Genomic DNA, 57671 nt, shown 5'->3' with positions numbered 1-57671 from the left:
ATTTTGATGATGGCGCTGCAAATGATTTTGCCAGCCCCAATGATCGTCGCTGCTTCAATTTTTCTAACCGGCACCGTCTCTTTACGGATGATTTGGGTCCCAATCGTAGCGATCCTATGTTTTTCAATGATCGCTTATGGAGTGATTCGCAAAGCGATCCCATTATCACAAATCACGCAAAAACTAGTCGATAAAATGATGCGGATCTTACGAGAAACCTTTACTGGCGCTCGGGTGATTCGAGCATTCGACAAAGCTGCTTACGAAAAAGAACGGACAGATCAAACACTGACGGAATATGCGAAAACCATGATCCAAGTCAATCGCCTCTTTGCTGTCTTGAATCCGACCGTCAATTTAGTAATGGGACTCTCGATTTCGACTATCCTTGTCTACGGCGGCTATCAAAGTCTGCAGGGCCACCTTGCTATTGGTAGTATTACTGCCATCATCGAATACACGATCCTGAGTCTCTGGTTTTTGACTATGGCAGCGATGGTGATCGTGATGGTGCCTAAAGGCTTGACTTCCTTGCAACGGATCACAGAAGTTTTGGAAGAACCAATTGATTTGATCGACGGTGACCAAACCTTAAACAAGACTGCCGTGTCAGAAACGATCGCAGCTTTCAATCACGTGCAGTTTACGTATGAAGGCGCCGAAGAACCTGTCTTAGAAGATATCAGCTTTGAGATCCACCGAGGCAAAACGACAGCGATCGTTGGCGGAACTGGCTCTGGAAAAAGCACCATCGCCAAAGCGCTGTTGCGTTTCAAAGATGTGACTGCTGGTTCGATCACGCTTTTTGGCCGCAACATCAAAGAGATCTCACAAGCCGAATTACGGGACCAAATTAGTTATGTCCCGCAAAAAGCGCTCTTGCTTAGCGGCACGATTCAAGAAACCTTGCGTTTCGGCAATCGTCCAGCAACCCATGAGGCGATGGCAAAAGCCGCTGAAGTTGCTCAAGCCAAGTCATTTATTGAAGGCTTACCTGAAGGTTATGAAAGTCCGGTTGCTCAAAAAGGCAGCAATTTCTCTGGCGGTCAAAAGCAACGACTGAGTATTGCCCGAGCGCTGACAAAGCCAGCAGAAATCTACTTCTTTGACGACAGTTTTTCTGCTTTGGATTATCAAACAGACGCCAACTTGCGGCGTGCATTGAAAGAATACACGAAAGATGCCGCCGTCATTATCGTGGCTCAGCGGGTATCGACCGTCAAAAATGCCGATCAAATCATTGTCTTGGATAACGGCAAAATGGTCGGTAAAGGAACCCACGAAGAATTATTACGCAATTGCCAAACTTATCAAGAGTTTGCCTCATCTCAAGGAATGGGAGGAATGAAGGATGAGTAAACAAACAATGGATACCCCAAAAAACATGAAACATACAAGCCGACGCTTGCTGCGTTTGCTGATGGAACAAAAAGCCCGCTTTCTACTGATTATCGCTTCCGCCTTGTTCTTTTCCTTACTAATGTCCATCGCCCCTTTGATCTTGGGGCGTGGACTGGATAATCTGATTGCCTTGTTTCAACAAGAAGGCTGGCAGATCAATGATTTTTGGCAAAGTATTTTAGGTCCAGTCGTCCTTTTAGCGGGAACGTGGCTTTTGATCAGTCTCTTTTCCTTGCTGCAAGAGTATACGATGGCCAGTGTCAGTGAAACCCTGACCTTGACTTTACGCAAACAAATCAGTGACAAATTCAATCGCCTGCCTATCAGTTTTTACGACAAACATCATACTGGCGATATTTTAAGCCGAGTGATTCTCGATTTAGATAAAGTATCTGAAGTCTTGCAAGTCGGTTTGATGCAGCTGATCACCGCAACCATCAGCATTACCTTCGGCTTGATCGCCATGCTTTATCTCAGCCCATTACTGACGATCGGCGTGGTCCTGATTTTGCTTTTGAGTGCTTTTGTGACTACCGTTCTCGCACGAAAAAACTTGAGCTACTTTACCAAAAACCAAGAAACATTAGGTGCAGTCAGCAGTCGTGCGGAAGAGTTTTATACCGCAAATCCGCTGATCAAATCCTACAACCAACAAGTTGCCGTTGAAGCGGAAATGGCGGAATTGAGTGAAGCCCAATTTAAAGCCTTTCGAAAAGCACAGTTCGTCAGTGCAGCTATCAATCCTTTCGTGCGCTTTATCAATCAAATCGGCTTTATCTTAAGCGCCGTCGTTGGTGGTCTGATGGTGTTGCAAGGGCAATTATCCATTGGTCTCGTACAAGCCTATCTGCAATACATCAACCAAGTGTCTGAACCGATCACGCAAGCCTCTTATATTATGAACACCTTGCAAAGTGCCTTAGCATCTCTCGAACGAATTTTTGAGATCCTTGATTATCCTGAAGAAGAAACTGCGACCCAACAACTGCCAGTTCCACAAACCATCAAAGGAAAAATCGATTTTCAACACGTCTCCTTTGGCTACAGCAAGGAAAAACTCTTGATGGAAAACGTCGAATTTTCCGTCAAACCAAAACAAACGGTCGCGATCGTTGGACCAACAGGTGCTGGAAAAACCACCATGATCAATCTTTTGATGCGCTTTTATCCATTGAATGGTGGGAAGATCTTGCTGGACGATCAAGACATGATGTCCTTTTCGGCACCAGCAGTACGGAAAAAATTCGGTATGGTGCTGCAAGATACGTGGCTATTCCAAGGAACCATCGCTGAAAATATCGCTTATGGCAATCCCGATGCCACTCGAGAAGACATCTTGGCTGCCGCCAAAGCCGCCCAATGCGACCACTTCGTGCGGACCCTGCCCAACGGTTACGATACCGTCATTGGTTCCGAAAGCGAACTGTCACAAGGACAACAACAATTATTGACGATCGCTCGGGCGATTTTAGCAGACCCAACGATTCTGATCCTTGATGAAGCCACCTCCAGTGTCGACACGCGGACGGAACAAATGATCCAAACGGCGATGGATCGTTTGACCCAAGGACGAACCAGCTTTATCATCGCCCATCGTCTTTCTACCATCAAAAACGCTGACTTGATCTTAGTGATGAAAGACGGCTCCGTCGTCGAAAAAGGCTCCCATATAGAATTATTGGCACAAGATTCCCTTTACGCCCAACTATATAACAGCCAGTTTGCAACAGCTTGATGAAAAAGCCGAAAGGGCCAACGATGTTTAAGACGAATCGTTGGCCCTTTCGGTTATTTGCTTTTCATCCCCAAGTAGCGCATGTGTTCCTATACAAGAAACACTTGTTAGGTACCAAAAACCTTTCCCTTGCCTTGCCCGTATCCATATTCCATAATCAGACGTGAGCGATGATCCATCAAACAGACCGTATGGGAGTGTTACGAATGAAAAATTTTCAGATGACGTTTATTACTTCTACGACCACCATTCGTTGGTTGAAACTATTGAATCTTTTGGAACGGCATAAGACCTTTTCGAATCGTGAGTTGTCAAAAGCTGTCCAGAGTTCGCGGCGCACGATCATTTATGATATGGAGGGGCTACGGAGTTACTTTGGAAGTACGCTAATGATCGAATCCACGTCGAATGGCTATTCTCTTCATGAATTACTACCGAAAGAATATCTGGAACGAAAACGAGCGCTCCTTCAAAATGAACCGTTATTCGTTATTCTTGAGCATCTGTTTAAGGGAGAATATCGGACAGTTTCCGAATGGGCAGACTATTTTTATCTTTCTGAGAGTTCCCTTTTACGCTATTTGACACTTTTTGAAAAAGCCCTGGAGCCCTTTCAGTTATCTGTTGATCATAAGAATTTCCGTCTGATCGGATCAGAAGCGGATATTCGCAAATTTTTCCATGCCTTTTATTATGAGTCGGATGCTACGCCTCATACGGTACGTCCAACCATTGCTGTGCAAAACATCGTCTTAGATTTTTTTCGCAATATACGCGGCAAAACCAATAATACGGCTTCATTTTGGTATATCAGTTATTGGTTGTATATTATCCTTGAGCGTTATCAAGCGGGAGAAACTGTCGTTGTCTCCGAACAATTAAAAAAGATCGTCTTGGCAGATGAACTCTTCCAAGAAATCCAGCCCCTCAATCAACGACTCCAAACCGCTTTTTCCTTGTCTTTACCATCAGAGGAGCTGGTCTATCTTTTCGCTCTACTAGCAAGTAACCGTGGGATAAACAACTATCTCAGGGAAATATCATTTGTTAACCGCTTTGACCATTGGCCTGAGCTAAAAGAACTGACTGCCAATTTTTGCCAGCTCCAGCAGATTTCCGATCATGATCAGTCCCGAGAGTTTGTTTTTCTCCATTCTTTCTTTATTACGGAAAAAATAAAGCAGCTGATTTCCCCTACCTACAATCAAAGCATGGAAGAAATTTCCAATTACGCACAAACACAATACCCTAAAGAGTATGAGGAAAATACACGGTTTCTTTTTAGACAGCCTCTCTTTGAAGCAACTGCTCTGCCAGCAATCAGTGCCCGCTTCACTTTGTACTTTGAAGGATTAAAAGAAAAATACTGGGGCAACCCACGCCGAATCGCCTTTCTTTTAGAAGGGGATGCGCATATTTGCCTTCACATCAATGCTTTTGCTGTAAAATATTTTGGTCGATATCATGTTTTACAATTCCCTGATTCCAGTGAGTTTTCTTTGGATTATGTGGAACGAAACAAGATTGATCTAGTCGTGACGAATTACGCAGAGTATTTGGAAGAGTATATTCTGGATGTTGAATGCCTCCTAATAAAATCGATCCCAGATGCAGATGATTGGAACAATTTCTTGAAAATCATCAACCCAAAAATCATCCATAATTTTGCGTTGCAAAACACCGAAAAAAGCTCCTTCTATAACTGAAAAGACGTGTGCGGCACTTGAACGCCGCACACGTCTTTTCCATTCGTTTCTATGGACGAGTAGTATTTGTTCTTCACTCTGGCACACTACTTAACGACCATTCAATCGTTGCACGGTACCGTCCCAACTTGGGATTTGCACCAGCAGGTACTTCTAAGGTGACACTGGTGGCTGCCGTCTCTTGATCACCAAAACGATAGACCCATGTTCCCGTACTTTGACTATCGCCAGTTAGTAGAGGCTGCGCTTCGCCTGGCGCCAAAGTTACCCTATCCTTCTCCGTTGAAAGCTCTGGCATACTAGCATTGGAATTTTCTGAAGTCGTCATAAGCCGTTGATTGGCTAAGCTGATTTGAGCACCGATCAAAGGCTCATTGTCTTCATTCCGAAAGCCCTGCGAATTAAGAGTCGCAGATAGACGCCAACTCGTCTCTTCTGTATCCTGACGCTGATCCGTGATCTGTACATAATTTGGACGTTCCTTAGTTTCGCTTGCCCCTTCAGCAGCAATTATTTGCTGAGGCAATGCGTGATACGTTCCTTTGGTACTGCGGATCGGCGCTTGACCAAATCGGAACTGAGAAACAAAATCAAGACTAAGTAATCCTTGGTCTTCAGAAATGATCGGTGGATTTTCTGGGTTCACCTCTACATCCGGTTCCAATGGATCAACCGGCGGCAGTGGGCCAGTCTGGGCGATTCGCAGGGTAGTTGCAGCGGGAAACACAGCATCCCGAAAAACGAGCTCTGAAGCTGGATTCTGATTGCCCTGTTCGTCATTCGTTGACGGCGGATTGATCACTCCAGCTTCTTTTGCCGAACCAGCAGAATCTTTCAGAAAGACTTGGAGCTCATCCCCCGCTTTTAACTGCCGATCACTTACATCAATCGTAAAAGTTCCCTCTTCATCGATAACCACCGCCTCTGTATCAAACCAGATACCATTATGGGTAGCACTTAGCTCAACCTCTGTGTCTTCCGTGTGGCCATGGATCTCGTTGGTTTCTTCAAGAAGAACGTAGGAAGCAAAAGCTGCGGGCGTTGGCGGCAAAATGGGGAAAACCTGCACAGGCTCGGTTCGTATTTGATGCTGGGCACCTTCTGTTAGTTCGCCGCTGGTTAATTCGACGGCGATGACTCGGACGATGGTTCCTGCTTCCAAGGGAGCCTCAAGAGGAATCTCAAAAATTCCTCCTTGCGCCTCTTCTCCGTAGATACTGATCCCTGGTGTTTCTTCTGTATGTCCGACGGTTTTTGCAGTGACTTCTTCCTTCTGACCATCTGCTGTTTCAATTTCAACGGTCACTTTCGCTTCATCGTCCCAAGCTGGTCGAGTCCCGTCAAACCCAACAGGCAAGCTGACTCGCCCATGAATTTTTTTGTCCGCATTCGTCGGCACTCGCAACTCATCAACGATCGCCCAACGCGCATTGTTTGAACTCACGCGAGAATATGCCGTCAGTCCCTGATTGCCAAAGGTCTCCGTATTCAATATCTCGGGCTTATTCGTCAAACCCAACAGGCCAAAATCAGCTCCTGAAAAAGCAAAATCAAGGGTTGGGAAATTTAGATCGGGATCTCCTAAAAGATTTGACCCATTTTTCCAGACAGCTAAGTCACTATTCGTCGCCGTTAATGTTGAAAGATTAGAAACACTAAAGATGTTTCCTCCATCAAGCCGATCGTTACGAAAATCAAAAAAGACTGGATCATTCAAGAAGACAGATAGTTTGCCTGAACGAAACACCCCACCATCCGGGGTACTTGTCCGCCCTTCCACTTGGAAATATCCTTGTTCAACGTAAATCGTTGAATTGAAGTAGGTGTGCATGTCGATCCCCGGACCACTATCTGCTACACACATAAATTTACTATCGACACCTACGATTGAAAAATTATTCTCTGTCCCGTTATCATGGATACCTCTGGCATAAAAAATCCCTTGGTTTCCTCCAGCAACATTCCCATCATGCGCGTTGCCATTTCCTGGATTATAAAGATCAACGATGCCGCCTTCAGTGATCTCAAAAGAATTTCCTCCACTAGGAATTCGGATCAAGGGTGCGCTACCCCCTTTTTTATGAACAGTTACTATTCCACCATCCGTCACATGAAACGTCACCATACCGTAGTATAAAAAGCGAATCACAGCATGGTCACCGTCAGCCTCATGACTGCTAGCTATTAGTTGCCCATTGCTTTGCACTTCAAAGGTAAAGTTGAGACTGGTGATATTGATCGCACTAGCAGTGATGCTTTCAACCTCTAAAATTGCTGATTGACTCAAAGTAAGAACGCCAGCTTCTGCCGCATTCGACGGTGTGGTTAAAACAAAAGCTGCTGCTCCTTCTGCCGCTGCAATCTCACTAAAAATCCGTACATGTGTGTCTTCGCCACTAATGGTGACGTCGGCATTTTTTCCGTTGACTCGTAAAGCATTTGCATTTTCGGCTGTCAAACGTACTTTTGAACCGTTCTGGACCGTCAACTCAGGATTCTCTCCAGTCAGATATATGCCGCGCCTTTTTTGTGTCGTTTCAATTTGCAATAAGGCAGCTTCCCCCACTATCATTCTTGGATCAGCGCCCTTCATGAGTAGTGCAATATTTTGTTCCTCGGAAGTTTCCGTCGCTACTCCTTGACTTTCTACAATGAGCGTACCTCCATCAATCAGATAAAAATTGCTGTCATCGCCTAATAGTTCGATCGCATTGGCATCTGTTGCCGTCTCATTGTTTACCCGCACTTGCGTTTCATCTCCTGCGATCGTAACAGTGGGAAAGAAGCCATTTAAGAGGATGGCGCTCGCATTCATTGTGTTTATCGTTACGTTTGCACCCGATTGGATCGTCAATTCTGGCTGCTCGCCAGTCAGAACAAGCCCGCGTTTTCTTAACGCAACATCGATAGAAAAAACTGAATTCTCTGCTACAATAAATCGGGGATTTTTCCCAGATAGGATCACGGCATTGTTATTCAAAATCGTCGCATCAGCAGCTGTTCCAGGGCTTTGAATGATTAAAGAGGCACCGTGGTTAATTGTCATTTGACCATTATCCCCACGCAGGTCGATCGTATTTGCATCCCCTTGTCGCGTAGTGATGGTCATTTGGGTCTCTGCGCCAAGCAAAAATCGTGGCTCTTGAATATCTGGTGCTGTATAAAAAATCCACATATTCGGCTTATCAATGATCACCTGTGCTTGATTGCCCGCTTCTACTTCCTTCAAATTGAACAGAGTATCAGAATCCATCGTCATTGCTTCAAAGCGATTGATGCCGCCTGTAAAATGAACCTTCGCTTCTCGTGCTAAAATAAAAGGCGATCGATTCTCCGAGGCTTCTTCCACTCCCTCTAGTTCAACGACCCAGTTTCGACTCAACGCATTGGTGGTCTGGATCAAAGCGGTGTTGCCTGTTTTTTGGTACGTGAGATTTTCGATACGAAAAATCGTTTCTTCATTAACTGCTAATAATTGAAAATAGGTACTATTGTTAGTGAAGGTCAATGTATGGCCATTTCCTTGAATCATTATCGGACGATCGATGGTCATTATGCTGGAAGTAGATTGGACAAGGTCTGCTTGCAAGGAAAGAATTGATACGGCTGGATCTTGTAAAGCACTACTAAACTCCGACATGTTCGCTACAAAAGCTGTGCCGCCATCAAAGGCGCTTGGTACGATCGCACTAACCGCCTGCACTTCTGCCGCTTGCTGCAAACTTTCGTCGTCTGCTGCTTGTTCAGCAGGATCACTGTCCTTTTCTGGCGATTTTTGAGACTCGTTTTCCATGTCTTTTGGTGTTTCCTCATTTTCTGTCTCTGCGGCAGCTATTTCAACGATCGCTTCACTCCCTGCACTGGCTACAACAAAACTTCCAGGACGTTCGGCAACGACCAAGACAGAAAATGTCTGCTGCGCTTGACTTGCTTTGATCTGCCAGCCTTGATCGCTTTGTTTTACTGCTGTTTGTCCGGGAGCCAATGCATCAGTCATCAGCTTGACTTCTGCTGGTAATTCTAGGAAGATTTCTGCCACTGCTCGGTCGCTGACCAAATCGATCGTAAGCGGTTGACCTACCGTACCAGCAAATTTAGACTCTTTGAACTGCACCGTCCCTTCAGGCTCATAGGTTTCTGCGGCAAACGCCTCAAGAACGCCCTCATCCGTTAGCGTTTGTGCAAGGTAAGGTGGCTCGGTTTCAGCAAAAACAACGATGAGAGGGACACTCATCAAGCGTAATCCCATAAAAACAAGCAGCAAGCGAATCCAATACTTCAAGTTTTGCTTTTTCATTCCATGCTCTCCTTTACTTCTTACGTATCCATGGTCGGCTTTTTGTTCTTCCATAACAGCCAAATGATTATGCCAAGAAGGAAAATTACTAGTCCTAATGCGCTGATCAACCACCAGTTTTGCTCCTCTTCAATGGTGACATCTTCACGATTCAACTGTCGTGCTGTGTCTGCTTCCACAGTAAACGGAAATTCCCAGGTCCACTCCTCGCCTTCAGCTCGAGCAGTTAGGCTCATTACATATTCTCCGCTGTAAAAACGATCCCCCTGCAATGAAACGGGAAAATGAAAGTATGAATTTGGCGCCATTTGCATCCCTTCACGCTGCGCCTCATATAAAACGTCTTCCTGATCCGCTCGTCGAACAGCTGCCTCTACCTCTAGGCGATTGATAAAACGCGGCAACGGATTTTGCAGCGTTGCCCGAAATGCATTGCGATAATTGACTTGACCGGCAAACACATCCAATAACGCAAGCTCTGGTTCAATAATAGAAGCTTCATTGCGGACAACGACGCCTAGAATATAAGCAAACCGATTTTGGATCGCTACACCTTCTTCCTCTGATCCAGTCGTTTCTGCGATGACCTCTCGAATACGTAAACCGCCGACTAGACTACCAGTAAAGGCTTCTTTAGGCATATGTATGGGTAACTCGATTGTCTTTTTTTCCTTGGCTGACAAAATGACCTCTCCAGGTGATTCGATTAGATCAGCTATCGAATAAGGCAAAGTCGGATCAGGTTCTGCGGCATCTTTGCCATATTCCACGACGCCATTTCCGTTAGTGAACGCCGTATGTGCGGATATTTCGATCGTGATTTCCTTTTCCGCGCGATTTTGAATCGTCACTCCTAGAACATCATCGGTCCCTGGCGCTAGTTCTAGATCAAAATAGCCACTATTCCCATCTGGCAATTGGCTTTCCGGTAAATTAGGAACCACATGAAATGGCAATTCTGATTGTGTTTCTGCCCAACCTGTCATCGGCAATCCAACGAGTACCATCACCAGTAAAACAAACCCAGCTACTAGCCTATTTTTGATTGATCTCTTGCTTTGTGTCTTCATAATGAATCATTCCTTTCAAAATAGGCAGGAACGACTCGTCTCCTGCCTATTCCCTCTATCCCTTGCCCACTTCCCGATTCGTTTTTCCCTAATCGCAACACGCGGATCATTCGCTCTCGTGCTTACTGGTAAAATGATCCGTTAAATCCATGTGCCCTTATTCGTGCTTTTAAGCCAAGCTAAAAGACTGGCTTCTTTGCTGTGTTCTTCCAAAAAACTATTCCTTAATTACCAGGAGTGGCACTTAAATGCCAAGTCAGAGTAGCCGTATAAGCAGTTGCTTGCGGATTCGCTCCTGTCGGTATATGGAGCCAAATCGCTTCATTGAGAATATCCTCTTCCCCAGCTGCATGCTGTTGATTTAGCAGGGTTTGATCACCCCATTGAACCGTTGAAAGACCCGCCCCTTGGCCAGGAGCTGCAGACATCAAGGTGTTGCCTTCCGTCCCAACGTCGATGGTTTGATGGTTAAATTGATCGCTAGGTGCCGTTGGGAAAGTAGCCGGATCTAATGCATTCGAACGAATCTGTGGATTTTGAAATTCGATATAGGCCCCACGTAATTCATGATTCGAAGTGGCATCGGTACTTGTAAATTGATCCAAATCGACATTTAACGTCCAACCGCTATGTCCACCACGGGTATCCAATACTTGAGCAAAAGAGACATATGGCGCGGTTCCTGACCCATCAGACAGTCGTTCTAGCTCCGCAAGCATGGCGGATTTTCCAGGGCCTGTACTGATCACTTGGGTCCCAAAATCGAAGCGCTTTGGCACATGCACCAAAGTGAATGGACCGGTTACCTCTGGATCGATCGGATCAATTTCTACCTCTGGCTCTTTTTCAGGTAATTCAACATCGATCTCCTCCTCATTCCCAGGGATGAAGTCTACTTCATTTTCGGTATTTCCTTGCAGGATGGGTGTTGCTGCTGCGGTCACTCCCCCAGATAACACAGCGATACTCATGATACTGATTGTTGCTAAATAAATACGTTTCATAAAAAATTACTCCTTTTACTATTATTATTTGTAGAAAGAATCTACGATGATTACTATTGATTGATGCATAAACCTTTTTTCGCTAGAATTGGTTGCCAGATGACTTACTAATCTTTCCTTTTCTTCAAAATCCACAACTGCCTTATCCTAAAACAAGCGCGCGACCGTATTGCCTAAAGGCCATTTTTCTCGTTAGCGGATCGTCCTGCGCATCGTTTCAAGTAAACAACCACACTCAAGATGACGAGCAGCAGACCTATCCAGCAAATAAGTAGTCGTTGGTGACTGTTCGTTTGCGGAAAACGATCATTTTTTGCGCTATCAGACGAATCTTCTTCAGGTGCTCGCCATTCCCCTGTTGGCGGTTTGGGCTCTGGCTTTTCAGGTTCCTGGCCACCAACAAAACGGATGACCCCTTCTGTTCTAGCGGTGGACACTTCTTTGGCTTCTACGAAATCAGCGACTAGCAGACAACTTAACAGCAACATTGGTACAATAAAATACCTCAATTTACGAAGCGCCATGTATTCCTCCTCATTTTCCTCTCGCTCCTTTTTCTCTTCCAAAAAACATACTTCAGACACAAACGAAGTCCTCCAATCCTTCATTTAGGATGGAGACAACCATTTTAATCGCTTCTTTATACCCAATGTATTTAGGCAAAAAAAAGACCTGCGGTTGCTTTTCTATGGAGTAATCAAATGGGATGATATTGGTGATCAAAATATCACAGTCAAGCTGGTTGATCTGTTCCGATGTTAATTGCTCTTCATAGAGCACAGCCATTCGACCACTAAAATGATGTTCAAAAATACTATAGACCCATTCATCGATCACATAATTATTGGCAAGCAACACCACGATTTTTTGCGAAACCCGAATCAATTGATTGCCAAAAAGATAAAGAACGAAGGAACAACAAAAGTCCGTCAAAAATTGATTTTTGAAACATTGCGGAATCTCATTCACTTCCATAAACCTAATCAAAGGCTCAAACAGATCAAAAGGCAAAGAAAACACAAATTGATTCGTACTATCCGGATTTTTTAGGTAGATAGGTGCTAAACCAACTTTTGCATATTGTCGTACTAAAAAATCTTCAACGACCTGTTGAATTGCACAAGGTTCGTCAAGGTAAGAATTGTGCTGTTCAAAAAAAGCAACAAAAAGTTCAACGAATCGCTTACTCGTTTTTGAAAAGGTATTGAGGGGAATTCTCGTTTTCCCCCGAAGTGCCCACTGCGCATAGAGCATTAGGTAAATAAAACACGCTTCCTGAAGGAGCCGTTTTTTTGCGATGGGTTGAAGACTGCTGCTTTCTTGAAGTGTTTCCTTGATCGTCAGAAAAAGCGGATCTTGCTGGATCACTGCTAGAACCTCAGGATCAACGGTCAAGGTTCCAAAAGTGGCACGCTGAAAAGACAATCGAATAATATTGAGGAGCTTCTTTCTTGAAACGATCCCCACGTTTTGCTCAATTCTTTTTAAAAGCGTTTCTTGGAGCTGATGATCAATAACTGGCAACTCAAAATAGTGCGTTTCGCAATAAAAATCCCAGAAGAACTTTCGCTGATTGATTTCTTCTCCCATCAGCCCAATCGGTGCTTTGGTTACCACCAAACCGTATTCATCAAGAATCAGCTGTAATTTTTTTAAGAGTCGATTTGCCGTTGATTCTGAAATATGCATGGCTCGTATCCAAGCTAGAAAAGGAAACGTTTGTCCCGCATAAAAAGCTTGTACTAATAAAATCAGTGGTTCTCGCTCATAGAAAGAGCGTCGTTTTTTATAGTACTCACCATGATCCTTGATCACTAACTTCATCCCGTGATGGGTCCCTTCAAGAGAGATCGTATCACCAAAAAATGTGCGTAGTGCTTTTAAGTCCGTTAAGATCGTCCGCCGAGAAATACTCGCTTTTTCTGAGAGCTGCTTGACACTCAAAATCTGTTCGTTTTCCATGTACGCCAATAGTATCAGGCTTCTTCGATTCACTGAGTTCGTTACCAATTGGAATGTAAGACTGTTCACGGGCTTAATCTCCTTTAGCAAATTTCCTATAAATTATTTATCAAATCGTAGGTCCCTCCTTTAGCGCTGCCTTCGAGTCGTTGCAATGTTTCTTGTTTGATTCTAACAAAATTACCACCTATTTTTTATCCAGCATTTGCACACGAGGGTGCAAAAATATTGACTTTCTATCAATATTCATCTATTTTTCAGGCTCTCAAAGGTAAATATTCAGTGTTATTTTAAATAGTTGCGCTACGTTTTTGTTTATTGTTTCTCCTTCATCAATTTCTAGCTATACTCACAAATAAGCCATAGCTTTTTTAGTAACAGCGCCGATTTCAACTGATTGAAGCACAAAAAAGCAGCTAGACACTTGCCTAGCTGACTACATAGAATTATAAGTTAGAACAATCTCCTATTTCTTTTTCAGTACGCTTGTAAACACACCGCCTACCATGATTGCGCCTAGAATCACCAGCCATGCAGCCCGTTGCTCATTCGTTTGAGGAAGAGCCTTTACTTTTTCTTGACTGGAAGATTTCGTGACTTCGCTACCAGCACTCGTGTCAGTGGATTGGCTCTCATGGGAATTTCCTAGCGTGGCACCGTCACTGTTTGTGGTCGTTGTACTTGGTTCCGTCGTGCTTGGTTCCGTGGTACTTGGTTCCGTGGTACTTGGCTCCGTAGTACTTGGTTCCGTCGTACTTGATTCGGTTGTACTTGATTCCGACGTACTTGGCTCCGTCGTGCTTGATCCTGTTGTACTTGATTCCGACGTACTTGGTTCCGTCGTGCTTGATTCTGTGGTACTTGATTCCGACGTACTTGGCTCCGTTGTACTTGGTTCCGTTGTACTTGGCTCCGTAGTACTTGGTTCCGTCGTGCTTGGCTCCGTGGTACTTGGTTCCGTTGTGCTTGGTTCTGTGGTGCTTGGTTCTGTGGTACTTGGTTCTGTGGTACTTGATTCCGACGTACTTGGCTCCGTTGTACTTGGTTCCGTTGTACTTGGCTCCGTAGTACTTGGCTCCGTGGTACTTGGTTCCGTTGTGCTTGGTTCTGTGGTGCTTGGTTCTGTGGTACTTGGTTCTGTGGTACTTGGCTCCGTCGTGCTTGATTCTGTTGTACTTGGTTCCGTCGTGCTTGGTTCGGTGGTACTTGGCTCCGTGATGCTTGATTCCGTCGTACTTGGTTCCGTTGTGCTTGGTTCGGTTTCTTTTTTTGTATTGGTGATTACAAGGGTATCTCCCTCAGTCGTCACACTGCTTTCGAAGCCGTCGGGGACATTGACTTCCTCAACCCAATACACGAAGTCTTCCCCTTGATTGTTGTATTTTGGTAAATCTGCCATTTGACCAGCAACGGGTAGTTTTGTGAATGATGCTTGAAAATCATTGGCTTTTTCAAGGGTCAAATGGTCTGACTGCTGCCAACTGTCTGCTGCCGTAGTAGTGGTTCTTTTGACTTGATAATCGATTTGATCGGGAATCTCAGCTGCTGAAACATTGACCCACTTTTTAAGAACCGCAAGGGAAACACTGGGTGCTTTGATGGAAGGAATTGGGAAATCTAATGCTTCATCACCGCTTGCTGGGGTTAAGGTCGTACGGCCATTGCACAACACCCACGTCTCTCCTTTAAAATCTGGGGCTTCCGTATTCAGACGAACTTGGTAGGTCAACGTCAGTTTTTCATTTTCACCTAAAGCTACCCCACTGACCGTAATGGTCTGATTCTTTTCAGAAACGGTTACTCCAGTTGCAACTTCCTGCGCCTCGACCCACTCTCCTTGCGCATTTTTGCGCCACCCGACTAACTGATACTGATCGGCATCAAACTTGCCAGATCCTTGCAAAAGAATGCCCTCGCCCATCGGATCTGTAATCGTCCCATCAGGGATCGTTTTATCGATATGATTCGCGATTTCCGTCAATGCTGAACCCAATCCACTCAGGTTTTCATCCGTCGTTAAGTAATTGCTTGGTGCAGACGCCAGATTACGCCCAATGTACTCCCCTCGTGCGGAAGGCGCCGTTGCTACCGAATAATAGGTAAAACCAGATTTTTTAAGCGCGACGATCGTGCCAAGGGTTTCGTCTGTCACCACCGTACTGCTAACAGGAATGGCTTGCGGATCTGACGGATTTTTACTTGTCGTATGGTAAGCAGTAGCCGATGTTTGAAATGACTCGACATAGCTTTCCGTGTGATAGCCATTGTAATCGCGGATTGCGCCAGTATTTTGATAAACTGTTGCATCATCTGCTGGCAAATAACTACGATTGGCACTGTCATCACCAATATGGATAAACAGCTTTTCCGCTTCTGGTCGACTTTCTTCCAGTAATAGCTGTTGGCCTGCCAGCAAGCCCTTTTGCATGAAGGTTCCAGAATGGGATTCGGCCGTCTCCCGCAGAAATTGTTCTAAGTAGGCGATATCGGTAGAAAAACCGTTGGTGGTGTAGATTTCCCGATTGTAGGCAACGATCCCGATCCGAATGGAACCATTCGCCAGCGAATCAGCCAATTCATTTCCAAACTGCTGCAGCCCCAACAAGGCATTGGTCAATTTTTCTCCCGTCATAGAGGAAGAATAATCGATCACCATGACCAGATCAACAGGGGTACTGGTCTGATTGCCTTTGACAGCTAACGTTACATCAAATAGTCCTTGACCCGCTGCTTCTTTGACACTCTTTTTCAGATACGCTTCATCTGCATAATTGACATAGTTCTCTTCATCAAAAGCAACCCCCGGCGCCTGTCCATACTTGTAATTGTACGTATCTCCTTGCGCCGTTCCATTTGTCAAATACTGCCCGGTCGCATCGGTTTGATAGTCAAAATCATACGTGGTGGTTTCACTGTTTACAGTTAGACTGCCTATAAGAAACCCCATCAACAACAGGAAAAAAATCCCTGCATGCTTTTGCCAACCTCTTTTGTGTTTCATCGCTTTCGCTCCTTTATTTCCGCACTGCTTTCCTCACAAAAATCCTTGAGTAATGAGGAAAGCGAGTCTTTATCAGAAAACAGTATAGAAGGTTTTGCTGCGAAAAGGAGACAAAAAAATGCCGATTTCATTTGCAAAAAAATCACGTTTTTTGTGCTATCATAAGAGAATCGAGTACATAGAGAAACCTTTAGAACGGAGCTTGGATTATGGAACGCTTTTATCCATTTTTTGGACACACCCTCAAGAGAGATATCGACTTGCTGCGGTTTTTGTATCTTCAAAAACGCTTTGTTCCCATTGAAGAGATCAGTCAAGCGTTGGCTTTGGATCGCCGCTCCATCCAAAAAAGCTTCGACACTTTAAGCAAACGCTCGCTTTCCTTGCAAGACGATCCCTCACCGCTTTTGGTTGCCAAACACGGCTTGGGGTTATCCTTTATTGGGACGAAGCGAGACTACAAGCGATTGAGTCGGCAGTTGCTGGAAGCAAATCCCTTTTTTTATTTGCTGGAAACTCTTTTGCTGCAAAATGAGATCAATTTGATCCAATTCGCCGCTGATCATTACTTCTCCGAATCAACCGTTCGCAAACGAATCTATGCGTTGCAAAAACTGCTTGCTCCATTGGGATTTCAGCTGCAAAAGCAAAAAGGGACGGTTCGACTCGTAGGCAGTGAAGCCCGTATCCGCTACTTTATGATGGTCTTCTTTTGGCGAACATTTGCTGGTCTGCATTGGCCCTTTACTGGTCTTTCCCAGAAAAAATGTGAAACCATCGCTCAAGACTTTTACCAAAACAACCAGATTCCCTTTAACCCGATCGAATTGAAAATGACCACGTACATTTTGGCCGTCACTATTTTGCGGTTTCGCAAAGGACAACGGATTTCGCCAGAAGCAGTGGCGATCAAACCGCCCTTGATTGGGTCAGATCTTTCCCTGTTTCACCCTCTGATTGATGAAGAGACCGCTATTTACAGCCATTTATCGTCAGAACTAGCGGAACACTTCTTTCTTGATGCAAATGAATGCCGCTTTTGTTTTCTATGGCTGGCATCCAATCTCGATCGAACGTTTGCCGATGCGCAACTGGACGCTGCGTTTTCCCCAAAAAAACCAACGACCAGCATCCAAAAACTGCTCTTGTCGATGACCGCTTTCGCACCAAAATCCAAGTTGACCCGTCCTTGCAAAAGTAGGATCGTGAATACCCTCTTGAATGGGCTTTTAACGATCGAATTGTTTGGGCCAGTCGACCATACATTAGCTGGCTATAATACTGCACAGTTTTTAACCGAACATTTTCCTGATTTACAAAAGCAAGCCGAAAAGCTAGTGACGAAAACTTCGTTCTACCAAGCAGATCCGCTGAAACGCAGTGGCTTTTCTCTTTATGTCGCTACGGCGTGGACGTTGATTTTGCCGCCAGCTGATTTTCAGCAAAAAATCAAGATCAAACTGGAAACAGACTTGCCGCTGGCGATTTCACTGACCATCAGAGAACTGATCAAAGCGCCATTTCAAGGGTTCTACAACCTTGATATTCGTGATCAGTTTGCCGACGACGACTACGATCTCTGTCTAAGCACCACTCCATTGTCTGAAACCTTTGAAAAAGGACTCGTCCTGTTGATCAATGCGCAAGTCACCGTCCCTGATTTGCTAGCGATTCATCAGGCGATTGAAACGTTAGATAAATAAAGGATAAAAAAAACCGCACTTGGCTGAATGACAAGTGCGGCCAATCTATTCTTAAAAATACTCCCTAACTTCCCATTCCCTATTGCTTCACTTGGATCACTTCACAGAGGGCACTTTTTAGTTTGAGGATGTAATCGATAAATCACTCGCTCCCAGTCTTTCTTCGTTGGTATGCTACTTAACAAGATATAATCATCCGTCAAACCATAATCCAGGACATAGGGGCGATAATTTGTGACGATCAAAACCTTCTGGTCCGCTTTTAATCGTTCTTCTGTTAATTCGTGCAATGAAAGAAAAATGACTTGATACTTGTTTGCAAAGAGCCGAATTGCTTGTAGTCGAATCATTTGAACGACCATTGAGTCCCCTTCTATAAGAAATAAAATATTTTTTTTTGGTTGATAATAGTCGAGCAGTAAGTCACTTACCGTTGTAAAACTGATAGCAATATCTTCCATAAATTCTGTTGCAAAAGCTAACTCTTCTTTGTACTTTTCCAAAAATGCTTTATTTTTGTAGTAGGACTCTTGATGGTATGTTTTTATTGAGGTGACTTCTTCAGCTTGTCGCTTGTTCAAAGATGGACAAATCACTTCATTGAGTTTTCTAGACACCAGAAAGGAGGTTAAATAATCTTCTAGCAGTGACTGATCCCAGCCCTTAAATTCCACACCAGCAAAATATGCTTTTGCGATTGGCTTTACTTCTGGCCAGAAATTAAATCGAGCTAGAAAAGTTTTTTCTCGATCGTATTGATTGATTGTTCGCGTACATATAATCATGTAGTGAAGCCAAGCAAGTTCTTCTTTGGGTAAAGATACCCCATACTCTTTGAAAATAACTTCTTTTAGAATCTCAAGCAATTTAAAATCATTTTCTTGATAGACAAGCTCTTTTGCCCATTCAGGAATCGAAACATAGTGCTCTTTTTGCGCCCGTACAATCGTTATATACAGCAACGAATAAAAAGCTGAGATCGTCAAACCAGTCCCTACTTCATATTTTCCCAATTTATCAGAAAGTCGCTTGAGAATCATATGATGCAGACCTTCTGGTGGTCTGATCGTATAAGGGGTAGGCTCACCTACATAGTAAAAATCAAAAAAGAATTTACGAATACTTGCTTCATCGCCTACCAAAGTAACCGGTGTGAAACTTAGAGAAAGTCCATACTCTTTTAAGGCTGGTTGCACACGTGCAATAAACCGCCGTAAAGTTGTTTCCGCATAATTGTATCGATAAGCCAATTCATTCAGATCAACTACTTCTCCATAAAAAATATTCCCAATGATCTCAAATAAAATTTCCTGATTTAATAGCTGCTCTTTTTTTTCTTTAAAAAGAACACGATTTCGTTCTTCGAAATGAAATCCGCTATTGCTTGATACCAATTCAATGCATTCGCCAAAATGCTCTTTGATCAAGCGTATGTCTTTCACCAATGTCCGCTGAGAAATAGCCAATCGCTCAGAAAGAACCCCAACTTTAAAAACTTGTTCTCGTTCAATAATCGTTAATATTTGCATCCAACGCTTTGTACTCGGGCTTGTAATAAAAGACATCTGAAGTTCCCTCATGCCATCTCTTCACTCATTTCCTTTTCTGACTTGGCTCTATTCATTCTACCATACAACAGAAACCCCTTTCTTCGCTACGTCAAATGAACTTCTTTCTGAAAACATAAGATGTGGCACGAAACATCCATTGTTAGAAAAGTTCGCTTTCGCTTTTTTGAACTTGCTGCGGGCTTTCTTTCAATCCGTAGCAAGACAAGCACCATTCTTTTCCTGGATCAAATGATGGCACTGCGACACGCGACAAATAAGAAAAGTGCTGACCTCCATGTACACATACAACCTTTTGCCTGTGCGCAGCAGATTTTCTATTACAGATTCAAATAAAAAAGCTTAACACCTCGTAGATGTTAAGCAGAATCAGCTATCATTCTATGTTTGTTCAATACTCGGTGCCCGATTTTCATTTGATATTCTTCTCTGGCTCCAAGTTAAAACGTCACAACCGCTTTGACCAATGGATCATCTTCTAACGTTTGGCGTTCTAGCGCCTCTTGCAGTTTTTCTAATGGGTATTCATCCGTGATATATTTTGTGGGATCGATCATGCCACTAGCAATCAAGTCGATCGTTTCTTCAAACTCTTGGCGGGTGCATGAAACACTGCCGATGAGCTTGATTTCTTGCAAGACCAACCGATTTAATGAAAAAGGAATTTCGGGAGCAACGGAATTTCCGATCGCCACGATCGTTGCACCAGGACGAGCAGCCTCAATGCATGTCGCTAAGGAACTGCTGGAACCGACCGCTTCAAAAATCAAATCGAACCCACCAGCAGACGCGTCTTTCAATACTTCCCCACGGTTTGGATCCTTGGCATCAAAGTAATCGTCAAAGATTCCCACTTCCTTAGCTTTCTCAATTTTTGTATCGTTGATTTTGGACATGGCCACATAAGAAGCCCCAGCTTTTTTTGCCAATTCGCCAATCAATTGCCCAATGATCCCACTCCCAGAAACCAAGACTTTGTCATTTAACTTGATGTTGGATTTGCGGACGGCATGATAGGCAACCATCAAAGGATCAATCAAGCTAGCCGCTGTATCTGAAACTGTATCTGGCAATTTATAAGCATTGGACGCTTTTCCGACAAACCGTTCGGCATAGGCGCCATTGCAGACAAAGCCGATATAATTGGTGCCATTTACTTCCCGACACAAATGCTCTTGCCCTTTTTGGCACATATCACATTTCCCACAATAAAGGTTGGCCCAAAAAGCGACGCGATCGCCGATTTTAAAGGAACTATCGCCTGCATCCGTCACGACACCGCAAAATTCGTGACCCATGATAAAATCGGACTCCCCTGTTTTGCCCCAACCTTTCCCTGCTTGCCACATATGCACGTCACTGCCGCAGACGCCGCACGCTGAAACTTGGATCTCGATCAGTCCTTCTTCCACTTTCGGCACAGGGACTTGTTTGACCTCGATTGTTTCTGGTCCTTTTAATACAGCAGCTTTCATGGTTTTTTCTGTCATTTCTGTTTCCTCCTCATTGCTTTTTCCTTTGCTTACTGTCATACTAACATTAAAGTTAACTTTAAAGTCAATGTTAAGGAGTGAAAAAAATGACCTATACAATATCCCAAGTTGCGAAAGCCTTAAATATCCCTACATCAACTATCCGCTATTATGACAAAGAAGGCCTTTTGCCGACGTTGGCGCGCAAAGAATCTGGCTACCGTTTGTTTTCAGATACCGAAATTGAGATGCTGGAATTGATCGAATGTCTGAAGGAAACAGGCATGACCATTAAAGAGATCAAAGATTATGCACAATTGACACGCCTTGGTGATGACTCGCTGCAAGAACGCCATAAAATGTTTCTTGAACAAAAAAAAGCGCTGCAAGCGCAGATAGACGCTTTGCAGCAATCGATGGCGTTGATCGACCATAAGTGCTGGTATTATGAATCAGCGATCGCAGCCGGTACAGAACAAATCCATTTCCCAATCAAAATGTCATTGAGAAACAAAGAGAAGTTTCAAGCGCTCACCGCCCAAAGCGAAGATCGCTAACGTTATGTATCGTTCACAGGACTATCTGCCTGCTTCTAGTGAACCGAAGCAAACCTACTCTTGGTACTTTTCAAATACTTGCTTGTCTGCTAGTGAATAGACTTGTTCATACAAATAATCAAAGAGGGTATTCATGTTTTCTTTCGTATCGCTCACTTCATCAAGGATCTCTTTTGCCGTACGATGAGCGATATTCAAGCGCATTTCAGCGTTGTAGATCATCCGTTCTGCTTCAACCTGCGCTTCTTCAAGCGTTCGATCTGCTTTCTTTCTAGCAAATAGCAAAATATCCCGCATTTCCGCTTGAAACTGCTGATTTTCTTTTTGTAACTCTTGGTTTTCTTTTTGCAGCTCATTGACTGTTTTGCGAAGCGCAGCGGCTTCTTCTTCCTGAACACCTCGAGCCTGCTCCTCCAGCTGTGCTTCTTTTTCAGCGAGTTGGTTCGCCAGATTTGTGATGACTTCTTCTTTTTGGAGCAGCAGCTGTTTTTGTTCTTGGGCTTTGCTTTCATACCATTGTTTTTCTCTCGCCCAATCCAAGCGTTCAAAAATCGCTTTTTCTTTCACTTGCTGGATATCCGATTGTGAGCGATGCAAGGCTTCTGCATGGAGCCGTTTTTCAAGTTCGGTGATTCTCGTACGTGCCAATGCTAACTCTTGATGGGTTTGTTCAAAGCTCATATCTGCTGGTAGATCAGGCGCCAGCTCCAACTGCTCCTTGTTGGCTTCCGCGCTAAACTCTTCAAAGGAGCGTTTTTCTTGATAGCCATGTAAGGGAACATTGACGGTGTCATTGCGCTTTTTGGTGCTTTTACGCTTTTTCTTCCCTTTACTGCTTGTCGGATGTGGCATGCCCGTTTCTGACGACCAGGATTGCGCAGAGTGCTTAGGCGATCCTTCTGGCGCTGATCGTTCCTCTAGCCCTGCTTGTGCGGAGGGAGACGGTGCCAGCGCCTGCCCGCTTCGTTGCCCCTGCTTTTTGCCTTTTTGGGGTTTACTACTGGTATCCGTTATCCCTTGATCGTTACTCGTAGCCTTCTTTTTTGAGGTATCGGCGATCGTTTCTTTCGCTGGTCCACTGACAACAGCTGCCTCAGCAGATCCGTTTTCTTTCTCATACGTTTCTTCAAATCCTTTTAATTCTTTCAATGATACTTGGTTCATTTCATCGAATAGCGTCTGAGCAGAAAACCACCCACGCCCCTTCTTCTTACTCATCCCATGAATCCCTCCCTTTCATCAATAACTCTTTTGATTGTTTCTTTCTAAGCGCCCGTGTCTGAAGCTTGAGCAAGCTCTTTTCGGTTGAGTACTTGCCACTGTCCCTGGGCATCGCGGACGATCGTTTGTTCAAATGACGTATCGGGCGTATCTGCTACTTGTAAAACGAAATGGCACCGTTGCACGCCTTGTGCCTGTGATAGATCATCGATGATTCGTTCCAAGTTGGCCTCCCAAGTGGAAAAATCGGCAACCGAGTGCAAATGACTGGCACTCGTTAAGGTGATTTCTTGCAGCGGTTGATCAATATGGATCAGCACGACTGTCGGTCCTAAAAAGGGCGTCACTTGCGTCCCAAATTCTTCTTCTAGCTGAAAACGTGCTTCTCGATCATCCGCCATCAGCAGCGTCTGCCAAGCAAGGCTTTCAAAAGGGAGACCCGCAGACGGGTACACCGATAACGGTCGTTGCATCCCTTCCATCTGTTCTTTTTGTAAATGTAAGATTTCCTGTTTCAGCTGCTGGCTTTCCTTTTCAATCCTACGAACTTGTGTCTGTAAGGAAAAATGGGGAAAGGTAAAAAGCAGCAGACTTAAAAGAAACAGACCACTGACCATCAGCAACGCTAACGGATGTTCATTACGAATCTTATGCTTAAAAAAAGCCAGTTTTCTTTTTTCCAACTCCGTCATGTTTGTTTGCCGCTCAAGCCTTCGAACAAAGATTTCGAGGTATCCCCGTTGAGCAAGTACCCCGATCGCCACAAAACAAAGCAACAGTATACTGCCATAAACCATCTTCACGGACATCCCCCTTTCCAGCTTTCGGTCTCTAAATAAGTCTCGATTTTCAATCCGACACGCTGACTGACCTCGTTGAACCCTTAAAATAAATTCAAGACGATTCCACGAAGCGCCTCGCTCGTCACCATCCCAAATTCACGACTATCGATCGAGTGCATGATCGCATCCCCGACGACGAAATACTCACCTGGTTGCAAGATGCCTCCGATTGGCAGTTCCCTCGCCGTTTCTTGCGTCAGCGTAAAAGTATAGGAAAAATCATAATAGGAACCCGAGGCACCCAATAGCAAGCGATTGCCACTGCGAGCATAAGAATCGCCAGGAACCCCGATCACTCGTTTTACGATCAGCCGCCCTTCATGCTCAAAAGCCACGAGATCATAGCGATGGGGCAGCTGATTCTTTTGAATAAGGACTAACTCGTTGTTTTGAATGATGGGGACCATCGACTCACCGCTGACCCGAGCAATTTTGTAGTTTGAAAAGAAAAAGAACAGCAGCAGTAGCAGACAACCTATTCCCAACACACGAAGTGCCCATTGCTTTTGGAATCGACCCATGATACCTGTTGCTCCTCTACCATAATTTTACGTCGTACGTAGCCTTTGACTGATTACACCGTTGACTCTACCGCTTTTAGCGAACAGCAGACGCTGCTGGAAGCTCTTCACTAGGAACAGAGCCGTCACATGAACCAAGAAAATCGGCTAATATTGCCTTGCCGAGGCGTTCGATGGAGTTTGGCTCAATCGGTCGTTCCAACCGATAGATGGGCTGTTCCAATTCCAGCAAAAAGAGCGGTTGATCGGTGACCAACACCTGGCGGGCGGTGAAAATCGACAGCTCACTCGTAGCCTCGACGATCACATCCACTCCTTGTGCAACCAGCCAATCCCTCAGACGTTGCTTGATCCAGCCTTTGATTTTCTCATTTCCACTCAAATGATAGGTGATCATCAGCTGTTTGTTTTTTAACTGCTGCTTGTTTAAATACGTCTCCCCCAATGTCACCAAGTAGCGAGAAGCAGCGCTAGAAAGTGCCGTAGACTTTCCAATACCAGACACTGCTGGCTTTTGACGATCCCGCTGTAATGGAGGGGGCACATGGAAGAGTCGATCCAGTAACATGACTGCTAACGTCACTTGCACGAATACGCGGTCTTCTCTCAATGTCTCTGCTTGCTTAGGAAACGTCTCTCGCAAACTATCGCTTGGATCAAACGGCACCGTTTCTTCGACCCAAGGATGTTTCAATAAAAACGAAAGTACCCCTTCATCTGCCATCATCAAAAACAATAGGACACACCGTTCTTGCTGCGACAAGGACTTGCAGACCTCCAAGCCTTCGATGACAAAGCCCGTTTTTTCTAGAAACAACCGACAAAAGTCAGCCATTTCCCAATTTTCCTCCAAGCGCCCACCTTGTTGCGCCCGCAAAAGAAAGACCTTCATCCACTGTAGCGAAACCACTGGATCGATCGGCAAGGAGGGACGATACCGCAGTGTCAACGTTTCAGCCAGCTGCTCAAAGAGTTGGTGGGGCTGTTCCTCTTCCTCAAAATAAAAGGCTTTATAAAAATACCGTATATTTCCTTCTGCCCCTTCTAGGCACCACTGCTTTTTATTCAAAGTCAGCTCATAAGCAGCGAACAAGGTCTGAAGCTGGCGGCATTGTTTCAAAAAAGTTTGATTGCCTAACCCGGTGATGGCAGCCAGTTTTTCAGGTATCGCCGTTTCTTGCTGACACAAGAAATGCAGAAACAACAGATTTGGGTCATCCGCCAGCAATGCTCGCTTTTTTTCCTGATACTCTGCCAATTCTTGGATCACCAATTCATAGCCATTGCTGGCAGATGCGAGGATCGTCGAAGCCCCAAACCGTTGACGTAGTTCCTCAATGTCTGAAATAATCGTCCGCCGTGAAGCGCCGCACGCTTGTGCCAGCTGCTGCCCACTTAAATGACCGTAACATTCCAACTGCCGCAAAATCGTCAGCTGCCGTTTGCGCGTCATTGAAAATAAACTGTTCATCAATAAAGACGGCTTGTTTCTCATCGTTTCACCTCCCCATACATCTGAAAGAAGAGAAGCTGCAGGCAATTTCCAGCAGCTTCTGCTTGATTCTTATTAAAACCTCGTTTTTCTGCACTCACATAATGGTATCAACGGTTTCCATCGGAACAACGCTGCCTCCCTTTTGCTTTCACTACTCCTCTCACCAGTAGATCGATGGTCGCTAGCAGCAAAGCTCGGGTATTGCTGTCTGCCTGTCTGATTTTTTAAGAACGACTAAAAAAGCGTAATGGAACTGCAGCTACCGCTTGCCTTTTCGCCATGAAGGAAACATCTCCAGCTAAGCAAGACAAGGAAATACAAAACCTTTCTATCTTATGTGACAGCTCGTTTTTCTGTGTCTTTTCTTCTATTGCTCACTGTTTTCCTTAGCCTTTTTTTTCTTGTTAATGATTAAAACAACGACGATGATCAGCAACAAAACAAGTGCGGCGATTCCGCCAATCAGCCACCAATTTGTTTCTGGTTCCAATGTCACGTCTTCCTCATTCAAACGACGGGCATCAGCAGCCGCAATCGTAAAGGGTTCTTCCCAATGCCACTCCTCCCCTTGTGAACGGGCCGTCATAGTCAGGACATAGTCTCCTGGACGGAAACGCTCGCCATTTAGAGGGATCGGAAAATCCATATGGGAATTTGGTGCCATCTGCATGCTTGTGCGCTGTGTTTCATACAAGACGGTGTCGCTGCCGCTGGCACGAACCTCGGCATCAATTTCAATGTGGTTGACGAAAGTCGGGGTGTAATTTTGAATTTTGGCACTGATCACGTTCCGATAATTGACTTGACTGGCAAAAACTTCCAGCAATTCAAGTCCCGGATCCGTTGACGAGCGGTTATTGCTTACGACGACTCCTAAAATAAAGGCAAACTCATTACGAATCCCGATTCCTTCTGTTTCCGCCTCCGCTGCCGCTGCATCGCGGACCTCTTCTACTCGGATCGATCCTGCCAGTACCCCTTCAAATTCTTCCTCAGGCATCGTCAGAGGAAGGGTAAGGATCTGTTCCTCCTGGGCTTCTAAGGTGATGACCCCAGGTGCTTCAATCAATTCGGCAATCGAGGCAGGCAATGTCGGGTCAGGATATTCGGCATCACGACCGTATTCTACTACCCCGTTGACATTGGTGAAAGCAGTATGAGCCGATACTTCGACGTCGATGGTTTCTTCCGATGTATTTTGGATGCGTAACTGCAATTCCTCTTGTTCCCCTGCGCCTAAATTCAGATCAAAATAGCCGCTGGCACCGCCTTCTATCTGGCTGTCAGGGAAAATCGGGGTGACAAAAAAATTCAACTCTGATTCTATGTCATCATTTGCTCGTACTGGTGTCGGCAAAGTAATCAATGAGCAAAGCACGATCATTGCAGTCAAAAGCCGCAGCCAGCGTTGGTTTGTTGGTTGTTCGATCACTGTTGGTTCTCCTTCCAAAAAAAGGCAGGAATAACGGTCTACTCCTGCCAGTTGTTTCACATTATTGTTGCGTTGCTTTAAAGATTAGTCTTCTTGATTTGAATCGTTGTCCTCTTCACCGCCGCCATTTTCATCGCCACCATTTTCACCATCTTCACCTACTGTGGTAGATAGTAACCAAGTCAAGGTTGCTTCATAGGTGTCTTGTTGTGGAGTCGCAGCTGATGGAAGATGCAGCTGAATACGATCATTCAGAATCGTTCCGGTAGTCCCTTCAGTCTCATACTGCTTCATCAAATCATCTTGGTCTCCCCAGAAGACAGAGGAGCGTCCTTGTCCTTGATTGGCTCCTGCGGTCATGACTGGAATGCTCGATGCTAAATCCGTATCAGCATTTAAAATCACACGATCGCCATTAGTTACTGGTGCTACAGGCGCTTCGTCAGCAGGTCCAGTTCCATCATTGTGTTTGATTTGCGGATCAATGAAGTGAAGCTGGGCGCCGTATAGAACATCCTCTGTAGTTTTACCGATAAACTCTGATAAAGCAAGACTTAACGTCCAATCTGCCGCACTGTTTCCTCGTGTATCACTGACTTGGGCGAAGGAAACGTAAGGAACTTCGCCTGTAAGGTTATTATCAACTGCAAGAGGATGTTCTTCATCTACTTTTTGCATTTCAGCAATCACAGAATATTCAGCTGAAGATGATGTAATGGCTTGTTGACCAAAATCGAACATTTCTGGCACGTAAACGATCGTTAATGGACCTTTTACTGGAAGCGGATCAATGATAACTGGTGGGTATTCAAGTGGATTTTCAACGTCATCAACGTCTTCTTCCCCTTCGATAAAGTTAACCTCATTTGGTGTCTCTACTTCAAAAAGGGGTGTTTTTGGTTCATTATTTTCTTCCTCATCTGCTACTACTTGTACGCCGCCTGCGAAGATCGTAGAGGTCAGTGCAGCGACTGTTGCTAAGCGAATCCATTTCATTTTTATTCCTTCTTTCTTTTAAATTAGTTTGTTTCATCGGCTTGTGCCGTTGGAACTGTTTCTCCTGATTGGGGGGTGGTGGTGCTCAATTGCCATGTCAATGTCGCCACATACAGGGCTGCATCTTTGGCGGTGGCTCCCGGGACGAACAACTGGATCGCCTCATTGCGAACCACCGGCGCTTGGTCTTGGTATTGTGCATTCAGCTCATCTTGATCGCCCCAAACGACGGATGAAGTGCCTGCCCCTTTGCCCGCATCGGCGGTCAGAACGGCTTGTGCCGCCCCATTGGCATCCAAACGCAAGCCCGCTTCATGGGCACTCGGTGCATTCTCTTGGTTAAAGCTGATGTACTCGACTTCGCGTGAGGCAAAGATGATTTGCGCCCCTCGCAGTTCATTGTGCTGCGTCCCAGATTCAAACGCACTCAATGCTACCGTCAAACGCCAGCCAGCATTTGACCCGCGGGTATCTTGTACTTGGGCGAAAGAAACATAGGGCACTTTGTTTTCTTCCCCTTGGGTATCGGCTAGTTGTTGTTCTTCTGCCACCATCGAATAGACGGCATCTCGGTTGGAGATTTCTTGGGTACCAAAATCCAAAGTCGGCGCATAAGCGATCGTCAATGGCCCTGTTTGTCCCTCTGGTCCGATCGGCGGGATCACCACATCTGGTCCGTCTGGTCCTGGATCAGGGGGGATGACTTCCGTCGGGTCTCGGTCATTGGGCACAAAGCTGACTTGACCATCGGTTTCAGCGACTCTTAATTCAGCGGCGGTCCCTTGGAACCCGCCAATCAAAAGGGTTGCGGCAAGTACGGTACTCGTTGCAAATCGCAAAAATCTCATAAGATCATTCCCTTATTCTCTATTACGCAATTTTTCTGGTGTTCGTGAGGTTGCTTGTTCTTGTTGGTACCTGCGTGTCTTCTTCACTGTTGCATAGCCAGCGATCAATAGCAGCAGTGATCCGAGTGCCGTGGCACTGGAACTTTTTCGGGTATTCGTCTGCGGCAAACGTCCCCCATCGCCGCCAGGCTGTGTCGGTCCGCTTGGTGGTGAAGGTTCTGGTTTGTCTGGTTCATAGACACCCGTGAACTGGACTGAGCCTTCTGTATCGACGGAACGCTGCTCTTGTGCTGAAACCAAAATCGTCGAAGCACTGATCACTTGAAAAAAAGCAGCGAAGACTATCAGGTGGACCCAAACATTCCCCCTCGCTTTTTTCATTCTCCCTCCCCCTTTTTGACATCATCAAGCCTAAAAACCACCATTTTTTAGACACCCTCACTTAGACGGTATCCTTGTACAACGCCGATCGGTCTATGCTTCAGTTAGCTTTCAAAAACGCTGGTTTTTACCCTCGATATACTTCATTATAGCTATCTTTGCGATGCGGGAAAAATCAATAAATTCACTGGCTGATGAAATCGATGCCTAGATAAAAAAACAAACCCTCGTTTTAAATGAATTGCTTGACGCAGGATCACTCTAAAATGAGAAATCCTTTGCATAACTTAAAACGTCTGTTATCAAAGAAAAAGCGAATAGCACGTGCAAAGCTATGTGCTGTCTTTTTTGAAAAAACCAGGTTTAAAATAACAAAAAAAGAGGGGCATTCTCCTAAACAAGAATGTCCCTCTTTTGATGAAAACCCCTATACTACATTTTTGAGGCGTTATTTTTTTTGTGCCGCTTTCTTAGAGTTGCTAAACTGATTACAACGAGAACCATGCCTAGCAATGGCAGCCTTCTGCTCGTTTCGCTATTTGTCTGGGGCAAACGAGCGGGTGGTTCCTTCTCGGGTGGTTCCTCAACGATTCGCTCCTCAATGATCGATTCTTCTACTTTCGGCTCGCCAATTTGACCCTGCACCTTCATCTGCCCTTCATTTTGCTGAACAGCCGTCCTTGCCAATGCAGGTGATGCAGTCAAAACAAAGAGTGAGCCAATGGCTAGTGCAGCTCTAAAGAATTTTGGCTTCATCTGTTTGTCCTCATAGATTTCTTAGCGAAGTGGCACTCCATGATTATCTGTTGGAATGAATTTTAAGTGCAGCTCGAATTCCGGGTACATATTATATTCTTTTTCAACCGGCGTCGCATTCCCTGTGAAAAAGAGAGTATTTACAGAATCTATATCCGAACGATCCGTTAGTACGAATAATTCCTTCGGCGGGTCAAACTCCGAATCCGGAACGATTTTTCCATCGATAATCACGGGAAATAATTTATTGACCTCCAAATAATCAACTTCTTCCATATCTCTTGCCTCACTCACCCTCGTGACTAAGACTTGCACGCCTCGTCCGGAGTGGTTCACAAACTCGTGTTCAGGGGACATGATTTCTCGATGGTCAGACCATCGGGTCGTATAAAAGAGCGTTCTTGCTGGGAATGTTATATTGATCCATTGATTGATATCTGGTGGATTAGGCTGGGAAACATCTGTATTATCAAATTCACCGATAATTCCGTCCACTTGGAGTGAGCTTTCATTCCCTTGACCATCATTTCCATTAATATGCCAGTAATCATCTGCAAGAACTTGCACGACACCGCCAAGTAATGCCATCGACGTAAAACACGCAGCAGCGGCTTTCTTCATTTTTTTCATTTCCTTTTCCTCCTAAAATAACTTAATTGTTAACAAAAACTTTCACCTGTGCATGGGTAGTTCTTAGCCTTTCCAGGGTATCTGGATCAAAAATATGCACGTCTGCTCTGGTCAGGTATTCTCCCGCTTCTAAAGGAATCAGCAAACGAGCAGAAGTCACTTCTTGATTGGGTAAAATACCACCTGATTCATAGATTAGTTCCCCCGTCTCTTCTAAAAACAACTCCAACGCAATAGGGTACACATTTGTCCCAGGATTGATGATCTGAATACTGCCTTCGCTTTCTCCGTCTTCAAAATAGGCTTCTGGATTAAGGTTCAATGTAAAATAATCGGCATCTGCGATCTCCTGCGCCCGTTCTGCCAATTCACGATCGGTGGCGTCAATGATATCTGGCATCAAATCGCGACTGGCTAGCGGAGTAGGCGTACTTTGATTGTTTAAGTAATACCAAACACCTCCTAGACCCAACAACAATAAAAGCAATAACCATAACAACCACTTTTTCTTCTTTTGCTCTTTTTCTTCCATCCTTTTTCACCTCTATGTTCTCCTTGGGCAATCCTTAGCAATCGTGTTTCATCAAATGAAATCACTACTAAATAGATCGCCTTTTCAACGCTTTCGTCCTTCATTCTTTCGTTATTTATTTTTTATTGTCAACGATCGATTGTTTTTGTTCGCTAGTATCCTGTCCTATTTCTTCCTATTTATTAGCAGCTTCACTTACTTTTTAAAATGATTGCTTTTTCTCAAACAAAAGTGTCGGTTTGTGAATCAGCCGAATCTTCCCTGAGAAGAGTTCCTTGGATCGATAAAATGACAACGGTCGATTCCATTTTTCCTTTCCTGTTTCCTTCTCGTCGAGTGAAGCGCAGCGAAGCAATTGCTTCCTCACCATACATCCTCTTCTAGCAAACATGTGAAAATATGAGCGAAAAATAGCCTTTCGTTCAAGAAAAAAGAACTAGATTGCCTAATCCTTGCCTCTTTTTTCCCATCAAACCTAGGCAGAGCAAAGCAGCACTTTGATCGAATCAAGCGAATCCTTGTTGACGCTATCATTATAACGAGCTTTTTCTCAAAACTGAAATCAAGGATTTCACTGCCCAGTGAATTATGTGCATGGACTAAATTTAAACGAAAAAATAACCAATGATGTAGCTGCTAAGACGGTTGCTGTAAAGAGGTTTTTCACAATCTCTCTCTTTTTCTCCCATGTCTCTTTTTTCGCTCCGCGACATGCTGAGAAGCTCGCTTGATGCGACAGAAACCTTAAGAATTTCTCAATTTCCTGTAAAAAACACGCTGCTGATAGTTTGAAAAAAGCCTCATTTGTTTGCACTAAAAAAGCAGCAAACGTCACTCCTTGATTTTCACCAAAGGGAGCAAGCATTTGCTGCCGATTCTCTTATGTTAAGTAGCCCCTACGAAAAGGATCGTCTGGGTCGTTTCATTTATGTATGTTGTTTCTTACAAACAAGCTATTTCTTCCTATTTAAAAAAAACGCTTCTTTGCAGATCCTTGTGCTTTACCTATTGATCATTCTCTTAAAGATTGTTTCCCTTTCCTCGTGCTGCCGTGCTGCACCCAAAAATACATAACCAGCAGAAAGAAATAACCCAGCAAAAGAATGATTTGTCCCAATTGAAACCAGCTGCGAAGGATCACAGATATGCTGGGAAAGAAATAATATATGCCATATTGTGCCACCGATATGCCTACCGATAAGCAGGCAAAAATGATAAAAAGTTTCATTCCATTGATGTCCTACCTTCATGCGCTTTTTGTATTCTTTATGACTTGTCTTACAAGGTACCTCGTTTCGCCGAAAAGGTCAATCAGCGTTCGTCATTGTCACGATCCTGACCAGTTAGTCTAACGTTTCTAAAAAAAGCTCTTACTCAAGCAAGGAAGACCAACCAATTGCCTTCCCCACTGCGTTGTTTGAGTAGCCCTTTTGCTCTTGGTTATTCTCAAGGGTTCTTACCACCTGAAAATCGTCCGTTTCGCCCCACTACTACTCTTCATTTCTATCCCCAAAAACGCTCTATCTATAAAACTTCCCCAATAGTCTATTGCTCGTCATCGTTTTCCATTTCTTGCACGCTTTTCTCCCAAACCTCACAACTCGGCGCACCAAGAATGAATGTTCAGGACTCTGCTAAATGTTCGCTCAAATAAATCAAGCCCATTTTAGGTTTTTGCGTTAGCTTTGCCCCCGTGATCTCACGATAAAAATACTTATGGTCATTTTCAATCATTTCAATGACTTCTTCCTCACTCATCCCAAGGTCATCTAGCAATCCTTCTTTGCGATTGTTGCTGATTTCCATCAATATTTGCAATTGTGCATCAATCGCCAATAGACGGCCCCATTGAACAAACAGGTTTTCTTCCTTGCTATGAAAAATCGTTAAAAACTCTTTTGCTAACCGATGATAAAAGGCATTTATTTTTGGAAAAAAGCGTAACACCCCTTGTTTTTCTAGCTCTGTTTGAAAATGCGCCAAATATTCTTCTGCTCCCGCTATCTTTTCTGCCAGCATATTAGCCTCCTCGTAATCTATCTGTACGATCGTTCCCAGTTTCCCTCTTCTAGTAACCGTAGATTTTCTTCAACCAATCAATGTCTTTTCCTTCTATCTCATTCGTGGATAGCCTTCAACTACACTTCATTTTTAGGTATTGATGGCACATTCACGCACTTGCTAGTTCCATTTATTTTCCATCTTCTCTCTTTTGATCCAACCAACAATTCACAGGTTTCCTCTTGAGAAAAAACAAATACTCCTAAGCATCGGACTATGGTCTCACTATAGCGTCAAATCTCTTTAAAAAAAAATAGCAATTTTCACCTGTCGGTGAAAAAACCTACATTGTTCCAAATAGTTTCAAACGTTTACATCCATTAGAATAATAAAAACTTTGTATTTAGTCAAATAAATTAAAAATAAACATAAAAATTGAAGTATTTTAACCAATTGTTTATAATATGATTAATTCTTTTTTAAATTCAACGGGGGCATCTATGAAAAATTTTCAGTTAAAATTTATCAAAAATCGTTCTTTAATTCGACGATTGCAATTATTAAATGAATTTGAGAAGAATCCGTCTTCAACATTGGGCGATTTATCAGAAGTAACAAAAAGCAGTACTCGCACGATCATTGCGGACATTGCTATGATTCGTGAACATTTCAATGATGCAATCGAAATCTACTCCTCGAAGTTTGGTTATTTATTTGAAGAACTGGATCCCGAGGCATATATCAAACAAAAACAAAATCTAGTCAAAGATGAACCTTTTTTTATGATTTTAGAAAGTATTTTTTTCGATGAATTACAATCGGTGCTAGATTGGAGCCTGACCCTTAATCTTTCTGAACAAGCATTGCTTGGCTACTTAAAAAAAATGAATGGTTTATTAAAGCCCTTCAACCTTCGTTTGTCAACGAATCCAGTCACACTGGTGGGTTCTGAGATCGATATTCGCCGCTTTTTTTGTCTGTTTTATTACGAGTCCGATATCAATGTCAATACGATCTTCCCGTCATTGGATGTCCAAGATGCCGTGATTGAGATCACGAATCTTTTGCATTCAAAAAAACAGCCAGCTTCTACCTTTTCTTACTTTTCCTATATCCTCTACATTACGCTGGAACGCAGCAAGAAAGGGTTGCAGGTCGAACTTTCTCCTGAGCTGAAGGAGATTTTTTATGCTTACGATTCATTGATTTCACCCGATACGTTGACGGAGATCCTTTATTCTTATTTTCATTATCGCCTACCTGAAGATGAAATCATTTATTTGCTTCTTTGCCTTATCTGTCGCCGAAAAATCAATCATCCTTCGATCGAAGAATTTTGCCAAACCTACAATCGCTGGCCTGAGATCAAACAAGTGGCAAAAGATTTCTATGCCATCAATCGCGGCAATTCCTACGATGAACAAAAAGACTTGTACTGGTTAGAGTCGTTTTTTACGATCGTGAAAATACGCGACATGCTCTCTCCCATCATGAACGTCAATATTGACGATCTTACCCAATTCGTCAAAGACAAGTTTTCCTACGAATATAAGAGAAACTATGCATTTTTGGCAAAGCATAAGCTAGTCAAAAAGCTGTATTCGCCCTCCTATCTCGAAGACTTTTGTGCCAGTCTAACGATTCACATGGAAGCGATCAAAGAAGAAAATTGGGGGACACAACGGACGATCGCCGTAATTTTTGAAGGAAATGAATATGTCTGCGAATATGCCGAAAGTATCGTACGGAAATATCTAGGACGCTTCCACACGTTGTATTATCCTGATGCCAGCGAACTCTCCCCAGCCTATTTAAAGGAAAAACAAATTGATCTGCTAGTAACCAACTATTCGGAATATACGATGGAATATTTGCTTGAAGTCGAGTGTATCTTACTAAAATCTTTTCCAGATGCCACGGATTGGAATCGATTACTTAACCAAATCAATCCACGAATCTTGCGTCTGGTCGTTTTGAACAACGCGTAGGACATTTTCTCGGGCACTATTTTGCGGAATCGTTGCAGCTGCAAATCGTTATTTAATAAGAACATCTCCTACACAACGAGTAGTTGAAACTCTGATCGATCCAGCCGATCAGAGTGTTCATTTCTCGCTGAGGTAGATCAACCCATGGGGCGCTTTTTGGTTCGTACCGATCCCCGCCATTTGTCGGTAATAGACATTTTTGTCCTTTTTGATCATTTTGACGATCTCTTCTTCTGCCAATTCGATTTCTATAAAAATGTCCGAAAAAAAGCAAAATAAAAGAAATTCATTGTAATTTTACACATCTTCTAAAAAAATTCATTTTTCTTTGGTATACTAAACGTAGATCTGCATATCATTAGATTTACGTTGCCCGTTAGTGAAGTTTCAGGCAACGTTTCTTTATGGGGGATAGATAAAAAATGGAAGAGAAAAAGATTTTTGAGAAGCGGTGGTTATTAGCTACCAGTGAACAACGAGAGAAATACCATGCCTTGATTGCCTCTTACCCTTCAATCGAATGGACATTCAAAGAAAAAAGCTACCTTTTATGGCTTTGTCAGTTAGATAGTGATACGTTCAAAACCTTTGAAGCGATTTTTGATAAACTAATAAATGCCAACTAATTATTTTCGCGTAGGCTGTTCTTTCACCAAAACAACCCAATCTTTTGGTATTCAGGAACAGTGGGCATATTTTCAGATAACTCCCTTTTTTATTAGACAAACGAATAAAAGCCGCACCCGTCGATCGTAACGGTTGCGGCTTTTCTATTTGATCTATCCACCTATGTCCTCGTCATGCTGTGTTGCAATACGTGTATCAGGTTGTGGGAACGCTTAACGCTTGCCCTAACTGAGGATCGATTTTTTCAATCACTCTTAGCCAATCTTGATGATCGGGAATTGCTTTGAGTAAAAGAGAATCAGTCGATAAGATGAACTCTGATAAATATTCACTATAATTCGTGACCACAAGATCAATGGCGTTTTCCTTCAAATAATCGCTCGTCAATTCATTGATTTTTGGAAAGAATACCCGATGATCATTGCCGACATAACGCAAGAAGCGCGCACGGATCGTGTGACAGGCATAAAGATCACCTTCTATTATCAACGCGATCCGTTTAACTTTTTGTGCATAAAGCTCCCTGATTGCTTCACTATAAAGGGTCAGTGCGGCACAGATATCTGACAGATACTCCTGTTTGAATCCTAGAATCGCTTGGTGCTGCTTCATAAATGCCAGATTTTTTTGATAAGCAGCAGAACCATGCTTTTGCGCTTCAGTTTTTACTTCTGTTAGCAAATGATTTAAAACGGGCGCCAGCTGCTCATTGATTTTCTTTGACAGAAAAAAGGCGTGGATCATCGTCTGGACCTGTTGAGGCTCTTGAAAGGAAATGCCCCATTCCTGCACGAAGCGCTGACTCAGTTCTTCGAGTTCAGGATACAGCCCAAACGCTGCAACGAATTGCTGCTCTTTTTCAGGCTCGGTCAAAGTTCGTTTCATCACGGTCACTAAATAAAGCCACATCATTTCTTGTTGCGGTAGTCTTACTCGGTATAGCGCTTCGATTTTAGGCGCTAAGTTCTTCATTACGGCAAACGCTTCATGCGTTTCGACGATTGCTGCCAACGATCGAGGAATCTGAACAGTCTTTCCCAGTTGATAGCGCTTGATCGCAATATACAAACTATAATAAAAATCACTCGGAGAAACGCCTGTATTCACCAGCGCTGTGGGAATTTTTGAGAAGGCATCACTGACTAACGCGATCAGTTCTTTGGGGGGCAAGAGCGTATGCGGGGTGACATCTGATTCATAATAAAAATCTTTAAAAAACTTGCGAATATTGGCTTCTGATCCACTCAAATTGACCGGTTGCAAGATCCACTCTAAATGATACTTTCGTAACGTCGCAGAAGCAGTATTCAAATAGCGACGCATCGTACTTTCTGATACATACAAGCGCTGCGCCCACTCTTCAACTGAACAGAATTCACCGTGGAAAATGGCTTCCACGATTTGATACATGCCTTCTTCTGCAACAAGCTCCTTTTTTTGAGACAAGTATCTTTTCGGATCAGTTTCCCTAAAATGATAGCCATTGGCTTCAAGAGTAAATTCCGCTGCCTCTTGCAGATAGGTTTTCAATTCCTTGATGTCAGAGCTGATCGTCCGTTGGGTCACATCAAGCTTGTTGGCTAAACTTGCGATGGAACAAGTCCGTTCTCGCTCAAAGGTATTTAACATTTGAAGCCATCGAACGGTCGTTTTGTTTAGCATAAAATTTAACTGCAATTCTCTCATTTTGCCCTCCGTGTTTCTCCTTCACCGACTGGTTTCTTTTCTATAGTACAATATTTGCGTCTATAAAAAAACCTTCCTATTTCCCAAATTTACTTAAGTTGGTGTTAGAATATGTACTTAAGTGAACAAACAGGGTATTCTCTATGTAGACTCTTTTTGTGCAACTGGAGGAATTTGTATGACAAATATGGTTTATGGATACGCCCGTGTATCCACAAGACAACAGGATCTCTCTCGTCAATTGGATTTACTTGACCGGTATGAATGCAACAAAATTTATACTGAAAAGATCAGTGGTGTACGCGCAAATCGTCCTGAATTAAATAAACTAAAAAAACGAGTGAAAGAAAACGATAAAATCATTATTGAAAGTTTCTCGCGGCTAGGAAGAAGTACCAAAGACCTGATTGATCTCGTCTACTTTTTTGAGAAGAAAGGTGTAAAAGTCATCAGTATCAAAGAAAATTTTGATACACAAACCCCTCAAGGAAAATTAATGATGACTGTTTTCCAAGCCTTCAGCCAATTCGAACGAGACATCATCGTTGAACGGACCAAAGAAGGCTTAGAATCCGCACGTGCTAGAGGAAATATTGGCGGTCGTCCACGAATCGATCCCGCACTGATCCAACACGCATTGCACCTTTATCAAAAGGAAGGAAAAGCCGTTGTGGATATCTGTGCCCAAACAGGCTTAAAGCGCTCGACTTTTTATCGCTATCTTAGTCTGGAAAAGGATGAGGTCATTTTTTGAAACAGTAGATTCATCTAGTTTTTCTAGTTCGAGCACTCAAAAGTATAAAACATATGTATTGACTAATAAAAACACAGGGAGAGCTAGAACACCACTCTCTTCCTGTGTTTTTCGATTAATAATAGTTATTTACCCTATTTCAAATATCATTGCCATTCTATACAATCATCTATAGCTATCTATTATTTTCGAATAATAACTGAACAAACAATAATTATTGTCGCAGGGCATCTAGTATTTCATCATAACGATCACTATCTAAAAATTCATCCACTGATTGAAAATGAGCATTTGGTGCTGCCTTTCTCGCACTTTCTTGAAGCTCTTTCTGGGTGATAACTAATGACGTTTCATCTGCGGATAAGTCACGAATCGCAACGTTTGTTACCTCAATATCGTAACCTAACTCTTGGATTTTTTTTCGAACAATTGCTGCCCCCATTGCTGAAGAACCCATACCTGCATCACAAGCAAAGATAATTCTCTTTATTGAAAAGTCTTTTATCAGTTTTCCTTTTTGCTTCATTTTTTTTGTCTTTTCTTCTGCAAGGATAAATTCGTCATTGTTATTATCCAATGCTCGATTAGTTAATTTGTGAATTACTGCAGCTCCGACAAAGGTGACCACAGTTGCAACAACGATCGCAAGCAAAATACCAAAGTGGCTACCTCGGGGAGTCACAGCCATGAAGGCAAAGATAGATCCGGGGGAAGCTGGTGAAATCATCCCCGCTCCAGTAATCATCAATGTTGCGACACCACTCATTCCTCCTAATATAGCTGGAATCAGCAGCAATGGATTCATCAATACATACGGAAAGAAAATTTCTGCAATTCCTCCAAAAAAATGAATAACAATTGCTCCAGGAGCAGTTTTCTTAGCAGTTCCTTTTCCAAAAACCACATAAGATAACAAAATACCTAACCCGACTCCCGGATTGTCAATTGCAAACATCATTGAGCGACCATTTTCAGCTACTTGCTCTAATCCTATTGGTGCAAAAACACCAAAATTAATTGCATTATTTAAAAATAAAACTTTTGCTGGTTCCATAAAAATACTTACTAAGGGTAAAAGATGATGTTCAACGAGTAAATTTACCGCATCAGTCATCATATAATTCAACGTATTAAATATTGGACCTACTATCACATACCCAATGACTGTCAAAATAGCCGCATATATGCCTCCACTAAAATTTTTGACAAGCATTTCGAAACCAGTTTTTACCTTATCTTCATAAAGGTAATCTATCTTTTTCATCCCCCAGGCACTAATTGGACCTACTATCATTGCACCTAGGAACATCGTAACATCAGCTCCGACGATCAACCCCATAGTTACCATTGAAGCTACTACCGCACCACGTGTACCATAAACCTGCTTTCCTCCTGTATAAGCTACCAGTATCGGTAGCAGATAGTTCAGTGTAGGTGGCACGATTTCATTAAATTTTTCATTTGGAAGCCAACCTGTAGGAATAAATAGTGCCGCTAACAGTCCCCAAGCTATAAAGGCTAGTATATTCGGCATAATCATTCCACTTAAAAATGACCCCATTTTCTGAAGTTTTACTCGAACTCCAGCACTTGATACTAAATTTGCATTTTTCATCTTTTTCTCCTTTATATAAAATTTATAGTTATTTGTTTATCACATTGAATCTTGATAAATAAAATATTCAAAGACAGCTTTTTTCCTCATCCCTGTTAAATCGTTACAATGAACACCAATAAAAGCTCCAGTAAAAGCACTTCCTGTAGGTCCTAAGAATGGTTTTGCAATGTAATCATCTGAAAGTTTGTAAGTATCAAATGTTACAGCAAGCTCTTCCCAGTTTTCGCCATCCAATGAATAGAAAAATTGATAGAAAAGAGAATTAACTTTAACTCGTAAATACACACTACCTCTATCAGGTAAGGCGACAGGATCTCTCAATGGCCAACTAAGTTTCGCCCCTTCACATTTTAAAATTGTTAAAATTTTACCCAATTGCTCGTCATAAGTTACCTGTAGTGAAGTCCAATTCTTGCTATTGTAGTAACATACCAGACCAGCACTTTGTTGGTAATAAGTAGGGGAAAAATCTACCACAGTTTCAGCTAAAAAATCTATAGATTCAAATCTACGAGCTAGTAAAGATTGTTCAAAGACGGAATACAGGGATTCCTGTCCATACAAAGTCAATCCTTGTTTTGTTATCTTACCCATTTTTTTATTAAACGGAATTCTTAATGTTTGAAATTCTAAAGGAATACCAGCAGAGAAGTTAGTTCTCTGAGACTTATTAGGCCAAGGGTGCTCTGGTAAATTTGGCATCGGCACGTATTTTGGGGCAACTTTCCCATCAGTCAATACTGGCCAATCATCCGCTGTCCATTCAATTTTTGCTATCGCAGATTCACGCCCCAAAGTACAAAATCCTCTTTCTTCAAATAATCCTTTTCCCTTTCGTTTAATGGGCCGGCTTGCTAAATAAGTGATATACCATTCCTCACTATCCGTTTTGATTAATGACGCATGACCTGTTTTCTGCAAATAATTTTCTGGAGAATACCAAGCGGTCATAATAGGATTATCAGGATGTACCTGATACGGTCCAAACAATGATTTTGAACGAGCAACAGTTACCGAATGTCCCCACTGAGAGCCGCCCTCAGCTGTAAATAAATAATAATAATCATTTATAAAATAAATATGTGGACCTTCTGTTTTCTCTAAATTTGTTCCTTTAAAAATAATTTTAGGTTTCCCTATCATTTGTTCTTTCCGTTCATCATATTCCTGAATAGCTATTCCGTAATTCCAAGGATGATAATTTCTAAAATCATAAACCATATTCAATAAATACTTTTTACCGTTATTATCATGAAAAAGTGAGGGATCAAATCCACTAGCATTTAGAAATACCGGCTCGCTCCATGGGCCTTGGATATCATCAGCAGATATCAAGTAGTTACGTACATCTTTAAAAGCTCTATGTTCGCGCATAATTGAATATACCAACCAGAACTTTTTGTCTTTGTACGTTAAGCACGGAGCCCAGACACCTCCACTATCTGGAATACCTATCATATCCAATTGACTTATCCTATTTAACGGTTGGACAATTAAACGCCAGTTTTTTAAATCTTTTGATTCGTAAATTTGTACACCTGGAAACCACTCAAAAGTCGATGTTGCAATATAATAAGTATTCCCCCTTCTGCAAATTGATGGATCTGGGTTAAACCCTTTTAATATTGGATTTTGGATCAATAAAATCAGTCCTTAAAATTTTTTGAAACCACTTTCATGTAGGTTCTATTTAAAGTATACTTTTATTAATAAATTTGGAAATGAGTTTTACAACGTTAAATTTACCAAAAAACACGGAGATTAAATTATGAAAAAGAGCTTATACAATCATTTAGAGTTTCTACCGAATTTAGATACAAGCGTCCGTTTCTTCTCAGCACATACTCAAAAAGTTCCTTATGGCTGGTCTAGCTATTTAGATTCGCATAATGCTTTTGAAATTCTGCTTGTTTTATCAGGAAAGCAAAAAACTACAATCAATCACAAAAAATATATAGTGAATGCAGGTGACATATTAATTATCCCTCCGGGTATGCTCCACCTAAATGCTTGTTGCTCCGAGGAAGGATTACGCTACTTTACAGCTCATTTCGATATTGACGAACCCATATTGCGATATGTATTAATGAAGAATATTCCTTTGATATTTGAGAAACACACAGCTGAAAACACTACATTACAAGTCATTATCAACGATTGGATCGATCTCTATGATAAAGCACCTAGCTTTTCACTTTCTGATAAAATCTTAACCATTCAAATTTTAACTAGACTGATTTTCGAACTTATTAAATTTACTGAACTTGATCCAAAAAAAAATGCGAACATTCAAACTCTGAGTATTGCTAGAAGTATTGCAGAAGTTATCCACCATAACTTTCATCATTTTTTTGAAAGGAAGAATACCGAAAAAATCGATATCTTGATAAAAAAAATTTATTCTGAGGCGAATGTTTCCCCAAGCTATGGTCTTGAAGCTTTTAAAAAAATTTACGGCATTTCACCAAAAAATTATCTAGATTCTCTTAAACTAAAAGAAGCAAAGAGATTATTAACTATCCCTGATATTACAATTGAAAGTATCTCGGAAAGATTGGGCTACTCACATACAGCACATTTTAGTCGTCAATTTAAAAAATGGGTAGGTGTTTCGCCAAACACGTATCGGAAAACAAATATTGCAATTTTTTTGTCATAAATAATTGTTTAATAGCAAAAAGGAGTAGAGTACCAGCCAATTTACTGATATTCCACTCCTTTATTGTATTTTTCTATTTAGACTTTTCTTTACTCTTTACTAATTGTCCAAATATGAAATTATCACCAATGCTTAGTGTAAAATTTTCTTCGGAAATAAAAACCGGAGAAACCGAGTCCTACTAGGAAAAGACCACAAAAGACGATTGGAAAACTAGGTTCTTCTCCTGTATTTGGTAGCTCTTTATCAACTTTACTATTCTTTTGTTTCACTAAATTGTTTTGATCATTTAGATTACTATTGCGCGATGATTGTTTGGTTGATGCTTTTTTGTCTAAATCATCATCTTTTTTTACAGGTTCTTCATTATTGGGATTTGGTCCAGAGGCTTCTGGGAGTTGTAAAGCTGGTTTCTCACTTGGTAACGACTCATCTGGATTTTCATCTAAATTTGATTGAACCACGATAATCGCTTTAACTGTCAAAGAACCATAATGATAAGTAACTTTGTATCTCCCAACTGTATCGGTGTTCACTGTGCCGTTGACTTCTACTTCTGAAAAGGCTACTTCTTTGCCATCACGATCGATGGCAGAATCAATGTTTGTTTCTGGCAGCCATTCATCGCCTTGCTTGATCGTTGAATCGTGAACTTTCAGGGTCGTTTGATCCGCTTTGACGGTGATTATGGCTTTGCTTTCGATTCCGTGATAGCTGTAAATGACCTCATACTTGCCTGCTTTCATTGTGTCCACTTTGCCTGTAACGATGATATCCCCAAAAGCAACAGGTTTACCATCTCGATCTGTTGCGCTATCGAAGTTGTCTTTGGCTGTCCAGTTTTCTCCTGTGTACAACTCGCTATCGTGAACTTTAACTGTCGTTTGATCCGCTTTTACGGTGATAGTGGCTTTGCTTTCTATTCCGTTATAGCTGTAAATAACCACGTATTCACCAGCTTTTGTTGTATCTCCTTTGCCTGTAACAGTGATATCCCCAAAAGCAACAGGTTTACCATCCCGATCTGTTGCGCTATCGAAGTTGTCTTTGGCTGTCCAGTTTTCTCCTGTGTACAACTCGCTATTGTGGACTTTAACTGTCGTTTGATCCGTTTTGACGGTGATAAGGGCTTTGCTTTCTACGCCATGATAGCCGTAACTGACTTCATACTTGCCTGCTTGCGTTGTATCGACAGTCCCCGTGACAGTGATATCCCCAAAAGCAACAGATGAACCGTCTTTATCTGTTGCACTATCGAAATTATCCTTAGCTTTCCAGTTATCCCCTGTGTACAACTCGCTATCATGAGCAGTCACGTTGGTTTGATCGGCTTTGACGGTGATAATGGCTTTGTTTTCTACGCCATGATAGCCGTAACTGACTTCATACTTGCCTGCTTGCGTTGTATCGACAGTCCCTGTGACAGTGATATCCCCAAATTCAACAGGTTTACCATCTCTATCCGTTGCACTATCGAAGTTGTCCTTGGCTGTCCAATTTTCCCCTGTGTACAACTCGCTATTGTGGACTTTGACTGTGGTTTGATCGGCTTTGACGGTGATAATGGCTTTGCTTTCTACACCGTGATAGCTGTAAATGACCTCGTATTCACCAGCTTTTGTTGTATCTCCTTTGCCTGTAACAGTGATATCCCCAAAATCAACAGGTTTACCATCCCGATCCGTTGCGCTGTCAAAGTTGTCTTTGGCTGTCCAGTTTTCTCCTGTGTACAACTCGCTATCGTGAACTTTAACTGTCGTTTGATCGGCTTTGACGGTGATAATGGCTTTGCTTTCTACACCGTGATAGCTGTAAGTGACCTCGTACTTGCCTGCTTTTGTTGTGTCGACTGTCCCCGTGACAGTGATATCCTCGTATTCCACAGCTGAACCATCTCTATCCGTTGCGCTGTCGAAGTTGTCCTTGGCTTCCCATTGTTCCCCTGTGTACAACTCGCTATCATGGGCAGTCACGTTGGTTTGATCGGCTTTGACGGTGATAATGGCTTTGCTTTCTACGCCATGATAGCCGTAACTGACTTCATACTTGCCTGCTTGCGTTGTATCGACAGTCCCCGTGACAGTGATATCCCCAAAAGCAACAGATGAACCGTCTCTATCTGTTGCACTATCGAAATTATCCTTAGCTTTCCAGTTATCCCCTGTGTACAACTCGCTATCATGGGCAGTCACGTTGGTTTGATCGGCTTTGACGGTGATAATGGCTTTGCTTTCTATCCCATCATAACGATACACTACCTCATAGGTCCCCGCTTTCTTGGTATCCACGCTTCCGTCAACGCTCACATCGGCAAAAGCAACTGGATGGTTGTCCCGATCGACGGCTTGGTCGAAGTTATCTTCTGGTGACCAATTTTCGCCGACGTACAACGAAGAATCGTGAACAGTAATCGCAGTGAATCGAGGTTTGACGAGGATCGTTGCCTCTTTGCTTACATTGTTTAAGTGGTAGCTGATTGTATAAGTACCCGCTTGACTAGTATCGACTTGCCCAGACACACTGCCGCCCTCAGCGAGGAATTCCTCGTAAGTCAGTATTTTTCCTTCTTTTGAGACTGCTTGTTCAAAATTATCCGCGGCTTTCCATGTATCTCGTTCATAAACCTTGGTATCTTTCACGGATAGCGCTGTGAAGTCCGTTGGTGCTTTTTGATAGACGTAGGTCACTGTCGCTTCGCCTCGAGGAAAATTTCCTTTGGCATTCGTCGGTAGTTGATTGGTATCAAGAACGTACCCTGGAATTTCTGGAATAAACGCACTTGTAGAGACATTATAGGATTCATTGGTGCTATTATGGATGGTTTGAGAAGGATAGATTTCCATCCCTGATTCATCCACATATTTAACCGTCAAATGGCTATTCGTAAAGCGAACATTATATGTCGCCGTAAACAAAAGGTTTCCGTTAACGTCGGTATATTCTAAAACCGCTGTTAGACCGTAATAGTTGATCGTAAAACCTGTGAAGCTTGTCCAAGATATATTTAATTGATTGGTACCAGTCACTTCACTTGTATACCATAGCCCCACCAGCATGTATACCTTATCCGTTTTGTAGACATAAAAATCTTCTGTCAACTGCGGGTCTTGGTATAGTGTTTGGTGTGCGTATTTTTCTGGGATTGGCAAATCCAAAACCAGTGCTTTATACTTGATCGGATCATATTCTACAGTCAGATCGTAGTTGAAACTCTCGATACTCTTCGTTGATTCTGCAGCGAAAGGTTGACTATCCGTAGATTCTACATTGGTTTCAGCAGATGGGTCAGTAACTGAAATTTGAGTTTTTTCTGCAGTATCAGCTGCGTTAGATTGATTTGTTTCTAGGTTTGAAGTGGTGGTCACCACTTCACTTGCGGTTGTTTCGGAAGATACGACGTCAGCATTTCCTTCTTGGGAATTTGTCTTTTCTCCTGTGTCCATGCTTCCTGTTGAATCTGTCAGCAAGGGAACGGTGGAGTCTATTGATGGTGTTTGCTGCTTTGTTTGTTGTGTTTCTGTTGCCTGAGCGATCGGCCATGTGCTTGGAAAGGTTGTCCCTAAAATCAGCATCCCTACTAAAGCGCTCTTACTTATAATTACGCGTTTTTTCATTTTCATTTTTTCTCCTTTTTCTTTTCCCCAACGTTATTCACACTTATCTTTGTACCAATCAATCCAAGCGTTTTAGGTCTGCAACTGGCAAGGTTGTTTTTTCTAAAAAGCTGTTTTCAATGACTGTTTCACACTCGATGAAACATGCGGCGCACCATTAACATGAAATCCGCCAATTTTCAAGGGATAAGACTTCTTGATTGGCGCAGAGTATTATATAATTTACTTAAAATGAGCGTAATTTCAATGGATAGGTGGTGACCTCAATGTTAGAAAATTTATCTATCAACTTGCATCGGGACAAAGCATTTTCTCGACAAGTAAAAATCTTGCAAGTGCTAAATGCTGCACCGACAGGGTATCATCCACAAGAATTGGCGACATTACTAGGGCTATCTTTGCCTACAGTTACCAAAGAGCTGAGTATTTTAAGTGACAGCTTGCCAAAAGACCTGGTCAAGATCACACTCTCAGAAACGAACATCGTCTCGATCGCTTATGCGCCGAACGCTTCCATCAATTCTGCCATTCAATACCTGGGGATGGAAACGCTGGAGTTTAAAATCATGACGAGTATTATTGATAATAAAAAATACTCTATTCACCGAGCAACGATTGAATTCGGTTATTCTCGCAGTCATCTTTTACGGACGATCAGCTACATGAACAAGTCGTTGCAAACCTATTCTGTAACTATTGCCACGAATCATCTTGACTTTATTGGTACCGAAGCGGACATCCGATTTTGTCTGTTCGTCTTTTTTTCTGCTTATGGCGATAGCACGATTTTAGATAAGGATAGTCCAGCGGATGCCCGCCTGCTGGTCCAAAAAGCCAAGGAAGCCAACACGAAAGATTTGCATTACAGCCATTACCGACTTGCTCTGTGGTTAAGTATCGCCAAGCGTAGGTGGCGCTATTCTTACTTTTTGACCTTGCCGCCGTCTTTAGAACGCAATCTATTGGAGAAAGAACGCTTCGCTATTTTCTCAGAAATATTAAACGAACATTACTTGAAAAAATACCGAATCATCCACTTGCCGCAACAAGAGCTGCTTTGGATCTTTGTCAATGCGCTCCATTGTCTTTCCTATAGTACGATGGACATCAACGGCGAAAGCGATGCGGATTACATTTTTCACCATACAGAAAGACCAGAAATTATTGCAGAAGCTGCTGCCTTTTTAGAGAAATCTGGCGTCGCTATTCCACCTGCAGCTGCCCACAAGATCATCGCGTATCTCGTAAATCTTCGCCTGCTGACGATGATTTCTGCCAATTATGAGTTTGCTGATCCGCAGATCAAAGCCTTTGTTGAAACGACATTCAAGACGGATTACCTTTCTTGGAATGAGTGGTTGAAACCTTTCAACGATCAAAGCCGCTTCTTTTCCTTTACTCACTTGGAACATATCGCAGTCACATTGACTTTGTTAAGCGAGTTAGCGCCTAATCCCCAGCTGAAAAAACACCTCAAAGTAGCCTTTGCTTTTCAAGGCGGTGCTGGATTAGATGCTTTCTTAGCCGCATCAACGGAATTATTTAAAAACGACCATACAGAAATCAGTTACTTTTTTGAAGTGGCTCCTGATGAACAAGAATTGATCCATCGGGAAATAGATTTGATCGTCAGCAATTTTGACTTGCATCTGAAAAGCAACACCAAATTTCAGCAACTACGCATTTCAAATGTCCCCACCCTTTCGGACTGGACGATCATCCACAAAACGATTGAACAGCTGATTCAGCCAAGAATCACACCGATTCGTTGACCTAAGGAAACTGACGGCCTTCTTGAAGGAAGCGCCGCCAGTTTTTCATTGCGCGGTTTGCTATTTTGACCCTTTCCTAAGTATCCATTTTTCTTTTCTCTTAGCGTGTCTATTTTTTTCACATCAGAAAAAAATCAGACCTTTTTTGCAAGATTCCTCTCCTAATAAACGCTTTTCCATTCAAGCGCAGCGGAGAAAGCCCCTGTCTTGTTTTTATGTGCTGTTCGTAATCCCTGAAAAGTTGCCTGCTTCGTGGATTTTTTAATAAATGAAATTTTAGCGGATATCCTTAGCCACAAATGTGAAATTCGTTATTTTAAAAGCAAAGAAACATACGGTCATAACAGACTGCATGTTTTAAATAACTTTTGTATCTAATTTTTTTATTTAGTAGAAAAAAAAGAAATTTTCTCCTCGCTCCTTTTTTGTATAATAGGTAAAAAGAGAGGGGAACAAACGTGGATTTTATCAAGGAGCTGCAATCCTTCAAAACAATCGTCGAGGAAGGTACGTTTACTAGAGCTGCCGCCAAACTAAACTATGCCCAGTCGACCGTTACGAACCATATCAAAAAGTTAGAAGACGAATTAGAAGTAGCGTTATTTTTGGAAGGAAAAAGCAATGTATTGACCTTGGAAGGCGAATTGTTGAAACAGGAAGTACCCGAACTGATTGCCCACTGGGAGCGGGTCAAAGAACAGTTGATCAATGCTTCCCATACGGTCGAGTATTCGTTGCGGATGGGCATCCTTCAACCCTATGACATTTTGGTTTTGCCTGCACTGCTTCACGATTTTTCGCAGCACTATCCAAAAATAAACTTCGAGATCATCGTGGGCTCAACACTGGAATTAGCCAATGCACTAAATGAAAACCGAATTGATTTCGCCTTATGCTCACTTCCTCACGAGAAACATTTTGCCTACGAGGAATTGTTTCAAGAAGAGCTTTGCTGCATTACCTCAATCTCAAACCCATTAATCATCAATAAGCTAGCCGACCTTGAAGGGAGCCATCTCTATCGTTCCAAGTCTGACTGTCCAGCTCGCACAAAAATTGAAAGCTATCTTGACAATCAGGTTCCTTCGATCCATTGGGAGTCTGTCAGCAATATCAGTACGATTCCTTACTTGATCGAACGAACTGGATACTGCAGTCTGATCCCTCGTTCCATCATTGAGCAAACTCATGCTCGAGTAAAAATCGTCTCGCTTCCTTTGCCTGATCCCCACATGTCGATTGGCTTATTGTCAAAACATCCACTGATGCTTTCTCCCAGCATCACAAAAAATTTTGTCATCGAGTTAAAAATGCGCTTACTATCTTTGTTATAAAACGGTTTTAATCCGCATTGATTTTTATGCAATTGTGCTTTTTCCAGAAAATGATGACAGTCATTTTGTAAACCTCGTCACAGCGAGAAACAAAAGAGCTGCACCAAGTCTTTACGTTTTAAAGACTTGGTGCAGCAAGGTTTTTGAATTCACTTACGGTTATAAAGTTACAAGATAGTATCTTTTCTCTCGATTCGATTTTTTGTTATCATTTTACTTTTTTTATGCAACCTGATACGATTATTCATGTAAATCGAAGAAAAATCAGAAAAGATGTCGTTATTCTTAACATTTCCGATTTTTTCTCCGATTGTAAAAAATAGAAACGTTTTTTCATCAGTTATAAAGTATACTCAATTTTGAAGCGACGAGTTCTCAAGAAACTGAGGCTTGTACCCCGCAGGGCAAAGTCTTTGGGTAGTTATTGCTCAAGGAAGCTGTTTTTGCAATTGTCAGAAAAAATAGACGATGAGAAAAGGAGGAAAAACCATGTTTATCATTGAAGCGATCTTCAGCTTTCTAAGAGACGCATTAGGTGTGATCCTAGCTATTCTCTTAGGGACGCTTTGCTTGTCGATGGTGGTCAATTTGATCGTTATCGTTGTAAAAAACACCTATTCAAAATTTAAAAAGAATTATTAACGAATCGCTATCTTCTAATAGATAGCTTTTTTAAATAGTTTTTTCAACCTCTCAGGTCTCTTTTTTGCCTTTGTAATATCTTTTTTCAAACTCAATCCAAGACTTGCTGAATTCGTGGTTGGAAAAGGCACTTTTCAAACCTGAACGCTGCTTAAAGCGAAAGACCTCTTCGCGGTCCATCCCCAATTCCTTGGCAATTCGTTCATCCGACCACTCGTTAGCCACCAACTGCTGCACGATATTTCCCATCTTCTCGATGCCATGGGTACCACGTGCTCGATTGTGGCGAATCGTTGAAGCGATGCGATTCTCAAAAGGCTTATCGATCACCGTGACCGGAACACTTGGCAATTCCAAGCGGTCTTTTGCTACGATGTACCGATGAAACCCATCGATCAAAATATACTTGTCTTGCTCCTTATCGTGGTAACAAACCAATGGCTGCGTAAAGCCATCTTCTCGAATCGACAGTTCCAGTAAATCCATTTCTGGAGCAGCCACGGTGTTGGGATTATACGTATTCGCGTGAATCTTGCTGACTGGGATCAGCTTCGCCGCTAACACTGGAAAATCGATATCGCTCATGAGGGACTACACTCCTTTTTAGAAATGAATAATTTTTTGTTTGTCGATAAACCGCAAACCCTTTTGATTCCAAAAGGGCAATTTCACTAGGCTGGTTACTAGAAGCGAGAATCTCTGCTTCTGGGTAGTTGCGGCTGATATCCACCAACATTTTCCGTAAAAGAAACTTTTTAAATTGAGCGGCTGGATCTTTTTCATAAAATTCCCCTAGCTCCACTTTGTTGGCGCCTTTTTCATAATAAGAAAAAGCAGTCACCCGTTTTTCGTCATCAAGAATCACGTACCAGTAGCAGTTCTCATCATTGACTAAGTACGGAAATTGCTGCTGATACACCCGTTCCGCAAAAAAAGCCCCCATCAATTGATAGAATTGGCTTTTCTTATACGGTGGAAAAAATAAAACCAATCGTTCGTTCACAAAACCCTTCCTCTCTAAGGACGCACTCGTCCATCGTTAGGTGATTTTTTTCGTTAAATACTCGTATTTGGCATTCAATTTTTTTAACTGATACTTGGGTAAATGCTCGATCCCCAAAGCCGCCCCAAAATCGACCGCCAACTCATACAATTCAGACTCATCTTTTTTCGTCAAACTATATTGTCGCGTACTCAAAGAAAAATCATTTTTTTCTAACGCACGAGCGATTCCTTTCCAGTCATGCCAGAGTACTTCGTTTTTCAGCCAGTCCTTACGTTTGGTCACATCGGGTATATCTTCCACTTCGATCCCGTGCTTTTCTCGATAATGATCAATCAAAATCGTGATTTTGCGGTAATAATGATCCTGTAATTTCTTTGAATAAAGTCCAATTGATTCCAGTAAAAAGACCGCATACTCTTGCCAAGTCATATGACTGGGCTTTCTCGTATTGTAATGCGCCAGCAATCCTGTCTGGGCATACAAGCGACCAAAATTGGCTCCTGACACACGATTGACGACGCGTTCCCACGTTTCCGGTTCCACCAAAGCATATTGGTACAAGCCTTTTCGTTGCTGCATACCGTAAGGCTGACAGATCCGCATTTGATGGATCGGAACGCCATGATCATACAACTTTTCATAAAAGCCATTGATCGGCCAGTCAAAATGGGCATAGGCTCCCCACACATCTTCGGTCTTCCAATCATAGATTGGGTAAAAATTAACGACCATTGAATCTGCTACTTGCCGTTTGATCCAGCATTGCTTCCGAAAGTTATACTTTGGCGATGTGATCGATCGATACCGATACAGACTTTCCTGGGTTCGTATCCCCACACCACAAGCAACCGGCTCAAACTGATGATAGCTTGCGTACCAATGAGCAAAGTTTCGTAAGAACTTATCAGGGTTCATATTTGCACTCTGATAGATTTCCATCAATGATTCATCTAAATCAGCAAGTGAAATCGCATCTTTTGGCATCGGTTGTACCCACTTCTCACGTTCTTGTTCATCCCACATCAACCATTGTGGCTGAAAGACGCTGGTATTGTTGTCCTCGTAAAAGGGCAAACAGAAGTGGAAGGTTTGATTGATACTTGGTAACGCTTTGATTTTTTCCATGAACGTTCTCGTAGCATCATAATTTGCCTCGATATCTAAAATCAGCAGATCAAAGGTTTTCTTTTTTTTCTGTGCGACTTGGTCAGCCAACTGGATCATGGCCCCGCTATCTTTTCCACCACTGAAAGAGAAATACACATGGGGAAACGTATCAAAAATATATTCCAAACGCGTCATCGCCGCTTCTAGCACATTTTCCTTACAATATTTCTTCATAAAAGCTCATGTCCTCATTTTATTTGTCCTTTTTTTGAATAAGTATTACATTCTAGTATAAAGTTTCACTTGGCTTCTTACAAGGACTTAAGGGAGATTTCCCTGTTATTTCATACAGCGACATGTTGAAATACGCGCGCTCAGTATCGGATAATGAGTCAACTACAGGCTAAAAAAAGCAGAGATATCAATTTTTTAAACTTCATAATCGCTGCTTGCTACTGATACATCTGCTCTTTTTTGAATCACAAAAAGATAGCCTGTTTTTTCTATGATTTAGCTAATAGAAAGCAATACCATCAACCTGATTATCCGTTCATTCATCACATGTACTTAATTTTCCATAACAGTGAAATTTCTTTGCTGAGGTCTTTGAGCTTCATAGCCTTTTGGATATTTTCAGACATCTTCTTGTAATTACTGATTTTTTCTTCTTTGGGCAGCAGTACATATTCTCGCTTGATTGCTTCAAACTTGTCTTCATGATCGATCACCAGAAGTTGCGTGATCAGATCATGGGCGATCCACCGATGATAGGAATTTTTGTGGGTATGCAGTGCCCAGATCCGTTCCCACTCATCATAAATCAGCTCAGGGTTTTTAGTGGCTACTTCTTTAATAATCAAATAACTATTAAAATACTCATTGATATGATTTTGACCATCAACGACATTCTCCACTAGCTTCTCCCTTACCTTTCGATCATCGATCGCCGTTTGCACAAACGGTTGGGGATCAAACGATGTTGTCTGAAAATGACGCGCGATTTCTTGGTAGTCCATGCTTTCACCTTCTTTAAATGATTGATTTGCAGCAATTACTTTTTTTATCCATATCTTCATTTTAACAGAATCTTTGTACGAAAAAAGCGCTTTTTTGATTGCTTTTACCCTCCTTAAACGTTGGTCTCCTATGCCATTAGAAAGTGATCGTTCGTTGGCGCGCATTTTTCCCGGCAATATCCAATTTAAAATCGATCAAAAGAAACAGGGAAATCCCTCAATGAAAAGAAGGATTGTAGTTTTTCATCCAATAATTCATTGAGTTCTGACATTCGTTTCTTTGTAGTTTGTGTTTTCTTATTCCATCGTATTCTTGACCTTGCGTCTGCAAAAGAGCGCCTGTACTAATAATTTTCTCAATGAAGAATGTGATAAAAATGACATAAAAAAGGAAGTCCCCTGACGGGACTTCCTGAGTTTCCTTTCTTCAAACACTATTTCACGCATAGCTGCGAGATGCTGGATCACGCGTCCTTTCTCCGAATACCTCGGTCGGTAGGCATTTTGATCCATTGTTCGGGTGGACGTTTTCTGATTTTTTTTGGTGCAAACATCAGTTGAACCGTTCTTTTGACAAAGTTATTTCGGTATACGTTTTCCATAACTTGCACGCCCTTTTCAATTGAATTAGGAAGTGGTGACGCCGATCGTTCTTCCTACCTTTATTATAAGCGTGAAGACGGGACAAAACAAACAATATAGCTGGGGATTTCTGGCTTTCTTTCCCTCAACTTTGTAGTCGATCGCTCGCTAAATTGGTATGATCCTTTGAATAATATTCAACTAGCCATCGTATATTTATTGAAAACCCAAATGAAAAATTACAGAAAAAGTTGATTTTCACTCGAATAAACAGCCGAAAGGACGAGTTTTTGAATGAAAAATCGTTTCACTTTACTTTTTCTTAAATTTTAATTATTATTCTTTTGAAATAAGATTAATGAAGGAGATAAAAACATGGAAAAATACCAAGTGTTCCCTGGTCAAAACTATCAGGCAAATGTTATTGGCTTTACCGGTTTACAAGAAGTTAGTGTGATTCATGTTTACGAAAATACTGCGACTGTTCTAATCAAAGAAACAGCTGAAACAGGTGTTGCGAAATTATGTAATTTTCTAGTGGGTGCAACACAATTAGTTAGTTGATGCTTTGTAATTAATCAAAACATGATGGAGCAATTTGCCATCCAGCATGTTGTAGGAAATCGCTCCAGAGAAACTCGTCTGTGAGATTGCCTTTTTCCTATTCATCAATTACAGTAGTATTTTTATTTATCTACTCAATATCTCTCTACTTTATATATAAATAGTGTTAGAATGAACAAAAGGAAACGTATCAGGCTTCCCCCAAGAGAATCTTCCCCAAGTACTCTTGTCTGATACGTTTCCTATTTTTGTGGCGAAAAAGCCACAGACCAATGGTAGCCCTTTACTCTGTGAAAAGCAAGCTTTCAAAATAAATTTTTTCTTTATTTTTTTATTTTATCTCTACAATTCCCCTTTAATAAGCAGGCAAAAACACACCTCTCAACAAAAAGGTGTGTTCTTTTTATAACAATGATTATTCACGAATAATAAGTTCGTAAGGCAGAATGATCTGCTCTTGTTTTCTTTCTTGAAACAAGCGAAAGGCTTCTTTGCCGCACTGATCCAGATTAAACTCAACGGAAGAAAAGTGCAGCATTTGACTGATGAGCAGGTTTTCTTGCCCAATCACGACGGGTGCTGTCCCGTGAGGGTATTGATTTAAGATCATCGCTGCGATCTCATCTCCATTTGTGATCACCCCATCGATTCCTCGTTCCTTAAAAAATGCAGCTGCGGAAATCCCATCTTGTGCTTTGATACAATCCCAATAAATATCTGCTTCAGAAAAATTAGGAAACAGCTCCTTGGCTTTTGCAATCGTGTTGACTGAATTGCAGCTGAGGCGTTTGCTGCGCCCTAGCGTCAGTCCCAAGCGTTTTACACCTTGTTCTTTCAAATACTTGATACTGGCTGTCACAGAGCCGACCAAGTCGATCGCCACGAAAGGAACGGCAGTACCGGTCGAATTTTCACAAAAAACAATCGGTCCTTTTTCCATGTAGGGATAAAATGTCTCGATATGATTTGCGCGGGTGATGACGATCAAGCCGTCAAATCCCTTTGCAGCGAATTCTTCTAGATATTCTAGCTCCAGCTTCCGATCAAAATTGGTCGGAAGCAACGTCACCTTGTATTTTTGGGCAAAGGCTTCTTCCATGATGCCATTTAAAATTCCATCAAAGAAGGCGTGATTGACAAACGGTACGATGACTCCAATATTATAGGTTTTCCCCGAGCTAAGTTTTTGGGCGATTTTATTCGGTTTGTAATCCAGTTCTTCCATCACCGCCAAAATCGCTGCTCGCTTTTGCTCATCAACATAAGGATGGCCATTGATCACACGAGAGACCGTCGTGATCGAAAAACCAGTAATTTTTGCTATATCGCGAATCGTTGCCATTTCTTTCATTCCTATCTGATTGTTTTGCTAATGACCTAAGTCTACCATAGAAAATTAGTTGTTCCACTTTCGACAATTTTCTGAAAAGGTCTCTTGATTGATTGTACGGTATGAAACGAGTTTCATAGCAAGACTTAGTTAGACTCCTTGAAAAGAAATTTATTTAAAATCAAAAACTGACTGCCTAGCAGGCTGCAAACGCTGCTTAAGCAATCAGTTTTTCTATTATTTACTGAATCATTTCTTTTGATAAACTTTTACGTTTCTTCGTATACCTTCGCATCAGCAGCTCGATGCCCTTATCCGCAAAGCGTTGCATGTAGGCGGAAAAATTCAACAAGGCAATCAAGAGAATGAGGTTGAGATAGCTGGTATTGCCTAGGTTAAAGAGGTCGCGACCGACGATCAAAGCAGCAAAGTACAAGATCTGAGTGCTGAAAAAAATCATCGTTCGATAGCTGTTGATCGCTGGATAGACTTTTTTCTGGATCAAGCGATAGTTCCAAGCAGTAAAAATAATGCTCATGATCGATAGAGCTTTACTGCTGCTGTTGAACCAATAACCAAAGTTGATGATCAGCAAAGTTCCTACCGTAATCGTCAAGGCTGTTGGAAAAGCATTTTTGAAAATCGTCGTCATAAAGTCCCCTTTGATCCGATTGAAGTCTGGTTCAAAGTTTAAAAAGAAGGTCGGAATGCCGACAAAGCAGGCATTAATGATCGTTAATTGGATCGGCTCAAAAGGATAGGTCGTTCCTGATAACAACGTCCCCATGGTGATCATGATGGAGAATAAGACTTGCACTAGCACCAATGAACCTGAGCGGGTAATGTTATTGATCACTCGGCGGCCTTCATCCATGACCGATGGCAAAGCATCAAATTGATTTTCCAAAAGAACCAGATTTGACACTTGACGCGCAGCATCAACACCAGAAGCCATTGCGATCGAGCAGTCGGCTTCTTTCAGCGCCAAAACATCGTTGACGCCATCGCCAGTCATCGCGACGGTATGCCCTTGTTCTTTCAAGTAGAGCACCATTTCTTTCTTTTGTTGCGGCGTCACTCGACCAAAAATCTGATAGTTGCTGACAGCTTCTTTTAATTCGGTCGCAGTTAATTTTGACACATCGATAAAATCAGCTGCTCCTGGTAGATTGACTTTTTTCGCGATTTGACTGACTGTCACTGGATCATCGCCAGAGATGATCTTGCATTGGATTGCCTGTGAACGAAAATACTCCAAGGTCTCTTTGGCATCTTCACGGATCGTGTCTGACAGTAAATAAAATCCTAACGGTTCAATATCCGTCGGCAGTCCTGCCTCCTCATAGCCTTGCGTACTGTGAGCCAAAACGATCACACGGTAGCCTTCTTCTGCCAGCTGCCTTTCCTGTTTTAAAACAGCTTCATGGTTGGTTCCCAGTAAAATCGACGCAGCTCCGATGAAATAAGTGCCTTGTCCTTCAAACGTGACGCAACTGAATTTACGATCTGATGAAAAAGGGACGACTTGCTGCATCTGGTACGTCGTTTTTTCTGGGAAAAAGGTTCGCAGCGCCATTGCCGTTGGGTTCTGATCGGGTAGCTGCGCCATTAAGTTACCAGTGATTTCTGCCAACGGTGTGTCCGATTGAAAGGAAATCGTCTTTTCCACCGTCATCTTGCCTTCGGTGATCGTGCCCGTTTTATCTAGACAAAGAACATCGACCCGTGCCAAGGCATCAATGCAGTTCAATTCCTGCACCATCACTTTTTTGCGCGCCAGATAGACGGCACTGATGGTCAACGTGACACTCGTCAATAAAAACAAACCTTCGGGGAACATTCCCACAGCTGCCGCCACCGTCCGTAAGATGGCAGTATTGAAAGTTGCATGAGAGAAATAGAACTGTTTAACGAACAAGAGGGTACATAATGGGACCAAAATCAGACTGATCCAACGAATGATTTTGTTTAAACTGCCTTGGATCAAGTATTTTTGTCGTTTGATGGTTTTGGCTTCTTTGTTGATTTTTGCGATATAGTTGTCAGCGCCTACGTGGATCACTTGGCATAACGCTTCGCCAGCAGTGATAAAACTACCAGAAAACAACTCGTCTGCTGGCTGCTTGTAGATCGTATCCATTTCACCAGTCAGCAAGGATTCATTGACTTCTAAAGATCCTTGAATGACTTTGGCATCCGTCGGCACTTGATCCCCGCTTTTCAGTCGTAACACATCATCCA

General features: G+C 42.5%; 45 protein-coding genes (2 of these 45 cut by a window edge). 13 read left to right on the top strand and 32 right to left on the bottom strand.

Annotated elements, in window-relative coordinates:
* The 3 genes from IGI77_RS03180 to IGI77_RS03170 form a co-directional block, all read left to right on the top strand.
* Window positions 1–1359, top strand: the 3' portion of a protein-coding gene (locus IGI77_RS03180; protein ID WP_015509023.1) for an ABC transporter ATP-binding protein. 375 nt of this gene lie to the left of the window's left edge; the window shows 1359 of its 1734 coding nt (coding positions 376–1734); the start codon falls outside the window, past its left edge; its stop codon occupies window positions 1357–1359.
* Complete coding sequence (locus tag IGI77_RS03175; protein ID WP_438769471.1) at window positions 1352–3136, top strand: ABC transporter ATP-binding protein; 1785 nt, start codon at window positions 1352–1354, stop codon at window positions 3134–3136. The genes IGI77_RS03180 and IGI77_RS03175 overlap by 8 nt, the downstream gene beginning before the upstream one ends.
* 206 nt (window positions 3137–3342) lie before the next feature.
* Window positions 3343–4842, top strand: a complete 1500-nt coding sequence (locus IGI77_RS03170) for a helix-turn-helix domain-containing protein (protein WP_438769470.1) — start codon at window positions 3343–3345, stop codon at window positions 4840–4842.
* A 73-nt stretch (window positions 4843–4915) separates the two neighbouring features.
* Here the strand turns inward: IGI77_RS03170 and IGI77_RS03165 are convergent, their stop codons facing one another.
* The 6 genes from IGI77_RS03165 to IGI77_RS03140 all read right to left on the bottom strand — a co-directional run bounded on the left by IGI77_RS03165 (window position 4916) and on the right by IGI77_RS03140 (window position 16176).
* Window positions 4916–9139, bottom strand: coding sequence for a WxL domain-containing protein (locus IGI77_RS03165; protein WP_438769469.1), 4224 nt, complete (start codon window positions 9137–9139; stop codon window positions 4916–4918).
* Between the two features lie 20 nt (window positions 9140–9159).
* A complete protein-coding gene (locus IGI77_RS03160) occupies window positions 9160–10209 on the bottom strand; it encodes a DUF916 and DUF3324 domain-containing protein (protein WP_438769468.1) in 1050 nt (349 codons plus the stop codon).
* Window positions 10210–10433: 224 nt separating this feature from the next.
* The gene (locus IGI77_RS03155) at window positions 10434–11213 is read right to left on the bottom strand and encodes a WxL domain-containing protein (protein ID WP_438769467.1); all 780 of its coding nucleotides are present in this window, start codon (window positions 11211–11213) and stop codon (window positions 10434–10436) included.
* Window positions 11214–11386: 173 nt separating this feature from the next.
* Complete coding sequence (locus IGI77_RS03150; protein ID WP_034858588.1) at window positions 11387–11797, bottom strand: hypothetical protein; 411 nt, start codon at window positions 11795–11797, stop codon at window positions 11387–11389.
* A complete protein-coding gene (locus IGI77_RS03145; protein WP_438769465.1) occupies window positions 11790–13244 on the bottom strand; it encodes a helix-turn-helix domain-containing protein in 1455 nt (484 codons plus the stop codon). The genes IGI77_RS03150 and IGI77_RS03145 overlap by 8 nt, the downstream gene beginning before the upstream one ends.
* A gap of 397 nt (window positions 13245–13641) precedes the next feature.
* Window positions 13642–16176: a VWA domain-containing protein gene (locus IGI77_RS03140; protein WP_438769464.1), complete on the bottom strand. Its 2535-nt coding sequence runs from the start codon at window positions 16174–16176 to the stop codon at window positions 13642–13644.
* Between the two features lie 209 nt (window positions 16177–16385).
* On the opposite strand from IGI77_RS03140, the gene IGI77_RS03135 reads away from it, so the two are divergent.
* Complete coding sequence (locus IGI77_RS03135; RefSeq protein WP_438769463.1) at window positions 16386–17879, top strand: helix-turn-helix domain-containing protein; 1494 nt, start codon at window positions 16386–16388, stop codon at window positions 17877–17879.
* 101 nt (window positions 17880–17980) lie between these two features.
* Here IGI77_RS03135 and IGI77_RS03130 read toward each other — a convergent pair whose 3' ends face one another.
* Window positions 17981–19459, bottom strand: a complete 1479-nt coding sequence (locus IGI77_RS03130) for a helix-turn-helix domain-containing protein (RefSeq protein WP_438769462.1) — start codon at window positions 19457–19459, stop codon at window positions 17981–17983.
* Between the two features lie 428 nt (window positions 19460–19887).
* Complete coding sequence (locus IGI77_RS03125; protein WP_438769461.1) at window positions 19888–20937, bottom strand: zinc-dependent alcohol dehydrogenase; 1050 nt, start codon at window positions 20935–20937, stop codon at window positions 19888–19890.
* An 89-nt stretch (window positions 20938–21026) separates the two neighbouring features.
* Between IGI77_RS03125 and IGI77_RS03120 the strand changes: the two genes are divergently transcribed.
* Window positions 21027–21476 carry a MerR family transcriptional regulator gene (locus tag IGI77_RS03120; RefSeq protein WP_015509014.1) on the top strand — a complete coding sequence of 150 codons (450 nt, stop codon included), beginning with the start codon at window positions 21027–21029 and terminating at the stop codon, window positions 21474–21476.
* Between the two features lie 54 nt (window positions 21477–21530).
* On the opposite strand, the gene IGI77_RS03115 is transcribed toward IGI77_RS03120, so the two are convergent.
* From IGI77_RS03115 to IGI77_RS03055, 13 genes are all read right to left on the bottom strand, one after another.
* Complete coding sequence (locus IGI77_RS03115; RefSeq protein WP_438769460.1) at window positions 21531–22694, bottom strand: hypothetical protein; 1164 nt, start codon at window positions 22692–22694, stop codon at window positions 21531–21533.
* Window positions 22695–22741: 47 nt separating this feature from the next.
* Complete coding sequence (locus IGI77_RS03110) at window positions 22742–23506, bottom strand: hypothetical protein (RefSeq protein ID WP_438769458.1); 765 nt, start codon at window positions 23504–23506, stop codon at window positions 22742–22744.
* A 74-nt stretch (window positions 23507–23580) separates the two neighbouring features.
* Window positions 23581–24060: a signal peptidase I gene (lepB, locus tag IGI77_RS03105; RefSeq protein ID WP_015509011.1), complete on the bottom strand. Its 480-nt coding sequence runs from the start codon at window positions 24058–24060 to the stop codon at window positions 23581–23583.
* Between the two features lie 76 nt (window positions 24061–24136).
* A complete protein-coding gene (locus IGI77_RS03100; RefSeq protein ID WP_438769457.1) occupies window positions 24137–25555 on the bottom strand; it encodes a helix-turn-helix domain-containing protein in 1419 nt (472 codons plus the stop codon).
* A gap of 367 nt (window positions 25556–25922) precedes the next feature.
* The gene (locus IGI77_RS03095) at window positions 25923–26987 is read right to left on the bottom strand and encodes a DUF916 and DUF3324 domain-containing protein (protein ID WP_034857904.1); all 1065 of its coding nucleotides are present in this window, start codon (window positions 26985–26987) and stop codon (window positions 25923–25925) included.
* Between the two features lie 84 nt (window positions 26988–27071).
* A complete protein-coding gene (locus tag IGI77_RS03090; RefSeq protein ID WP_438769456.1) occupies window positions 27072–27983 on the bottom strand; it encodes a WxL domain-containing protein in 912 nt (303 codons plus the stop codon).
* A 23-nt stretch (window positions 27984–28006) separates the two neighbouring features.
* Complete coding sequence (locus IGI77_RS03085) at window positions 28007–28831, bottom strand: WxL domain-containing protein (RefSeq protein WP_438769455.1); 825 nt, start codon at window positions 28829–28831, stop codon at window positions 28007–28009.
* Between the two features lie 12 nt (window positions 28832–28843).
* Complete coding sequence (locus IGI77_RS03080; RefSeq protein ID WP_438769454.1) at window positions 28844–29212, bottom strand: LPXTG cell wall anchor domain-containing protein; 369 nt, start codon at window positions 29210–29212, stop codon at window positions 28844–28846.
* 432 nt (window positions 29213–29644) lie between these two features.
* Window positions 29645–29968 (bottom strand): LPXTG cell wall anchor domain-containing protein, encoded by a 324-nt coding sequence (locus tag IGI77_RS03075; protein ID WP_413129342.1) that lies wholly within the window; start codon window positions 29966–29968, stop codon window positions 29645–29647.
* 21 nt (window positions 29969–29989) lie between these two features.
* Window positions 29990–30598 (bottom strand): hypothetical protein, encoded by a 609-nt coding sequence (locus tag IGI77_RS03070; RefSeq protein WP_438769453.1) that lies wholly within the window; start codon window positions 30596–30598, stop codon window positions 29990–29992.
* 22 nt (window positions 30599–30620) lie between these two features.
* Complete coding sequence (locus IGI77_RS03065) at window positions 30621–31130, bottom strand: hypothetical protein (protein WP_015509003.1); 510 nt, start codon at window positions 31128–31130, stop codon at window positions 30621–30623.
* Window positions 31131–31716: 586 nt separating this feature from the next.
* Window positions 31717–31995, bottom strand: a complete 279-nt coding sequence (locus IGI77_RS03060) for a hypothetical protein (protein WP_413129339.1) — start codon at window positions 31993–31995, stop codon at window positions 31717–31719.
* A gap of 758 nt (window positions 31996–32753) precedes the next feature.
* A complete protein-coding gene (locus tag IGI77_RS03055) occupies window positions 32754–33149 on the bottom strand; it encodes a DUF7006 family protein (RefSeq protein ID WP_284592063.1) in 396 nt (131 codons plus the stop codon).
* A gap of 482 nt (window positions 33150–33631) precedes the next feature.
* On the opposite strand from IGI77_RS03055, the gene IGI77_RS03050 reads away from it, so the two are divergent.
* The gene (locus IGI77_RS03050; RefSeq protein ID WP_438769452.1) at window positions 33632–35119 is read left to right on the top strand and encodes a helix-turn-helix domain-containing protein; all 1488 of its coding nucleotides are present in this window, start codon (window positions 33632–33634) and stop codon (window positions 35117–35119) included.
* 117 nt (window positions 35120–35236) lie between these two features.
* Here IGI77_RS03050 and IGI77_RS03045 read toward each other — a convergent pair whose 3' ends face one another.
* Window positions 35237–35359 carry a DUF7006 family protein gene (locus IGI77_RS03045; protein ID WP_254907890.1) on the bottom strand — a complete coding sequence of 41 codons (123 nt, stop codon included), beginning with the start codon at window positions 35357–35359 and terminating at the stop codon, window positions 35237–35239.
* Between the two features lie 182 nt (window positions 35360–35541).
* Here IGI77_RS03045 and IGI77_RS03040 point away from each other — a divergent pair, with 182 nt between their 5' ends.
* The gene (locus IGI77_RS03040; protein ID WP_016609736.1) at window positions 35542–35745 is read left to right on the top strand and encodes a hypothetical protein; all 204 of its coding nucleotides are present in this window, start codon (window positions 35542–35544) and stop codon (window positions 35743–35745) included.
* Window positions 35746–35941: 196 nt separating this feature from the next.
* Here the strand turns inward: IGI77_RS03040 and IGI77_RS03035 are convergent, their stop codons facing one another.
* Window positions 35942–37432, bottom strand: coding sequence for a helix-turn-helix domain-containing protein (locus IGI77_RS03035; protein ID WP_438769451.1), 1491 nt, complete (start codon window positions 37430–37432; stop codon window positions 35942–35944).
* A gap of 178 nt (window positions 37433–37610) precedes the next feature.
* On the opposite strand from IGI77_RS03035, the gene IGI77_RS03030 reads away from it, so the two are divergent.
* Window positions 37611–38186 carry a recombinase family protein gene (locus tag IGI77_RS03030; RefSeq protein WP_060792747.1) on the top strand — a complete coding sequence of 192 codons (576 nt, stop codon included), beginning with the start codon at window positions 37611–37613 and terminating at the stop codon, window positions 38184–38186.
* A gap of 214 nt (window positions 38187–38400) precedes the next feature.
* On the opposite strand, the gene IGI77_RS03025 is transcribed toward IGI77_RS03030, so the two are convergent.
* A complete protein-coding gene (locus tag IGI77_RS03025; RefSeq protein ID WP_195961088.1) occupies window positions 38401–39801 on the bottom strand; it encodes a PTS mannitol transporter subunit IICB in 1401 nt (466 codons plus the stop codon).
* A 39-nt stretch (window positions 39802–39840) separates the two neighbouring features.
* A complete protein-coding gene (locus tag IGI77_RS03020) occupies window positions 39841–41445 on the bottom strand; it encodes a glycoside hydrolase family 43 protein (RefSeq protein ID WP_438769450.1) in 1605 nt (534 codons plus the stop codon).
* A 127-nt stretch (window positions 41446–41572) separates the two neighbouring features.
* On the opposite strand from IGI77_RS03020, the gene IGI77_RS03015 reads away from it, so the two are divergent.
* Window positions 41573–42463 carry an AraC family transcriptional regulator gene (locus tag IGI77_RS03015; RefSeq protein ID WP_195961087.1) on the top strand — a complete coding sequence of 297 codons (891 nt, stop codon included), beginning with the start codon at window positions 41573–41575 and terminating at the stop codon, window positions 42461–42463.
* Window positions 42464–42585: 122 nt separating this feature from the next.
* Here the strand turns inward: IGI77_RS03015 and IGI77_RS03010 are convergent, their stop codons facing one another.
* Window positions 42586–46077 carry a bacterial Ig-like domain-containing protein gene (locus IGI77_RS03010; protein ID WP_438769449.1) on the bottom strand — a complete coding sequence of 1164 codons (3492 nt, stop codon included), beginning with the start codon at window positions 46075–46077 and terminating at the stop codon, window positions 42586–42588.
* A 266-nt stretch (window positions 46078–46343) separates the two neighbouring features.
* On the opposite strand from IGI77_RS03010, the gene IGI77_RS03005 reads away from it, so the two are divergent.
* The 3 genes from IGI77_RS03005 to IGI77_RS02995 all read left to right on the top strand — a co-directional run bounded on the left by IGI77_RS03005 (window position 46344) and on the right by IGI77_RS02995 (window position 49825).
* A complete protein-coding gene (locus IGI77_RS03005) occupies window positions 46344–47849 on the top strand; it encodes a helix-turn-helix domain-containing protein (protein ID WP_332282048.1) in 1506 nt (501 codons plus the stop codon).
* 458 nt (window positions 47850–48307) lie between these two features.
* On the top strand, window positions 48308–49183 hold the full coding sequence (locus tag IGI77_RS03000) for a LysR family transcriptional regulator (RefSeq protein WP_086294567.1): 876 nt from the start codon (window positions 48308–48310) through the stop codon (window positions 49181–49183).
* A 489-nt stretch (window positions 49184–49672) separates the two neighbouring features.
* The gene (locus IGI77_RS02995) at window positions 49673–49825 is read left to right on the top strand and encodes a hypothetical protein (RefSeq protein WP_010748814.1); all 153 of its coding nucleotides are present in this window, start codon (window positions 49673–49675) and stop codon (window positions 49823–49825) included.
* 51 nt (window positions 49826–49876) lie between these two features.
* Here the strand turns inward: IGI77_RS02995 and IGI77_RS02990 are convergent, their stop codons facing one another.
* The 4 genes from IGI77_RS02990 to IGI77_RS02975 form a co-directional block, all read right to left on the bottom strand.
* On the bottom strand, window positions 49877–50410 hold the full coding sequence (locus IGI77_RS02990; protein WP_005227576.1) for an IbrB-like domain-containing protein: 534 nt from the start codon (window positions 50408–50410) through the stop codon (window positions 49877–49879).
* Entirely contained in the window at window positions 50337–50828 is a 492-nt protein-coding gene (locus IGI77_RS02985) for a hypothetical protein (protein ID WP_005227570.1), read from the bottom strand. Before IGI77_RS02985 ends, IGI77_RS02990 begins: the two co-directional genes overlap by 74 nt.
* A 36-nt stretch (window positions 50829–50864) precedes the next feature.
* A complete protein-coding gene (locus IGI77_RS02980) occupies window positions 50865–52172 on the bottom strand; it encodes a DUF3440 domain-containing protein (RefSeq protein ID WP_016609725.1) in 1308 nt (435 codons plus the stop codon).
* Between the two features lie 323 nt (window positions 52173–52495).
* Window positions 52496–52954 carry a hypothetical protein gene (locus tag IGI77_RS02975; protein WP_015508979.1) on the bottom strand — a complete coding sequence of 153 codons (459 nt, stop codon included), beginning with the start codon at window positions 52952–52954 and terminating at the stop codon, window positions 52496–52498.
* 957 nt (window positions 52955–53911) lie between these two features.
* On the opposite strand from IGI77_RS02975, the gene IGI77_RS02970 reads away from it, so the two are divergent.
* A complete protein-coding gene (locus tag IGI77_RS02970) occupies window positions 53912–54100 on the top strand; it encodes a hypothetical protein (protein ID WP_005227564.1) in 189 nt (62 codons plus the stop codon).
* A gap of 415 nt (window positions 54101–54515) precedes the next feature.
* On the opposite strand, the gene IGI77_RS02965 is transcribed toward IGI77_RS02970, so the two are convergent.
* Together IGI77_RS02965 and IGI77_RS02960 are read right to left on the bottom strand one after the other, a co-directional pair.
* On the bottom strand, window positions 54516–55442 hold the full coding sequence (locus IGI77_RS02965; RefSeq protein ID WP_438769448.1) for a LacI family DNA-binding transcriptional regulator: 927 nt from the start codon (window positions 55440–55442) through the stop codon (window positions 54516–54518).
* A 229-nt stretch (window positions 55443–55671) separates the two neighbouring features.
* Window positions 55672–57671, bottom strand: partial view of an HAD-IC family P-type ATPase gene (locus tag IGI77_RS02960; RefSeq protein ID WP_275852459.1) — the 3' portion only. Its footprint extends 364 nt past the window's final position; the window shows 2000 of its 2364 coding nt (coding positions 365–2364); the start codon falls outside the window, past its right edge; it ends in the stop codon at window positions 55672–55674.

The organism is Enterococcus sp. DIV0213h (genome assembly GCF_051711285.1).
GTDB lineage: Bacteria > Bacillota > Bacilli > Lactobacillales > Enterococcaceae > Enterococcus_D > Enterococcus_D casseliflavus.
This window is presented reverse-complemented; position numbering and strand designations above follow the sequence as displayed.

Bases quoted from the DNA above. Each gene is read 5' to 3' on its own strand.
- IGI77_RS03175 (WP_438769471.1), top strand. From the start codon at position 1,352: ATGAGTAAACAAACAATGGATACCCCAAAAAACATGAAACATACAAGC.
- IGI77_RS03170 (WP_438769470.1), top strand. From the start codon at position 3,343: ATGAAAAATTTTCAGATGACGTTTATTACTTCTACGACCACCATTCGT.
- IGI77_RS03165 (WP_438769469.1), bottom strand. From the start codon at position 9,139: ATGAAAAAGCAAAACTTGAAGTATTGGATTCGCTTGCTGCTTGTTTTT.
- IGI77_RS03160 (WP_438769468.1), bottom strand. From the start codon at position 10,209: ATGAAGACACAAAGCAAGAGATCAATCAAAAATAGGCTAGTAGCTGGG.
- IGI77_RS03155 (WP_438769467.1), bottom strand. From the start codon at position 11,213: ATGAAACGTATTTATTTAGCAACAATCAGTATCATGAGTATCGCTGTG.
- IGI77_RS03140 (WP_438769464.1), bottom strand. From the start codon at position 16,176: ATGAAACACAAAAGAGGTTGGCAAAAGCATGCAGGGATTTTTTTCCTG.
- IGI77_RS03135 (WP_438769463.1), top strand. From the start codon at position 16,386: ATGGAACGCTTTTATCCATTTTTTGGACACACCCTCAAGAGAGATATC.
- IGI77_RS03130 (WP_438769462.1), bottom strand. From the start codon at position 19,459: ATGAGGGAACTTCAGATGTCTTTTATTACAAGCCCGAGTACAAAGCGT.
- IGI77_RS03125 (WP_438769461.1), bottom strand. From the start codon at position 20,937: ATGACAGAAAAAACCATGAAAGCTGCTGTATTAAAAGGACCAGAAACA.
- IGI77_RS03120 (WP_015509014.1), top strand. From the start codon at position 21,027: ATGACCTATACAATATCCCAAGTTGCGAAAGCCTTAAATATCCCTACA.
- IGI77_RS03115 (WP_438769460.1), bottom strand. From the start codon at position 22,694: ATGAGTAAGAAGAAGGGGCGTGGGTGGTTTTCTGCTCAGACGCTATTC.
- IGI77_RS03110 (WP_438769458.1), bottom strand. From the start codon at position 23,506: ATGTCCGTGAAGATGGTTTATGGCAGTATACTGTTGCTTTGTTTTGTG.
- lepB (WP_015509011.1), bottom strand. From the start codon at position 24,060: ATGGGTCGATTCCAAAAGCAATGGGCACTTCGTGTGTTGGGAATAGGT.
- IGI77_RS03100 (WP_438769457.1), bottom strand. From the start codon at position 25,555: ATGAGAAACAAGCCGTCTTTATTGATGAACAGTTTATTTTCAATGACG.
- IGI77_RS03090 (WP_438769456.1), bottom strand. From the start codon at position 27,983: ATGAAATGGATTCGCTTAGCAACAGTCGCTGCACTGACCTCTACGATC.
- IGI77_RS03085 (WP_438769455.1), bottom strand. From the start codon at position 28,831: ATGAGATTTTTGCGATTTGCAACGAGTACCGTACTTGCCGCAACCCTT.
- IGI77_RS03080 (WP_438769454.1), bottom strand. From the start codon at position 29,212: ATGAAAAAAGCGAGGGGGAATGTTTGGGTCCACCTGATAGTCTTCGCT.
- IGI77_RS03075 (WP_413129342.1), bottom strand. From the start codon at position 29,968: ATGAAGCCAAAATTCTTTAGAGCTGCACTAGCCATTGGCTCACTCTTT.
- IGI77_RS03070 (WP_438769453.1), bottom strand. From the start codon at position 30,598: ATGAAAAAAATGAAGAAAGCCGCTGCTGCGTGTTTTACGTCGATGGCA.
- IGI77_RS03065 (WP_015509003.1), bottom strand. From the start codon at position 31,130: ATGGAAGAAAAAGAGCAAAAGAAGAAAAAGTGGTTGTTATGGTTATTG.
- IGI77_RS03060 (WP_413129339.1), bottom strand. From the start codon at position 31,995: ATGCTTGCTCCCTTTGGTGAAAATCAAGGAGTGACGTTTGCTGCTTTT.
- IGI77_RS03055 (WP_284592063.1), bottom strand. From the start codon at position 33,149: ATGCTGGCAGAAAAGATAGCGGGAGCAGAAGAATATTTGGCGCATTTT.
- IGI77_RS03050 (WP_438769452.1), top strand. From the start codon at position 33,632: ATGAAAAATTTTCAGTTAAAATTTATCAAAAATCGTTCTTTAATTCGA.
- IGI77_RS03040 (WP_016609736.1), top strand. From the start codon at position 35,542: ATGGAAGAGAAAAAGATTTTTGAGAAGCGGTGGTTATTAGCTACCAGT.
- IGI77_RS03035 (WP_438769451.1), bottom strand. From the start codon at position 37,432: ATGAGAGAATTGCAGTTAAATTTTATGCTAAACAAAACGACCGTTCGA.
- IGI77_RS03030 (WP_060792747.1), top strand. From the start codon at position 37,611: ATGACAAATATGGTTTATGGATACGCCCGTGTATCCACAAGACAACAG.
- IGI77_RS03025 (WP_195961088.1), bottom strand. From the start codon at position 39,801: ATGAAAAATGCAAATTTAGTATCAAGTGCTGGAGTTCGAGTAAAACTT.
- IGI77_RS03015 (WP_195961087.1), top strand. From the start codon at position 41,573: ATGAAAAAGAGCTTATACAATCATTTAGAGTTTCTACCGAATTTAGAT.
- IGI77_RS03010 (WP_438769449.1), bottom strand. From the start codon at position 46,077: ATGAAAAAACGCGTAATTATAAGTAAGAGCGCTTTAGTAGGGATGCTG.
- IGI77_RS03005 (WP_332282048.1), top strand. From the start codon at position 46,344: ATGTTAGAAAATTTATCTATCAACTTGCATCGGGACAAAGCATTTTCT.
- IGI77_RS02995 (WP_010748814.1), top strand. From the start codon at position 49,673: ATGTTTATCATTGAAGCGATCTTCAGCTTTCTAAGAGACGCATTAGGT.
- IGI77_RS02990 (WP_005227576.1), bottom strand. From the start codon at position 50,410: ATGAGCGATATCGATTTTCCAGTGTTAGCGGCGAAGCTGATCCCAGTC.
- IGI77_RS02980 (WP_016609725.1), bottom strand. From the start codon at position 52,172: ATGAAGAAATATTGTAAGGAAAATGTGCTAGAAGCGGCGATGACGCGT.
- IGI77_RS02975 (WP_015508979.1), bottom strand. From the start codon at position 52,954: ATGGACTACCAAGAAATCGCGCGTCATTTTCAGACAACATCGTTTGAT.
- IGI77_RS02970 (WP_005227564.1), top strand. From the start codon at position 53,912: ATGGAAAAATACCAAGTGTTCCCTGGTCAAAACTATCAGGCAAATGTT.
- IGI77_RS02965 (WP_438769448.1), bottom strand. From the start codon at position 55,442: ATGGCAACGATTCGCGATATAGCAAAAATTACTGGTTTTTCGATCACG.